Annotated in this window: 52 protein-coding genes (2 of these 52 running past the window's edge); 26 read left to right on the forward strand and 26 right to left on the reverse strand. The window is 70.3% G+C overall.

Features of this window, described 5'->3' with window-relative positions:
• Positions 1-642 carry the 5' portion of a glycosyltransferase gene (locus ACFWCH_RS03635; protein ID WP_136045519.1) on the reverse strand. The gene continues 585 nt to the left of window position 1, outside the view, so 642 of the gene's 1227 nt are visible here — the first part of the coding sequence; it begins with the start codon at positions 640-642; the stop codon falls past the left edge of the window.
• Positions 643-767: 125 nt separating this feature from the next.
• Here ACFWCH_RS03635 and ACFWCH_RS03640 point away from each other — a divergent pair, with 125 nt between their 5' ends.
• Positions 768-1355, forward strand: coding sequence for a hypothetical protein (locus ACFWCH_RS03640; RefSeq protein ID WP_206252422.1), 588 nt, complete (start codon positions 768-770; stop codon positions 1353-1355).
• A 35-nt stretch (positions 1356-1390) separates the two neighbouring features.
• Here ACFWCH_RS03640 and ACFWCH_RS03645 read toward each other — a convergent pair whose 3' ends face one another.
• The gene (locus ACFWCH_RS03645; RefSeq protein ID WP_247637903.1) at positions 1391-1801 is read right to left on the reverse strand and encodes an MmcQ/YjbR family DNA-binding protein; all 411 of its coding nucleotides are present in this window, start codon (positions 1799-1801) and stop codon (positions 1391-1393) included.
• A 55-nt stretch (positions 1802-1856) separates the two neighbouring features.
• Positions 1857-4850 carry an alpha-mannosidase gene (locus ACFWCH_RS03650; protein ID WP_378802930.1) on the reverse strand — a complete coding sequence of 998 codons (2994 nt, stop codon included), beginning with the start codon at positions 4848-4850 and terminating at the stop codon, positions 1857-1859.
• A 133-nt stretch (positions 4851-4983) separates the two neighbouring features.
• Between ACFWCH_RS03650 and ACFWCH_RS03655 the strand changes: the two genes are divergently transcribed.
• The gene (locus ACFWCH_RS03655; protein ID WP_136035143.1) at positions 4984-6009 is read left to right on the forward strand and encodes a LacI family DNA-binding transcriptional regulator; all 1026 of its coding nucleotides are present in this window, start codon (positions 4984-4986) and stop codon (positions 6007-6009) included.
• Between the two features lie 19 nt (positions 6010-6028).
• On the opposite strand, the gene ACFWCH_RS03660 is transcribed toward ACFWCH_RS03655, so the two are convergent.
• A complete protein-coding gene (locus tag ACFWCH_RS03660; protein WP_378802931.1) occupies positions 6029-7339 on the reverse strand; it encodes a glycosyl hydrolase in 1311 nt (436 codons plus the stop codon).
• A 233-nt stretch (positions 7340-7572) separates the two neighbouring features.
• On the opposite strand from ACFWCH_RS03660, the gene ACFWCH_RS03665 reads away from it, so the two are divergent.
• Genes ACFWCH_RS03665 through ACFWCH_RS03680 form a run of 4 tightly spaced genes read left to right on the forward strand, consistent with a single transcriptional unit; the run spans position 7573 to position 13941 of the window.
• A complete protein-coding gene (locus ACFWCH_RS03665) occupies positions 7573-8856 on the forward strand; it encodes an ABC transporter substrate-binding protein (protein WP_168442904.1) in 1284 nt (427 codons plus the stop codon).
• A 41-nt stretch (positions 8857-8897) separates the two neighbouring features.
• Positions 8898-9785, forward strand: coding sequence for a carbohydrate ABC transporter permease (locus tag ACFWCH_RS03670; RefSeq protein WP_136035139.1), 888 nt, complete (start codon positions 8898-8900; stop codon positions 9783-9785).
• Positions 9782-10711 (forward strand): carbohydrate ABC transporter permease, encoded by a 930-nt coding sequence (locus ACFWCH_RS03675; RefSeq protein WP_136036573.1) that lies wholly within the window; start codon positions 9782-9784, stop codon positions 10709-10711. The genes ACFWCH_RS03670 and ACFWCH_RS03675 overlap by 4 nt, the downstream gene beginning before the upstream one ends.
• Positions 10708-13941: a GH92 family glycosyl hydrolase gene (locus ACFWCH_RS03680; RefSeq protein WP_378802933.1), complete on the forward strand. Its 3234-nt coding sequence runs from the start codon at positions 10708-10710 to the stop codon at positions 13939-13941. Before ACFWCH_RS03675 ends, ACFWCH_RS03680 begins: the two co-directional genes overlap by 4 nt.
• On the opposite strand, the gene ACFWCH_RS03685 is transcribed toward ACFWCH_RS03680, so the two are convergent.
• A complete protein-coding gene (locus ACFWCH_RS03685; protein WP_378802934.1) occupies positions 13925-15130 on the reverse strand; it encodes an endo-beta-N-acetylglucosaminidase H in 1206 nt (401 codons plus the stop codon). The genes ACFWCH_RS03680 and ACFWCH_RS03685 overlap by 17 nt on opposite strands.
• A 144-nt stretch (positions 15131-15274) precedes the next feature.
• Between ACFWCH_RS03685 and ACFWCH_RS03690 the strand changes: the two genes are divergently transcribed.
• Complete coding sequence (locus tag ACFWCH_RS03690; protein ID WP_378802935.1) at positions 15275-17194, forward strand: heavy metal translocating P-type ATPase; 1920 nt, start codon at positions 15275-15277, stop codon at positions 17192-17194.
• 123 nt (positions 17195-17317) lie between these two features.
• Positions 17318-17596, forward strand: coding sequence for a hypothetical protein (locus ACFWCH_RS03695; protein ID WP_136036303.1), 279 nt, complete (start codon positions 17318-17320; stop codon positions 17594-17596).
• Positions 17597-17611: 15 nt separating this feature from the next.
• Here the strand turns inward: ACFWCH_RS03695 and ACFWCH_RS03700 are convergent, their stop codons facing one another.
• The 3 genes from ACFWCH_RS03700 to ACFWCH_RS03710 form a co-directional block, all read right to left on the reverse strand.
• The gene (locus ACFWCH_RS03700) at positions 17612-19246 is read right to left on the reverse strand and encodes a fucose isomerase (RefSeq protein ID WP_378802936.1); all 1635 of its coding nucleotides are present in this window, start codon (positions 19244-19246) and stop codon (positions 17612-17614) included.
• Entirely contained in the window at positions 19243-20760 is a 1518-nt protein-coding gene (locus ACFWCH_RS03705; RefSeq protein ID WP_378802937.1) for an FGGY-family carbohydrate kinase, read from the reverse strand. The genes ACFWCH_RS03700 and ACFWCH_RS03705 overlap by 4 nt, the downstream gene beginning before the upstream one ends.
• Positions 20761-20883: 123 nt before the next feature.
• A complete protein-coding gene (locus tag ACFWCH_RS03710; protein WP_136036300.1) occupies positions 20884-21870 on the reverse strand; it encodes a LacI family DNA-binding transcriptional regulator in 987 nt (328 codons plus the stop codon).
• 102 nt (positions 21871-21972) lie between these two features.
• On the opposite strand from ACFWCH_RS03710, the gene ACFWCH_RS03715 reads away from it, so the two are divergent.
• Entirely contained in the window at positions 21973-23106 is a 1134-nt protein-coding gene (locus ACFWCH_RS03715; RefSeq protein ID WP_206252407.1) for a glycoside hydrolase family 172 protein, read from the forward strand.
• 51 nt (positions 23107-23157) lie between these two features.
• On the opposite strand, the gene ACFWCH_RS03720 is transcribed toward ACFWCH_RS03715, so the two are convergent.
• The 6 genes from ACFWCH_RS03720 to ACFWCH_RS03745 form a co-directional block, all read right to left on the reverse strand.
• Positions 23158-25644: a GH116 family glycosyl-hydrolase gene (locus ACFWCH_RS03720; RefSeq protein WP_378802939.1), complete on the reverse strand. Its 2487-nt coding sequence runs from the start codon at positions 25642-25644 to the stop codon at positions 23158-23160.
• Positions 25641-26372, reverse strand: a complete 732-nt coding sequence (locus tag ACFWCH_RS03725) for a hypothetical protein (protein ID WP_378802940.1) — start codon at positions 26370-26372, stop codon at positions 25641-25643. The genes ACFWCH_RS03720 and ACFWCH_RS03725 overlap by 4 nt, the downstream gene beginning before the upstream one ends.
• Entirely contained in the window at positions 26369-27271 is a 903-nt protein-coding gene (locus tag ACFWCH_RS03730; protein ID WP_378802941.1) for a carbohydrate ABC transporter permease, read from the reverse strand. The genes ACFWCH_RS03725 and ACFWCH_RS03730 overlap by 4 nt, the downstream gene beginning before the upstream one ends.
• Positions 27268-28194, reverse strand: coding sequence for a carbohydrate ABC transporter permease (locus tag ACFWCH_RS03735; protein WP_205828199.1), 927 nt, complete (start codon positions 28192-28194; stop codon positions 27268-27270). The genes ACFWCH_RS03730 and ACFWCH_RS03735 overlap by 4 nt, the downstream gene beginning before the upstream one ends.
• Positions 28187-29509 (reverse strand): ABC transporter substrate-binding protein, encoded by a 1323-nt coding sequence (locus ACFWCH_RS03740; RefSeq protein ID WP_378802943.1) that lies wholly within the window; start codon positions 29507-29509, stop codon positions 28187-28189. Before ACFWCH_RS03740 ends, ACFWCH_RS03735 begins: the two co-directional genes overlap by 8 nt.
• 155 nt (positions 29510-29664) lie before the next feature.
• On the reverse strand, positions 29665-30816 hold the full coding sequence (locus ACFWCH_RS03745) for a DUF4185 domain-containing protein (RefSeq protein WP_378802944.1): 1152 nt from the start codon (positions 30814-30816) through the stop codon (positions 29665-29667).
• A gap of 337 nt (positions 30817-31153) precedes the next feature.
• Here ACFWCH_RS03745 and ACFWCH_RS03750 point away from each other — a divergent pair, with 337 nt between their 5' ends.
• The 11 genes from ACFWCH_RS03750 to ACFWCH_RS03800 all read left to right on the forward strand — a co-directional run bounded on the left by ACFWCH_RS03750 (position 31154) and on the right by ACFWCH_RS03800 (position 37516).
• Complete coding sequence (locus ACFWCH_RS03750; RefSeq protein ID WP_136035974.1) at positions 31154-31672, forward strand: hypothetical protein; 519 nt, start codon at positions 31154-31156, stop codon at positions 31670-31672.
• 189 nt (positions 31673-31861) lie between these two features.
• Positions 31862-32104: a hypothetical protein gene (locus ACFWCH_RS03755; RefSeq protein WP_206252394.1), complete on the forward strand. Its 243-nt coding sequence runs from the start codon at positions 31862-31864 to the stop codon at positions 32102-32104.
• A gap of 258 nt (positions 32105-32362) precedes the next feature.
• A complete protein-coding gene (locus ACFWCH_RS03760) occupies positions 32363-32926 on the forward strand; it encodes a DUF2247 family protein (RefSeq protein WP_136028688.1) in 564 nt (187 codons plus the stop codon).
• Positions 32927-32981: 55 nt separating this feature from the next.
• Positions 32982-33254 carry a hypothetical protein gene (locus tag ACFWCH_RS03765; RefSeq protein ID WP_247637914.1) on the forward strand — a complete coding sequence of 91 codons (273 nt, stop codon included), beginning with the start codon at positions 32982-32984 and terminating at the stop codon, positions 33252-33254.
• Positions 33255-33265: 11 nt separating this feature from the next.
• Positions 33266-34024 (forward strand): hypothetical protein, encoded by a 759-nt coding sequence (locus tag ACFWCH_RS03770; protein ID WP_378802945.1) that lies wholly within the window; start codon positions 33266-33268, stop codon positions 34022-34024.
• A 13-nt stretch (positions 34025-34037) separates the two neighbouring features.
• Complete coding sequence (locus ACFWCH_RS03775; protein ID WP_206252388.1) at positions 34038-34517, forward strand: hypothetical protein; 480 nt, start codon at positions 34038-34040, stop codon at positions 34515-34517.
• 121 nt (positions 34518-34638) lie between these two features.
• The gene (locus tag ACFWCH_RS03780; protein WP_378802946.1) at positions 34639-35040 is read left to right on the forward strand and encodes a hypothetical protein; all 402 of its coding nucleotides are present in this window, start codon (positions 34639-34641) and stop codon (positions 35038-35040) included.
• On the forward strand, positions 35025-35540 hold the full coding sequence (locus ACFWCH_RS03785; RefSeq protein ID WP_378802947.1) for a hypothetical protein: 516 nt from the start codon (positions 35025-35027) through the stop codon (positions 35538-35540). The genes ACFWCH_RS03780 and ACFWCH_RS03785 overlap by 16 nt, the downstream gene beginning before the upstream one ends.
• Before the next feature lie 34 nt (positions 35541-35574).
• Positions 35575-36084 (forward strand): hypothetical protein, encoded by a 510-nt coding sequence (locus ACFWCH_RS03790; protein ID WP_378802949.1) that lies wholly within the window; start codon positions 35575-35577, stop codon positions 36082-36084.
• A gap of 173 nt (positions 36085-36257) precedes the next feature.
• A complete protein-coding gene (locus tag ACFWCH_RS03795; protein WP_378802950.1) occupies positions 36258-36974 on the forward strand; it encodes a hypothetical protein in 717 nt (238 codons plus the stop codon).
• A gap of 311 nt (positions 36975-37285) precedes the next feature.
• Complete coding sequence (locus ACFWCH_RS03800) at positions 37286-37516, forward strand: hypothetical protein (RefSeq protein ID WP_136028696.1); 231 nt, start codon at positions 37286-37288, stop codon at positions 37514-37516.
• Between the two features lie 60 nt (positions 37517-37576).
• Here the strand turns inward: ACFWCH_RS03800 and ACFWCH_RS03805 are convergent, their stop codons facing one another.
• From ACFWCH_RS03805 to ACFWCH_RS03815, 3 genes are read right to left on the reverse strand one after another with little or no spacing between them, the layout of a single operon-like run.
• The gene (locus tag ACFWCH_RS03805) at positions 37577-38941 is read right to left on the reverse strand and encodes an extracellular solute-binding protein (protein ID WP_378802951.1); all 1365 of its coding nucleotides are present in this window, start codon (positions 38939-38941) and stop codon (positions 37577-37579) included.
• Between the two features lie 30 nt (positions 38942-38971).
• A complete protein-coding gene (locus tag ACFWCH_RS03810; RefSeq protein ID WP_136028698.1) occupies positions 38972-39925 on the reverse strand; it encodes a carbohydrate ABC transporter permease in 954 nt (317 codons plus the stop codon).
• Entirely contained in the window at positions 39925-40845 is a 921-nt protein-coding gene (locus tag ACFWCH_RS03815) for a carbohydrate ABC transporter permease (RefSeq protein WP_378802952.1), read from the reverse strand. Before ACFWCH_RS03815 ends, ACFWCH_RS03810 begins: the two co-directional genes overlap by 1 nt.
• A gap of 295 nt (positions 40846-41140) precedes the next feature.
• On the opposite strand from ACFWCH_RS03815, the gene ACFWCH_RS03820 reads away from it, so the two are divergent.
• Genes ACFWCH_RS03820 through ACFWCH_RS03835 form a run of 4 tightly spaced genes read left to right on the forward strand, consistent with a single transcriptional unit; the run spans position 41141 to position 44993 of the window.
• Positions 41141-42298, forward strand: a complete 1158-nt coding sequence (locus tag ACFWCH_RS03820) for a PP2C family protein-serine/threonine phosphatase (protein ID WP_136028700.1) — start codon at positions 41141-41143, stop codon at positions 42296-42298.
• Positions 42295-44259 carry a glycosyltransferase family 2 protein gene (locus tag ACFWCH_RS03825; protein WP_378802953.1) on the forward strand — a complete coding sequence of 655 codons (1965 nt, stop codon included), beginning with the start codon at positions 42295-42297 and terminating at the stop codon, positions 44257-44259. Before ACFWCH_RS03820 ends, ACFWCH_RS03825 begins: the two co-directional genes overlap by 4 nt.
• Positions 44243-44575 (forward strand): STAS domain-containing protein, encoded by a 333-nt coding sequence (locus ACFWCH_RS03830; RefSeq protein WP_025102664.1) that lies wholly within the window; start codon positions 44243-44245, stop codon positions 44573-44575. The genes ACFWCH_RS03825 and ACFWCH_RS03830 overlap by 17 nt, the downstream gene beginning before the upstream one ends.
• Positions 44565-44993 (forward strand): ATP-binding protein, encoded by a 429-nt coding sequence (locus tag ACFWCH_RS03835; RefSeq protein WP_136028702.1) that lies wholly within the window; start codon positions 44565-44567, stop codon positions 44991-44993. The genes ACFWCH_RS03830 and ACFWCH_RS03835 overlap by 11 nt, the downstream gene beginning before the upstream one ends.
• A gap of 4 nt (positions 44994-44997) precedes the next feature.
• Here the strand turns inward: ACFWCH_RS03835 and ACFWCH_RS03840 are convergent, their stop codons facing one another.
• The 6 genes from ACFWCH_RS03840 to ACFWCH_RS03865 all read right to left on the reverse strand — a co-directional run bounded on the left by ACFWCH_RS03840 (position 44998) and on the right by ACFWCH_RS03865 (position 50190).
• A complete protein-coding gene (locus ACFWCH_RS03840) occupies positions 44998-45438 on the reverse strand; it encodes a DoxX family protein (protein WP_378802954.1) in 441 nt (146 codons plus the stop codon).
• A gap of 111 nt (positions 45439-45549) precedes the next feature.
• Positions 45550-45963 (reverse strand): heat shock protein transcriptional repressor HspR, encoded by a 414-nt coding sequence (locus ACFWCH_RS03845; protein WP_136028704.1) that lies wholly within the window; start codon positions 45961-45963, stop codon positions 45550-45552.
• Positions 45964-45997: 34 nt separating this feature from the next.
• On the reverse strand, positions 45998-46981 hold the full coding sequence (locus tag ACFWCH_RS03850; protein ID WP_136028705.1) for a DnaJ C-terminal domain-containing protein: 984 nt from the start codon (positions 46979-46981) through the stop codon (positions 45998-46000).
• Between the two features lie 7 nt (positions 46982-46988).
• Positions 46989-47645: a nucleotide exchange factor GrpE gene (locus tag ACFWCH_RS03855; protein ID WP_136028706.1), complete on the reverse strand. Its 657-nt coding sequence runs from the start codon at positions 47643-47645 to the stop codon at positions 46989-46991.
• A gap of 2 nt (positions 47646-47647) precedes the next feature.
• On the reverse strand, positions 47648-49513 hold the full coding sequence (dnaK, locus tag ACFWCH_RS03860) for a molecular chaperone DnaK (protein WP_378802955.1): 1866 nt from the start codon (positions 49511-49513) through the stop codon (positions 47648-47650).
• 215 nt (positions 49514-49728) lie between these two features.
• Entirely contained in the window at positions 49729-50190 is a 462-nt protein-coding gene (locus ACFWCH_RS03865; protein ID WP_247637923.1) for a DUF3817 domain-containing protein, read from the reverse strand.
• A gap of 115 nt (positions 50191-50305) precedes the next feature.
• Here ACFWCH_RS03865 and ACFWCH_RS03870 point away from each other — a divergent pair, with 115 nt between their 5' ends.
• Complete coding sequence (locus tag ACFWCH_RS03870; protein WP_378802956.1) at positions 50306-51223, forward strand: helix-turn-helix domain-containing protein; 918 nt, start codon at positions 50306-50308, stop codon at positions 51221-51223.
• A 183-nt stretch (positions 51224-51406) separates the two neighbouring features.
• Here the strand turns inward: ACFWCH_RS03870 and ACFWCH_RS03875 are convergent, their stop codons facing one another.
• On the reverse strand, positions 51407-52603 hold the full coding sequence (locus ACFWCH_RS03875; protein WP_378802957.1) for an MFS transporter: 1197 nt from the start codon (positions 52601-52603) through the stop codon (positions 51407-51409).
• A gap of 251 nt (positions 52604-52854) precedes the next feature.
• Between ACFWCH_RS03875 and ACFWCH_RS03880 the strand changes: the two genes are divergently transcribed.
• Positions 52855-53727, forward strand: coding sequence for a serine protein kinase RIO (locus ACFWCH_RS03880; RefSeq protein WP_378802958.1), 873 nt, complete (start codon positions 52855-52857; stop codon positions 53725-53727).
• A 9-nt stretch (positions 53728-53736) separates the two neighbouring features.
• On the opposite strand, the gene speB is transcribed toward ACFWCH_RS03880, so the two are convergent.
• Positions 53737-54684, reverse strand: coding sequence for an agmatinase (gene speB / locus ACFWCH_RS03885; protein WP_136028715.1), 948 nt, complete (start codon positions 54682-54684; stop codon positions 53737-53739).
• Between the two features lie 34 nt (positions 54685-54718).
• Positions 54719-55891 carry the 3' portion of a thiamine pyrophosphate-binding protein gene (locus ACFWCH_RS03890; protein WP_378802959.1) on the reverse strand. 444 nt of this gene lie beyond the right edge of the window, so only the last 1173 of its 1617 coding nucleotides appear in the window; its start codon lies beyond the right edge, outside the window — the gene reads right to left on this strand; its stop codon occupies positions 54719-54721.

A 55891-nucleotide genomic window follows, 5' to 3' on the forward strand; every position in this document is an offset into this window, starting at 1 on the left:
GATGCCGCAGCTCACCGGGATGACGTTGCGTACCTCGACCGTCTTCTCGAGGAAGTCGGCGGCGCGGCGCGTCGGGGTCGTGATGGCGCGGGTGAGGTCGAACGTGCGCTTCGCATCGGCCCAGGCGAACTTCAGCACCAGGTCGTCGATGAACTTCGGCATGGTCGTGTGATCGAGGATGTTCTCGGCCATCACGTGGTTGGTCGCGATGACCGGGATGCCGCGCTGCTTCGCGATGCGCGCGAGGCCGCGTCCGATCACGATGTGCGACTGGATGTGCACGACGTCGGGCTGCACGCGGTCGAGCACCTTCCGCGCGTAGTGCTTGGAGCGCCACGGCCACACGAAACGCAGCCAGTCGTGCGGGGCCCAGCGCACGGACGGCAGCCGGTGCAGCGTCATCGGCTCGCCCTCGATCACCTCGGTGTGAGGCGCCGAGCGGCGGTACGCCTGGTTAGGGGCGACCACGTGCACGTCGTGTCCGCGCTGGACGAGGCCGGCCGCGAGACGCTCGGCGAAGCGGGCGGCACCGTTGATGTCGGGCGCGAAGGTGTCGCAGCCGATCAGGATCTTCAGCGGGCGGGGGGCTTCGGCGGCGTCGGGGGACGCCTCGGTCGGATCGTCGGAGGGGGTCACAGACATGCTGCCTTACGATGGGGCGGCCAAGGGAAAGCCCTGGTCGGGCGCACGCAACTCTACCCGAGGGCCCTGGCCGGGCCGCCGAGGCATACCGGCATCCGCCCAGCCGGAGCCGTTAGCGTTGGCGCATGCGACTGACTGCCGACGCCGACCCCCAGCTGTGGATCCCCGTCACCGACTCCCTCGGTTGGAAGGGGCGCCGGCACCGGAAGGCCGCGATCCGCATGCTGCTGGGACAGGTGAACGCGGCGGTGGGGGCGACCGAGCGCCCTGGATCGCGCTTCGGCGCGTGGGCCATGAGCCAGGCCGCCCCGATGCTCATGAAGAAGGCCGACGGCCGCGTGCTGGTGTGGACGTGGAAGGCCGAGCCCGAGCTGGTGGTGGCGATGGCGACCGCCCAGGTGCTGACGCCCGATGTGCGCATCGCCCGGGCATCGATGCCCATGGAGTACGACGACACCACCTCGTTCCCGACGCGGCTCGGGGTCGGCGAGAAGCTGGTGGTCGCGATGCCGCCCTCGCCCGCGACGCCCCCGTTCACGACGTACACGTGGGACACCGGCACGCACCTGATCACGCTGACGGCGGTGTGCGCCGACCGGGAGCGCTTCGGCACGCTCGGCACCGCGCTCGACGACCTCGCCCGGAGCATCCGCATCGCCGACGACCTCACCGGCGGCGAGTCGCCCGACGTGCTGCGGCTGCCTCCGGCCTGACACCCTCGACGTCCACCGCCGGGTGCGGGGAGGACTCACGCGAGGCCGTGCGCGGCGAGCCAGTCCTTCGCGACGGAGGCCGGGACACGCGCGAGCCAGGCGTCGGTGACGAGCTCCGCCAGCCGGTCCGCGTCCACCACGTCCAGGCGTACGAGCAGCGCCGGGTAGCCGTCGAAGTGCGGGATCGAGAACAGCGCCTCCGGCTCCGCGGCCAGCAGCGCCTCCTTCTCGCCCTGATCCGCCACGCGCACCGACAGCACCTCGCCGTCGGGCCACTGCCGACCGAGCTCGGCCAGCTGGCGCAGATCGGCGCCGGTCGGGCCGCGCAGCCCCGCGAACTGCCCCTGCGTCACGCGCCACCCGGGCAGACCCGTGTGACCGTTGACGGCCTCGGTGACCCCGGGCAGCCCGAGCGCGATCCGCCGCACGTCGTCGATCGTCGCCATCCCGTCATGCTCCCGCACGCCCCGCCCGCGCACAACGCCCGGGCCCGCGCGGGGGTCAGCGCGCGATGCGGAGGGTGCGCACCTCGAACGGACGCAGGTGCAGCGCTCCACCCGTCCGCGCGTCGTCGAGGTCGTCCTCGATCAGGCTCACCTCGCGCACCTCGCGATGCTCGAAGCCGACCGCCAGCTCGCCCGTGGTCCGACGCCCGAGAGCTTCGTACACGCGCACGATCACGTCGCCCGAGCCGTCGTCGGCGAGCTTGACCGCCGACACCACGATGCCCTCGCCCGACACGCTCACCAGGGGCTCGACCTCGCGGGCACCGCGCACGACGGTGGGCAGCGCGTTGAACCGGATTCCCTCGGCCGTGGCGATCGCGGCGTCCGCGCCGATCACGAAGCCGACCTCGATGGCGTGGTGCCCGTGGTCGGTGTCGGGGTCGGGGAACCGCGGAGCGCGCAGCAGCGAGAGCCGCACGGTCGTGGTCACCCCGTCGTCACCGACCTCGCGCGAGGTGTCGTAGCCGTAGATCGAGTCGTTGACGAGCGCGGCGCCGAAGTCCTGCTCGCGCACCAGCACGAAGCGGTGCATCGAGGTCTCGAACTTCGCGGCCTCCCAGCTCGTGTTCGTGTGGGTGACGCGGGCCTGGTAGCCGAACTGGGTCTCGGCCTCGGTGTGCGACGCCTGGATGTCGAGCGGGAAGGCGAGCTTGAGCAGCTTCTCGGTCTCGTGCCAGTCGACCTCGTTGCGCAGTACCACGGTGCGCGAGTCGGGCGCGAGGAGGATCGTCTGCGTGATCGTCGACTCCGAGAACCGCCGCTCGACCACGATGGTCGCGACGCCGTGCACCACCGAGGCCTCGATCGACGACACCGCGGTGAGGTCCTCGACGCTGTTGCGGTAGTAGCGGTCGATGTCCCACGCGTCCCACATGTTCGGGAAGTCCTGGTGCAGCTGGAACAGGTTCGCGGCCCTGCCCGGCGCGACCGTCTCGCGGCCGGACGCCCTGTCGACCGCCGACACGATGAGGCCCTCCCCCGACACCACGACCGACACGAGCTCGTTCTCCAGGCGCCAGCCGCCGTCCGCGTCGGTGAGCGTCACCGGGCTCGCGGTCGACTCCCCGACGAACGCCGCGCCCAGCGCCCGTCCGCCCGCGAGCGAGGTCGGCTCGAACCGCAGCGCGCGGTCCCCGTCGCCCGCGAGCGACCGCCGGGCCCGATCCGCGATGTCCTGCGCATCGGACAGCACGTCGGAGAGCACGGCGACGGCCTCGCGGTGCACCCAGGCGATCGAGGTGCCGGGGAGGATGTCGTGGAACTCGTGCAGCAGCACGGCCTGCCAGAGCCGGTCGAGCTCCGCCTGCGGGTACGCGGCCCCCGTGCGCACGGCGTCGGTCGCGGCCCACAGCTCCGCCTCGACCAGCGCGTGCTCGGCCCAGCGGTGCAGCGCCTTCGTGGCGTGCTGGCTGGTGAGGGTGCCGCGGTGCAGCTCGAGGTACAGCTCGCCCACCCACACGGCGGGGTGCGGCAGCTCGGCCTTCGCGGCGTCGAAGAAGTCGTCCGGGTGCTCCCAGACGACCTGCGCGCTGCCCTCGAGGTCGCGCAGGCGCGCGGCCTTGCCCGTCATCTCCCGGGTCGTGCCGCCACCGCCGTCACCCCAGCCGACCGGGGCGATCGACCGCGACGTGACGCGGTTCTCCTTGAACTGCCGCGCGGCCTTGGCGACCTCCATGCCGCTGAGCTGCGAGTTGTAGGTGTCCATCGACGGGAAGTGCGTGAACACCTGCGAGCCATCGATGCCCTCCCACAGGAACGAGTGGTGCGGGAAGACGTTCTGCTGGTTCCACGAGATCTTCTGCGTGAAGAACCACTCGAACCCGGCGCGGCGCATGAGCTGCGGCAGCGCGGGCGAGTAGCCGAAGCTGTCGGGCAGCCACACGCCCTTCGACCGGATGCCGAACTCGCGCTCGAAGAAGCGCTGGCCGTGCGAGAACTGCCGCACGAGCGACTCGCCGGTGGGCATGACGGTGTCGGACTCGACCCACATGCCGCCCAGGGGCAGGAAGCGCCCCGCGGCGACCGCGGCTCTGACCCGCTCCCACACCTCGGGGCGGTGCTCCTTGATCCAGGCGTACTGCTGCGCGCTGGACATGCCGTACTGGAACTCGGGCTGCTCCTCGATGAGCGTGGTCATGGACGAGGTGGTGCGGGCGACCTTGCGGATGGTCTCGCGCACGGGCCACAGCCATGCGGAGTCGATGTGCGCGTGGCCGACCGCCGAGATGCGGTGCGCGCTCGCCTCGGCCGGGGCCGCGAGCACGTCGGCGAGTCGGGCGCGGGCGTCGGCGGCCGTCTCGACGATGCGCTGGAGGTCGAGCACGTCGAGGGCGTCGTCGAGCGCCTGGAGGATGCGCATGCGCCGCGGCGAGGTCGCCGGCAGCTCGGCCTGCAGCTCGAACAGCACCTCGATGTCGAGGGACAGGTCGAACACCTCGGGCTCGAACACCGCGAGGTCCATGCGGCGCAGGCGGTACAGCGGCTCCTTCGACGAGGTGAGGATGTCGCCCTCCTGCGTCGGAAGGAAGGGGTGGTAGTCGAGCAGCACCGGGTTCGACGCCCCCTCGAGGTACAGCTCGACGGGCTCGCCGCCGTGGGCGTTCTCGGCGATCGGCACCCACTGGTTGCGCGGGTTGATGCTCTTGATCGGGGTGCCGTCGGGGCGGTACGCGAGGGCCTCGCACTGGAAGCCGGTCATGTTCACGTCGAAGCCGAGGTCGATCAGCGCCTCGACGCGGCGCCCCTTCCAGTCGGCCGGCACGCGCCCCGTGAGCTTGAACCACGTGGTGCCCCACGCCGGGCCCCACAGCGACCCGACCGCGCCCGGCGCGAAGTCGAGCGCCAGCCCCTCGGCCGGCGGGATCGGCTCCCCGGGCAGTTCGTGCAGCTCGACGGTCAGCGGCACGGAGGCCGAGTGGATCGCGGGACGGATCCGTTCCTCCAGCACGCGCTTGACGCGGCCGACGGTGAGCGAGGTGTCGTCATGCATGGCTGTTCTCCGGGCTCGACGGTGAGGGGGCGTTCTGATGCTATCCGATTTACTAAAACGATCTAGCGATTCGAGTCTACGGCACACCCACGACGCTCCCGCGAGGCTAAACCGATCAAGTAGGGTGATGCCTATGGCCTCGGGGAAACGCGTCACGATCGCGGACATCGCGCGTCTGGCCGGCGTCTCCCCCGGGGCCGTCTCCTTCGCCCTGAACGGTCGCCCCGGCGTGAGCGAGGAGACCAGGCAGCGCATCCTCGCGATCATCGAGGAGCACCACTGGCAGCCCAGTTCCGCGGCACGCGCCCTGGTCGGCGCCCGTGCCAACGCGGTCGGCTTCGCACTCGCCCGCCCCGCCCGCTCGCTGGGCTCCGAGGCCTTCTTCACCGATCTGATCGCCGGCATCGAATCGCGGCTGTCGGAGAGCAAGGTCAGCCTGCAGCTGCGCCTGGTCGCCGACATCGACGAGGAGATGGAGGTGCACCGCCAGTGGCGGTCGTCGAATCAGGTCGACGGCATCATCTACATCGATCCGCGCGACGACGACCCGCGCGCGGCGAACATCGCGTCGCTGGACGCCCGCGCCGTGATGATCGGGTCGGAGCCGTCCGCGGAGGGCGACGTGCCGAGCGTCTGGATCGGCGACGAGGAGGTGGCCGAGACGCTGTTCTCCTACCTCGCGGCCCTCGGGCACACCCGCATCGCCTACGTCGCCGGACCCGCCGAGCTCGAGCACACGCGCCTGCGCGCCGAGGTGCTGGAGCGCCTGGCGGCGGACGGCATCGCGGGCGAGGTCATCGCGACCGACTTCTCCCCCGCACGCGCCTCGGCGGTCACGCGCACTCTGCTCTCCGGCAAGCAGCGCCCGACCGCGATCGTCTACGACAACGACGTGATGGCGGTCGCCGGACTCCGCGTCGCCCAGGAGATGGGGCGCACCGTGCCGCGCGACGTGTCCCTCGCCTCCTTCGACGACTCGGTGATCGCCGGGCTCATCAACCCGTCCATCACCGCCATGACGCGCGACACGTTCGAGCTCGGCGAGCAGGCGGCCACCCTCCTGCTGCAGCAGATCGAGGCGGGCGCGACCCTGCCCAGCGTCGCCGGTCCCACCCCCACCCTCACGGCGCGCGAGAGCACGGCGCCGCCCGCGTCCTGACGCGCGCCGACGGATGGTGTCAGGCGTCGACGACGGTGTTGACCGAGCCGTAGCGGCCGACCGCGTCGCCCGCGAGGTCGGGGCGGATCAGCTCACGGATGCCCCGGCCCTCCAGCGCCGCGGGGTCTGCCGCGTCGGCCGAGGTGACCAGGGCCGGATCGAGTCCCGCGGTGCACGCATCGACCCACGCCTGGAACACCGCCCCTCCCGGGCTCAGCGCGGCCCGGCTCACCGGCACGTCGCGCTCGTCCACCTCGACCACGATCCCGGTCGGCCGCGCCGGGGCAGCCGTGCGCGCGCGCAGCTCGGGGATCAGCTCCGCGAACCGCCGGCCGATCGGCTTGGCCGCGCCGGACTGGTCGACCAGGCCGAGCGAATACTCCAGGTCGGGGAAGTCGCCCAGGTCGCGGCTCACGTCGTGGGAGCACCACCACGTGACGCCCCAGAGGTTCTCGGTCCGCGCCGAGGAGCGCAGCGTCGCCTCCAGGAACCCGGGCATCTCGTCGGCCTCCAGACAGTTCGACGGCGCCCCCACCTCCTGCAGCCACACCGGGCGCTGCGGGTCGGTCGCGAACGCCCGCGACAGCTCGATCAGATACTCGGCGTGCCGGTCGGCGGCGACGGAGCGACCGCCGTAGCGCTGCGCCGTGCCGTTGAAGATCCACGAGTGGATCGTGGTCATGGCGCCCAGGCGCGAGGCGTGCGCCGGGGTGAACCCGTGCTCGTCCATGTACCAGACCGCGTCGTACTCGCTGTGCACGTGAGGGAGTCCGGGTGCGGCCTCCCCCGCGGCCGCGAGCAGGGTCTCGATCCACGCCCCGGCCTCGTCGACCGTGACCGGCCACGGCGCGGGGTGCGTGTGCGCCGAGAACTGGTTGACCTCGTTGCCGAGCGTGAGGCCGAGGAAGTTCGGGGCATCGCGCAGCGCCTCCGCGAGCCGCTGCACCAGGGCGACCTGCCCGTCGAGCGCCCTCGGATCGGTGAACATGTTGCGGTCGTGCCAGGTGTACAGCCAGGCGGGCACGAAGTCGAAGCTCGACAGGTGGCCCTGGATCACGTCGACGCCCGCGTCGAGCTCGAACTCGGCGGCGATGTCGACCATCGCCCGCACGTCGTCGAGAGCCTTCGGGCGGATGAGGGTGCGGTTCGGCTGCAGCACGGTCCACAGCGGGAACACGCGCACGTGGTCGAGGCCCAGTTCGGCGAGGGCGGCGAAGTCGCGGCGCACGTCGTCGGGCGTGAAGTCGAGCCAGGAGTGCATCCAGTCCTTCGACGGCGTGTAGTTCGCCCCGAACCTCAGGGGAGCGTCGAGAGCGCCACGCTGCGTCATGTGTTCGCACCTTTCGGACAGAGCCCCCCGACGAGGGCGGATCGCACCACTATAACGCTTGAGCAGCTAGACCGCGGCACGAGATTCCGCTCGCCGCCTGCGCTCCCCGCGCCCTCTCTTGACACCGATGGATTCGGATGGTTTCATCAGCTAAAGCGCTGTAGTCCCGTCCTGTCGGACCCGCGCCGAATCGCCCGCCTCGAGGAAGAAGCACGATGAGAGTTCCCGCACGCATGGCTGCACTGGCAACCTTCACGATCGGCGCCCTCGCGCTCGCCGGCTGCACCGGCGGTGGCGCCGGCGCCGGAGACGCCGGGCCGATCGACACCTCCGGCGACCTGAGCGGCACGATCCAGTTCCAGACCTGGTCGCTCAAGAACGAGAAGTTCACGCCGTACTTCGAAGACCTGATCGACGCGTTCGAGAAGGAGCACCCCGACGTGAAGGTCGAGTGGCTCGACCAGCCCGGCGACGGCTACCAGGAGAAGATCCTCAGCCAGGCCAACGCCGACACCCTGCCCGACGTGCTCAACCTGCCGCCCGACATCGCCTACCCGCTGGTCGCCGCGGGCAAGCTGGTCGACCTCGACACGGCCGACCCCGACCTGAAGTCGGCGTACAACACGGGCGCGTGGGAGGCCTACAGCCAGTACCCGGGCGTCGACGGCACCTATGGTCTGCCGTGGTACCTGTCGAGCGATGCGTCGTGGTGGAACCTGGCCCAGCTCGCCCCCTACGGCGTCACGGAGCAGAACCTGCCGACCACGGTCGACGAGCTGCTCACGCTCGCCACCGACGTGGCCACCGAGTCGGGCGGCAAGGTGCAGCTGCTCTCCTCGATCCCCGCGCTCGACACGTTCACGGCCGCTGGCATGGAGGTCATCAACGACAAGGGCGAGTTCGACTTCAACACCGACGAGGCCGCCGCGATCATCCAGAAGTACGCCGACGCGTACGCCGCGGGCGCCATGCCCGCCGAGGCCCTCACCGGCGACTACGGCGGCAACGCCGAGGCCTACATCCAGGAGAAGGTCGCCTTCACGACCGGCGGCACCGGCTTCACGACCGATCTGCAGAAGGACGCCCCGTCGCTGCTGGCGAACACCGTCGCCACCCCGCGCCTCGGCATCGCGCCGCTCTACGTGCAGGGCCTGAACGTCTCCGCCGACTCCGACAACAAGGAAGCCGCGCTCGCGTTCGCCGAGTTCGCGACGAACCAGGAGAACCAGGTGGCGTTCTCGTCGCTCGCGGTCGGGACCGCACCCGGAACGGCCGAGGGCGGCGACCAGGTCGTCGAGAACATCGCCTCCTCCGTCACCGACGAGAAGCAGCTCGCCGCGATCGACACGGTGTTCGGCGCGATGAAGGACGCCAAGGCCCTGCCGTTCCAGTGGACGTCGGACATGGCGACCTACATGACGCAGCAGATCGCGCTCGCGGTCAACGGCGAGGCCGACCCGAAGGCCCAGCTCGACAAGATCGTCGAGTACGCCAACGCGAACCGCGTGGACCAGTGACCATGAGCGCGAGCACCGGCACCCGGCAGCGAAGGACGACGATGAGGTCCCACCGGTGGTTCACCCCGTGGCTGCTCCTCGCCCCCGCCGTGATCTGGGTGCTGGTGTTCGCGCTGTGGCCGTTCCTCAACACCGTCGTCCTCAGCTTCACGAACGCCCGCCCGCTGCGCACCCCCGAGTTCGTGGGCGGCGCGAACTACGAGCGCATGTTCGGCGACGAGATGTTCTGGAACGCGCTGACGACGTGCCTCATCTATGTGGTCGTGTGCGTGCCGCTGCTCACGATCCTGCCGCTGCTGCTCGCCCTGCTGGTGCAGAAGAAGCTGCCGGGCATCTCGTTCTTCCGCACCACCTTCTACTTCCCCGTGATCGCCTCGGTCGTGGTGGTCGCCCTCATCTGGACCTGGCTGTTCGACAGTCGCGGCATCATCAACCAGACCCTGGAGTTCCTCGGTCTGATCGACAAGCCGATGGCGTTCCTCGTCGACCGCTGGCTGCTGCTGGGCTGCGCCATCCTGCTCACGGTCTGGAAGGGCCTGGGCTACTACATGGTCGTGTACCTCGCGGCGCTGGGGAACGTGGGCAAGGAGCTGCACGAGGCCGCGATGCTCGACGGTGCCGGCTCGTTCCGTCGCTTCCTCTCGGTGACGATCCCGTCCGTGCGCGGCGCCATGCTCCTCATCTCGGTGCTGATCGCGGTGTCGGCCATGCGCGTGTTCGCCGAGCTCGACGTGCTCTCCAAGAGCACCGGCGGCCCCGGCGGCTACGACATGTCGCTCGTGATGCTGATCCGCCAGGTGGGCTCCGGACTCAACGGCAACATCGGCTACGCCTCCGCGATCAGCGTGGCCCTGTTCCTCCTGACGCTCGTGCCCCTGGCCGCGATCGCGTTCATGAACCGCGAGAAGAAGGCGAAGGTCTCCGCATGACCACGCTCACCCCACCGCGCGCCGACGACCGCGCCGACGACGCCCCGGTCCGCCCCGCGCGCGAGCGCATCTTCCGGCACCGCGGCTCCGGCGACTTCAGCAAGCCGACTCTCGGCGGGCTGATCGGCCGCTACGCGCTGCTGCTCCTGGTGCTCTTCCTGGTGATCGGGCCGTTCGTGTGGCAGCTGTCCACGTCGTTCAAGGGTCCGCAGGAGAACATCTACTCGTTCCCGCCGGAGCTGATCCCGCGCGACCCCACCCTGCAGAACTACACGCGCGTCGCCGACATCGTGCCCGTGTACCTGTACGCGTGGCACTCCCTGCTCGTCTCGCTCGGCACGGTGCTGAGCAACGTGATCCTGGCGACCTTCGCGGGCTACGCGCTGGGCTGCATGCGGTTCCGCGGCAAGTGGATCGTGATGGGCATCCTGCTCTCCACCCTGCTGTTCCCCGGCGAGGTGACCGTGACCAGCAACTTCCTCACCATCCGCGCCCTCGGGCTCGCGGACACGCTGTGGGGCGTGTTCCTGCCCGGAGCGATCAGCGCCATGAACGTGCTGCTCGTGGCCACCGCGTGCCGCATGATCCCGAAGGACGTGCTCGACGCGGCGACCGTCGACGGCGCGACCACGTGGCAGCGCATCCGGCACATCGTGTGGCCCAACATCCGCGGCATGGTGTCGGTCGTCGCGATCTTCGCGTTCATCGGCGCGTGGGACGACTACCTGTGGCCGCTGATCGTGCTCTCCGACCCCGCGAAGTACACGCTCACGGTCGGCATGGCGTACCTGAACAGCAGCTTCTCGGTCGACCCGCGCCTGATCGCCGCGGGCACCATGATCGCCCTCGTGCCGATCATCATCATGTTCTCCTTCACGCAGCGGTTCTTCTTCAAGGGCGTGCAGGAGGGTGCGCTGAAGGGGTGACCGCGGCGCCGTTGACCCCGGCCGCCGGTCCGGCCGATCCCCCGTCGTCGCGCCCGCACGCCGGGGTGCTCCCCGGCGACGTGTTCGCGTTCGCTTTCGATCCCGCCCTGGGGTCGCAGCGGCTGGACGTGCCGGCGCTCTCCGACCTCACCGTCACTCCCGAGACCGTGCTGCACTGGGCGTTCTACGCCGACGGGGCGGACGCGACCCTGGCTCCGCACGCGGCGCTCGCGGTGACGGTGGACGTGCGAACGGCGGACGGGACGCGGCTGAGCGACCACGCCGCCGTCCGCGACCGCTACGACGTGCCGCTCACGCCCGAGGCGCAGTTCGCCGCCCGCTGGAGCCTCCCGGAGCAGTGGAACGCTGATACGGTCGCGCTCGCCCCTCTGTCGACCGGAGGCGCGGTGCGGGCCACGGTCGAGCTGGTGCTGGGCGCGCCGTCGCTCACGGGCGCGGAGGGTCTGCCCGCCCGCGCGACCGGATTCGTGCAGGTCCGTGTGGAGGAACGCCGACCGGCGGACCCCGACCTGCCGCCGGTCGAGCGCGTCGACACCCGCCGCGGCACGCACCCCGGACCGCGGTTCTCGCGCGGCAACACGATCCCGGCGGTGGCGGTGCCGCACGGCTTCACGTTCGTCACGCCGGCGACCGACGCCGCAGACGCCCGCTGGCCGTACCGCCCGTTCGTGCACGACGATCCGCAGGGGCGCCGCCTGGAGGCCCTGCAGTTCTCGCACCAGCCGAGCCCGTGGATCGGTGATCGCTCGGTGCTGCAGCTCATGCCGTTCCTCGGCCGCGCCCGCTCGGAGCGCGCGGCACGGCGACGGTGGATCGTGCCGGGCAGCGAACGGGCGCGCCCCCACGAGTACGCCGCCGACCTCGGCGACGGACTGCACGTGGCGATGACCGCGACCTCGCACGCGGCGGCGTTCCGGGTGGCCGCCGACGACCCCACGGCCACCGTCGGCTTCGTGATCGATCAGCTCGCCGGCGACGGCCGCCTGACCTGGACGGACGACGGCGAGTTCGAGGGCTGGATCCCGGAGGGCGCGGAGGACTGGGGCAACGCGCCCCGCTGCTACTTCGCCGGGGCGACGGTCGGCGCGACCGAGGCGCGCGGCCGGCTCGACGACGACGGGCGCGGGCGCGTCGCCGGGCACCTCGACGGGCGCGGCAGCCTGGAGGTCCGCATCGCGGTGTCGTTCCTGTCGATCGCGCAGGCCCGGCGCAGCCTCGCCCAGGAGGCTCCGCCGTCCCGGTCCTTCGAGGAGCTGCGCGCCGCCGCAGCCGCCGCGTGGGACCGCCTGCTTGGCCGTGTGACTCTCCCTCCGCTCGACCCGCGGCAGCGGCCGTACCGCGGTCTCGCCGACGAGGAGCATCGCGCCCGGATCGCGGCGGCCCTGCACCGCATGCACCTGTACCCGAACACGGCGAGCGAGAACGCGGGCACCACCACCGCGCCCGACCACCGCTTCGCCGACGTGTTCGCGCCGCGCGCGCCGTTCGGGGAGACCGAGACCAGTGCGCCCGTGGCCGAGGGCGAGCTCGTGGTGAACAACGGCTACTGGGACACCTACCGCACGGAGTGGCCCGCGCTGGCGCTGCTCGACCCCGCCCTGACGGGGCAGCTGCTGGACGGCCAGCTCGCCCAGTTCCGGCGGGGCGGGTGGATGGCGCGGTGGAGCGCCCCGGGGTACGTCGACAGCATGGTGGGCACGTCGAGCGACCAGATCTTCGCCGACGCCGCGCGCTGGGGTGTGACGTTCGACCGGGAGGCCGCGTTCGAGAGCGGCTGGCGCCACGCGTGCGAGCCGGGGCCGGACGCCCGTCGCGGCCGCAAGGGCATCGGTCGCGGGCGCTTCACCGGGTACATCTCCTCCGACGTGCCGGAGGGCATGAGCTGGAGCATCGAGAACGCCGTGAGCGACGCGGCCCTCGGGCGGTTCGCGCGGCAGCTCGCCGATGACGCCGCCACCGCCACGGACGCCGCCCGCTACCGCGCGTTCGCCCGCTACCTCGCCAACCGCGCCCGGTCGTACCGCACCCTGTTCGATCCCGACTCGGGATTCTTCCGCGGCCGCGACGCGCACGGGGCGTTCGCGCCCGGCTTCGACCCCCGGGTGTGGGGTGGCGACAACGTGGAGACCAACGCGTGGGGGATGTCGGTCGGCGCGGTGCACGACGGCCCGGCGCTCGCGACGCTGTACGGCGGCCCGGCCGGTCTCGGCCGCCACCTCGACGCGCTGTTCGCCGAGCCGGAGACCGCCGACGAACGCTTCGGCGGCGCCTACGGCACGGTCATCCACGAGCAGCGGGAGGCCCGCGCGCTGCGCTCCGGCATGTGCGCGATCTCGAACCAGCCCGCCCACCACATCCCCTTCCTCTACGCGTTCACCGACCGCCCGTGGGCGGGCGCTGCGATCGTGCACGACCTCGCGGGGCGTCTGTTCGCCGGCGCGCACATCGGGCAGGGCTTCCCCGGCGACGAGGACAACGGCGAGATGAGCGCCTGGTGGCTGTGGGCGGCGCTGGGCCTGTATCCGCTCGAGCTCGCCTCCGGGCGGCTGCGCATCGGCTCCCCGCTGTTCGACGACGTCCGTGTCGATCGCGGTGACGGGTCGACGCTGCGGATCCGCGTGCAGCGGAGCGAGCCGGGCGCCCACGTGCTCCGGTCGGCGCTGCTCGACGGCGACCCCCTCCCCACGGCCGACCTGCCCGTGGAACGACTGACCGGCGATGCGGTGCTCGACCTGACCTTCACGCTCGACCCCGCGGAGGCGCTGGAGGCCGCGGCGCCCGACGTCGCCGTCGAGCCGTGGCACCCGGACCTGACCTCGGAGGCGGGCGAGTCGATCGCCTCCCGGGGCCTCGACCACGCGGCGCGACTGTTCGACGACGGCGACCCCGCGGGGGCCGACGGCGTGAGCCTGCGGCCGGGCGAGTGGGTGGGGTGGCGCTTCCCCGCGGCGCGCGACATCACCGACGTGAGCGTGACCGCGGTCACCGCGACGCCCGCGTCCGGGTGGCACTGGGAGGTCGAGCGGGCGGACGGCCGGTGGGAGCGGGTGGCCGCGACCCATGCCGAGGCGCTGCGGCCGGATCGCACGACCCCGTTCACCCTGGCCGCACGGACCGTGACCCCGGCGATCCGCCTGTGCGCGGATGCCGAGGTCACGATCCGTCAGCTCGAGCTGTTCGCCCTCGCGCCGGTCACTTCGTCAGCGTGAAGGTCACCTCGGTGCTGTTGCCGGCGACGTCGACCACCTGCAGCGTGTTGACCCCGAGGACGGCACCGAGCACGCCGGGCTTCAGCACGTCGAGGTCGCGGGACTCCCCGTTCTCCAGGTCGGTCGGCACGCCGTTCAGCACGATCCGGTCGATGAGCCCCTCGTCGTGCAGCCGGAAGCTCACCCGCTTGTAGCCGTCGTCCTTCTGCTTGGTGAACTGCGCGCCGCTCTTGAACGTCACGGTGGGCGCGGTCGTGTCGGCCGGAGGCGCCTGGAAGACCGTGGCCTCGCCCTTCAACGCCTGCGTGATCCCGGACAGGTAGGCGGACTGGTCGGTCGCCGTGAGGTTGTAGGCGACGTAGACGCCGTACCCGTCGGCGACCGTGCGCTGCGCGAAGTCTGCCGCGGTGGCGGCGCTCGTGTTCGACAGGTCGATCGCCGCGGCGCCGAGCCGCGCGCGATCGTCCAGGCCCGGCACGGTCGGGGCGTCGTACGTCGGGTAGTACGGGTTCCAGGCGTGGTCGAGCACCCCGTCGACGTCGAACTGCGTGAAGTCGGTGGTGGTGTACGACGGGCCGATCGCGTAGAGCGTGATGAGCTTGTCGGGGCCGAGCCGGTCGCGCAGCGCGGTCGCCAGCCACCCGAACGACTGGGTATTGGGCTGCGGTGTGCCGTTGGCGCCGTACTCCGTCCACTCGTCGTCGAAGTCGATGCCGTCGAGGCCGTACGTGGTCACCGCGTCCGCGAGCTGCGCGGCGAAGGCGTCGGCGGCGGCGAACGAGGTGAAGTTCGCGAACCCGGCCCCCTGGTGGTTGCCGAGCACGGACAGCAGCACCTTCGTGCCCTGCGCCTGCAGCGGCCGGATCTGGTTCTCCGCATCCTGCAGGGTCTCGGTCACCCGCTCGTTCAAGTGCAGGTACGCCTGCTGGCCGTCGTAGTTGATGTTCGCGGCGAAGATCATCGCGAGATCCACGGCGGGGCGACCCGAATCGGCCAGGGTGTAGTCGGCGACGTTCGCTAAATCGTTCGAGTTGACCTCGACGTAGACCGCCAGCTTCGCCTCGTCGACGGTGGCGTCCGCAGCGGCCGGGCCCGTCGCGGCGACCGCGGTGAGGGCCACCGCAGCGGCGGAGAGGGCGGCCGTGAAGGCGCGCCGATGGCGGTGACTTCTGGATGAGGACGGATACATGGGGGTTCGTCTCCTTCGGCATCGTTGTCGAGCGCGAGCCGCATCGGCACGACTCGCGGCCGACTATATCGCTTAAGTTCTGCGGGTGAAAGAGTGGACGATCCGCCCTTGGCCGCCGCCGCCGTTCCGCGGGATGCTGGGGGCATGCGTTCGCTCAGTCTGCTGTGGCGGTATCCGGTCATCACCCTCACCGTGCTGGCGTTCGCCCTGGTGGGCGTGCTGCACGCGGTCGATCAGCAGCAGGTCGGGCGCTGGATCGCGACGGTGTACGTCGCCGCGGTCGTGGTGTGGACCCTGATCGGGATGGTGCGCGACGTGCTCCGCGGCCACGTCGGCCTCGACATCCTCGCGGTCGTGGCGATGGTCGCGACGCTCGCCGTCGGCGAGTACATCGCGGCGCTCATCATCGTGCTGATGCTGTCGGGCGGGGAGGCGCTGGAGGACTTCGCCGGCCGCCGCGCCCGCCGCGACCTGTCGGCCCTGCTCGACCGGTCGCCGCGCATCTCCCACGTGCTGCACGACCCCGGCGACGCGCAGTCGGACGAGGCGCACGACGTGCCGGTCGACGAGGTCGCGGTCGGTGATGTGCTGCTGGTGCGTCCGGCCGAGATCGTGCCGGTCGACGGCACGCTGCTGACGACCGAGGGCGAGTTCGACGAGTCCTCGCTCACCGGTGAGAGCCTGCCGGTCTCGCGACACGCGGGCGAGGAGGTGCTGTCCGGCGCGATCAACGGCAGCCGGGCGATCCGCCTCCGCGCCCTGCGCACCGGAGCCGACAGCCAGTACCAGCAGATCGTCGCCCTCGTGCATCAGGCCGAGTCCTCGCACGCGCCCATCGTCCGTCTCGCCGACCGGTTCGCGATCCCCTTCACGGCCGTCGCGCTCGTCCTGGCCGGCACCGCGTGGGCGCTGTCGGGCGATGCGACGCGCTTCGCGGAGGTGCTCGTGCTCGCCACCCCGTGCCCGCTGCTGATCGCGGCACCCGTGGCGTTCCTCGGCGGCCTGTCCCGGGCCGCGAAGTCGGGCGTGATCATGAAGAGCGGGGCCGTGGTCGAGCAGATCGCGCGCGTCCGGTCGGCCGCGTTCGACAAGACCGGCACGCTCACGCAGGGCCGCCCGGAGCTGGTCGAGGTGCGACCGGCGCCCGGCTTCGACGCGGACGAGGTGCTGCAGCTCGCCGCCTCGGCCGAGCAGTACTCGTCGCACGTGCTGGCCGCGGGCATCCGCACCGCCGCCGAGGCGCGGGGGCTGCCCCTCGAGGCGGCCGCGGAGGCGAGCGAGACCGCAACCAACGGCGTCTCCGCGACGATCCGGGGCCGCACGGTCGTGGTCGGCAAGCCCGCCTACGTCGCGTCGCTGGCGCCCGACACCGTGCGCGCCGAGCTGGGCACGGGCGAGGCGGCCGCCTACGTCGCGGTGGACGGACGCTTCGCCGGAGCGCTCCTGCTCGCCGATGCGGCGCGGCCGGAGGCCGCCGCGGTCGTCTCGTGGCTGCGGCTGCACGAGGTGGAACGGGTCGCGATGCTCACCGGCGACGTGCGGTCGACAGCGGAGTCGGTGGCGCACCAGCTGGGCATCGAGGAGGTCCACGCCGAACTGCTCCCGCCGGAGAAGGTGCGGCTCGCGGCCGAGCTCGAACCCCGGCCCGTGCTGATGGTCGGCGACGGCGTCAACGACGCCCCGGTGCTCGCGGCGGCCGACATCGGCATCGCGATGGGCGCCAAGGGGGCGACCGCGGCGGGCGACGCGGCCGACGTGGTGATCCTCGTCGACTCGCTCGCGAAGGTCGTCGACGCGGTCGCCATCGGCCGGCACACCCTGCGCGTCGCGCTCACGGCGATCTGGATCGGCATCGGGTTGAGCGTCGGGCTCATGGTCGTGGCGATGACGGGCCTGATCCCCGCGGTCGCCGGGGCGCTCGTGCAGGAGCTCGTCGACCTCGCCACGATCCTCTACGCCCTCCGCGCGCTGAGCGGTCCGCCGAGCGGACTGCGCCCCGGTGCCGACGGCACGGGTGCGGACGCGGTCCCTGCGGTCGCCGCGACGCCCGCGCCCGGCCGCTGACCGGCGCGCTCACCCCTCCTCCACGACGCCGTCCGACGACGGTCACCGCACCGATGGGGTCTTCGCGCGCGGGCGCCTGCGGAATACCGTGACACCGTGGACGTCCTGGCAGACACTGGAGGCATGCCCGTGAACGACCCGCAGATCTGGACGCTGCTCGGCGTCTTCGCCGCCGTGATGCTCGGCGGGATGACCCTCCTGACGACGCAGCTCAGTCGTGTCATCCGCTCCGAGGTCGGTCGCGTCGAAGGCACCCTCTCCGCCCGCATCGACCGCGTCGAAGGCACCCTCTCGGCCCGCATCGACGGGATCGACGCCCGCCTCGGTCGGATCGAGTCGAAGGTGGAAGACCTCGACAAGGAGCTCACGAACCTCGCCGTGCGGTTCTGGCGCTCGCAGTGACGCTCCGCGCCCGGCTCAGACGCGCACGTCCCCCACGAGGTTCACCCGGATCCCCATCCCGTCGAACATGGCGGCCTTCGCGATGAGGGCCCGGTCCGCGGTCTCGGCGTCGGGCGCATAGACGAGCTGCGCGTGGTTGGCCTTGTGCCGCGCCATGAACTGGTCGCGCGAGATGCCGTGCAGCACCACGTGGGCGATCGGCCACTCCGGGTTGGTGGCGTCCTTGCGGCGCTGCGTCTCCTCCTCCGGCAGCTCGACGACCGAGGCGCGGAAGATGTCGGCCTGCAGCACACCGTCCGCGATGAACACGCGCGACAGCACGACCTCGCCGGGCTTCGAGACGCCGTTGATGGTGGCGCCGCCCGCGGGGAAGAACACGTGGCCCTGGCGCCAGCCCTCCGCGTGCCCCCAGCCGCCGAGGTGCGAGGCAGGCACGGAGCCCGAGATCTCGTACACCCACACGAACTGCCCGTCGAAGTCCTCGCCCCAGCGCACGTCGTGCAGCGTGTTGTCCGGCACGAGGCCCATCGCCCGCCAGACCCGGTCGGTCACGAGTGCGTCGACCGCGACGCCCTCGTCGGCCTCGTTGAAGTGCGGGAACGCTCGGCCCTCGTGCAGCACGCGGGAGCCGTCGCGCGACGTGACCGGCGGGCGCTCCGTGGTGTTGAGGATGCCCTCGGCGAGGTCGGACGCGGGCACCAGGTCTTTGAGACCCTGCTGGTACTGGATGCCGACGGCGTCGAGCCCGAAGTCGTCGGCGATGCGCAGCGCGGCGATGTACATCTTGAGCTGCCACTGCACCTGCTCGCGCGTGAGCTCGGTCGCCGCGTCGTCGCCGTAGCGGAAGGTCATGCCGTGGTCGATCAGCCAGTCGTACGCGGCGTCGGCCTCGTCCTCCGTCACGGTCAGCATCTCGGCGTACAGCGCCGACTGCGACAGCCGCTCCTTGTAGATGCCGGTGTGGTTGAGCAGTTCGTCGTCGAAGATCGCGTTGTACATGCCCATGCAGCCCTCGTCGAACACGCCGATGATGGCCTTGTCGGCGCGCAGCTGCGCGGCCAGGGCCTCACCGAGCTGCTTCTCCGGGCTGTCCGGCAGCGCGGGCAGCGGACGCACGTGCGACTGGTCGTGCGTGATCGCGCCGGTCTCGGTCCACTCGCGGATGCCGTCGATGAACCAGTCGTCGGTGTAGTCGACCGACCAGGTGGTGGCGTAGGGCTTGCCCATCTTCGTGAGCCCGGCGTTCAGGCCGAGCAGACCGACCAGCCCCGGCCAGTCACCGGCGAAGTTGGCGACCGTGAGGATCGGGCCCTCGTGCGTGCGCAGCCCGGCGAGCACGTGGTGCGAGTACTGCCAGTTGGCGATCGCGACCACCAGCGGGGCATCGGTCGGGATGTCGCGGAACACCTCGAGGCCCATGCGCTGGCTGGAGATGAAGCCGTGACCGGTCTCGGGGTCGACGCCGAACGGCCGGATCACCTCCCAGCCGAGGTCGTTCAGCACGCCCGTCACACCCGCTTCGAGCTCCACCTGGGTCGGCCACCCGGCGACGTTCGCCGACTCGCGCAGATCGCCCGAGGTGATGAGGTACGCGGTCTTCGGTGCCGCGGTCGGGCGCGCGGCGGGCGCGGGCAGGGTGTACGTGGTCATGGTGCCTCCGGGGTCGGGGTGGTCGGGGTCGCGTCGCGCTGGTCCGCGGCGAGGTCGTGGACGACGGATGTGGTCCCCTCGTACAGCCGGACGTAGCGGTCGAACAGGGCGTCGTAGAAGGGGCGCAGCGCCGCGTCGGGCCGCACGGTCTCGGCGATCGGGTTCCAGTCGTCGATGGCGGGAGCAGCACCCGGGGTCGCGGTGGCTCCGGCGGCGAGGAACGCGGCGCCGTAGCTCGCGCCGATGGTCGTCTCGGGCACCTCCTGCACGAGTCCCGTGACGTCGGACACGATCTGGAGCCACAGGCGCCCCTGGGTGCCGCCGCCGACCGCGACGATGCGGCGGATGTCGGCGCCGGCGGCCCGCATGGTCTCGACGTTGTGGCGCACGCCGAGTGCCGTGGCCTCGAGCGCCGCGCGGTACAGGTCGCCGCGGGTGTGCTCCAGCGTGAGGCCGGCGATCACGCCCCGCGCATCCGGGTCCTGGATGGGCGTGCGCTCGCCCGCGAAGTACGGCAGCATCAGGAGCCCGCGGGCGCCGGGGCCGGACGTGGCGGCCTCGCCGAGCAGCTCCGGGTAGTCCGCGCCGGTGAGGTCCTTCAGCCAGGCGGTGAGCGCGCCGGAGGTCGAGAGTCCGCCGGCGAGGTTGCGCGTGCCGGCGAAGGCGCCGGCGGTCGTCCACATCGAGGGCGTGCGCAGGGTCTCGGCACCGGTCGCGACGAGGAACATCGTGGTGCCGTACATCAGCATCAGGTCGCCGAGCTCGTGCGCGCCCACGCTGACGGCCTCGGTCCAGGCGTCGATGGTGCCGGTGATCACGGGGGTGCCTGCGGGGATGCCGGTGGCGGCGGCGGCCGCGTCGGTCACGGTGCCCGCCACGTCGCCCGCCCACCGCAGCTCCGGGGCCTCGATCGTGCCCGCGTAGCGCTGCCACCACGGCTCGTGCCAGCGCTCGTGCTCGATGTCGTACAGGGGCGACACCTGACTGGCGGACTGGTGGTCGAGCACGTAGGCGCCGGTCAGCCTGCGGGCGAGCCAGGACGCGGGCATGTAGAGGCGGCGGGCGCGCGACCACGCCTCGGGTTCCTCGTCGGCGACCCAGGCGAGCTTGGGGCCGCCGGCCTGCGACGTGAGCGTCGAGCCGCCCACGCGGGTGATGTCTTCGTCGCCCAGCTCCGCGGTCATCCGTGCGATCTGCGCGGTGGAGCGGGTGTCGACGCCGTAGAGGATGGCGGGACGGACGGGGTGGTCGTGCTCGTCGGCGAGCAGGATGCAGGGACCCATGCCGCTGACGCCGACCCCGGCCACCTCGGCCTCCGGCACTGCGGCCAGGAGCTCACGGGCCAGGCCGACGAGCTCGTCCCACCAGACGTCGCCGTCCATCTCGACCCAGCCGGTGCGGGGGCGGCTCACCTCGTGCGCGCGCGTCGCGGTCGCGAGGATCGTCCCCGCCTCGTCGACGAGCACGCCCTTGCTGCTGGACGTGCCGATGTCGACACCGATGGTGCAGCGCATGGTCCTCCTCGACGCAGGGCGGCCGGTGATCCGACCTTTCGCCATGGTAAGCGAAATCGATTTCAAGCCGCAAGCCGATGCGTGGGCGTTTCACCGAAAGAGCCCCGCCCGTCCGCAGGAGCGTCAGGCGCGGGGCGTGCTCGCGGACTGCACCTCGTTGCGCAGCACCACCGTGCGCGCGGGCTGGGTGTCGCCCTTGATCCGCTCCAGCAGCATGCGCGCCGCCGTGACCCCCATGTGCCGCGCCGGGAGCCGGACGACGGTGACCGCCGTGGGCGAGAGCGTGGTGAAGGGCAGCGATCCGATCACCGCGACCCCGACCGCGGGCGGCGTGAGCCCCCGCTCGGTGAGCACCTGCAGGGCGCCGACCCCGATGAGGTTGTTGCCCGCGACCACCGCATCGGGCGGCTCGGGCAGCGCCAGCAGCTCCTCCATGGCCGCGCGGCCGCCGTCGACCCGGAACGTCGCGAAGCGCACGAGCTCGTCCAGATCGAGGTCGGGCTCTGCGGCGGAGAGCGCGGAGCGCCAGCCGGCCGCGCGCTCGGCCGCGGTGTCGATGTGCTCGGGCCCGCCGATGTAGGCGATGCGACGGTAGCCCGCGGCGATGAGGTCTTGCGTGGCGGAGGTGCCGGCGGCCCGGTTGGCCATCACCACGCCGTCGATGTCGTACGTGGTGCTGCGGTCGACCGCGACGACGGGTCGCCCGGTGGCGAGGATGCCGCTCAGATCGCTGTGCTCATCGGCCGTCGCGATGATGACGCCCGACATGTGCTCGGCGATCGCGATGCGCAGGTACGTGGCCTCCTTCTCGAGCTGGGCGTCGGAGTTGCACAGCACCACCGAGTACCCGGCCTCGGAGGCGACGTCTTCCACGCCGCGCGCCATCTCGGTGAAGTACGGGTTCTCGATGTCGGGGATGACGAGCGCGATGACCTCGGAGCTCTGGGTGCGCAGGGTGCGGGCCGCGCGGTTCGGCGTGAAGTGCAGCTGGGCGGCGGCCTCGCGCACCGCGGCCACCTTCTCCTCCGAGACGCTCGTGCCGTTGAACACGCGGGAGACCGTCGCGGGCGAGACCCCCGCGAGCTCCGCGACGTCGTAGATCGTGGCCATGCACCCTCACTGCCTGTCCGGTGACCCCGGACGTGAAGCAACAGTATCGCGCGCTCGCGAGGTCTCTGGTGCATCGATCTGAAATCGATTACATTGGCGGCCATGACGCCTGCCCCCTCCTCTCTGTCCACGCTCGCAGCGCTGCGCACCGTGCAGACCCGGTCCATCTCCCCCGAGAACTTCGACGGCTCGCCGGGCGGCGGCGGCCGCGCCACCGAGGGCACCGGTGCGGCGAGCGCGCGCGACCTCGGCCCCGGCTGGAAGATCTCCCCCAGCGTCGACATCCCGGCCGGAGAGACCTTCGAACTCGCCGCGATCGACGGTCCGGGCAAGATCACCCACATCTGGATCACCACCCACACCGACAACTGGCGCACCCTGCTGCTGCGCGCGTACTGGGACGGCGCCGCGGAACCCGCGGTCGAGGTGCCCTACGGCGACTTCTTCTGCAACGGATGGGGCGTGTTCGCCCAGGTGAACTCGCAGACCATCGCCGCGAACCCGCACGGCGGCTTCAACTCCTACTGGCCGATGCCGTTCCGCGACGGCGCCCGGCTCACGCTCGAGAACACGTCGACCGTCGACGTGCGCGTCTACTACCAGGTGACCTACGAGGTCGGGGGCGATCACTCCGACGACGCCTACTTCCACGCGCAGTGGCGGCGCTCGAACCCGCTGGAGGACCGCACCCCGCACGTCCTGCTGGAGGGCATCGAGGGGCGCGGGCAGTACGTCGGCACCTACATCGCGTGGGGCGTGAACTCCAACGGCTGGTGGGGTGAGGGCGAGATCAAGTTCTACCTCGACGACGACACCGACCACCCCACGATCTGCGGCACCGGCACCGAGGACTACTTCGGCGGCGCGTGGAACTTCGACATCCCCGGCCAGGGCTACACCGCCTTCTCCACCCCGTATCTGGGGATGCCGCAGGTGATCCGGCCCGACGGCCTCTACGTGTCGCAGCAGCGCTTCGGCATGTACCGCTGGCACGTGCTCGACCCGATCCACTTCGCCACCGGCATCCCGCGGGTCGACATCCAGGCGCTCGGCTGGCGCAGCGGATGGCGATACCTGCCGCTGCGGGACGACATCGCCTCCACCGCGCTGTTCTACCTCGACCGGCCGACCGCGCGCCGCCCGCGCACACCGAGCGCCGACGATCTGGAGGTGCACCTGGGCAGCGCGGCCGTGCCCGACATCGGCGCCTCCCCGTCGCGCCCGCCGCAGGGCTGACACCGAGCACGACGAAGGGCGCCCGCTTCCCGCGGGCGCCCTTCGGTGCGTTCAGTCGGCGCGCACCACGGTGAACGGGCAGTCGCCCTCCACCACGTCGACCTCCACCTGCTCCCCCACGGTGACGGTGCCGTAGCCCGCCGCGCTCACCCACGGCCAGCGGCCCTCGGCACCGACGTGCAGCTCGCCCGTCCCCTCGTCCACGCGCACGCCGGAGCGCGCCTGCAGCAGCGTCCACCCCGCCATGGCCCTGGCGTAGTGATCGCCGCACTCGATCTCGTTGTAGGGGTTGCGGCGGCGGCCGTCGTGCCGGTCCCACAGTCCTTCGAGCACCGCACGGCCCTCCTCCTCCAGCCCCTCGAAGAAGCAGTGCGCCGCGACCTGCCACTCGATGCCCGTCCACACCTCGTCGGCGTAGCGCGTGGGCACCTCGGGTCGTCCGCCCTCGGGCCACGTGCACATCAGCAACCCGACGTCGTCGGCCGTGTCGGCATAGACGCGATACGGGTGCGCGAAGTCCGCGAAGCCGTGCCGCAGATTCGAGGCGACCACGTGCCGGAGGGCGCTGCGCACGTGCTCGGGCGGCAGGATCGGCCCGAGCCCGAGCTGATGCGCCCACCACTGCCCGATCACCTGGTCGGACAGCACGCCCGTGCGCCACTGGAAGTCCTCCGGGTCGCCCTCGTCGAGCACCTGGACGTAGTGGGTGCCGTCGAACAGCAGCTCGTCGTACCCCGCCGAGCCGGAGCGGAACCTCTCGGCCGCCTCCGCCGCGGCCTCGGTGTCGCCCACCCGCCGCGCGAGCTCCTCGTACGCCCGCAGCGCCGCGAGCCACAGCGTGCCCATGAACGGGTTGCCCCCGGCAAGGTCGATGTCGTGCGTGCTGGGCTGGATGCCGCGCAGCACGCCATCACCGTCCGCGTCCCACTTCTCCCGGATGTGCGTGTACAACCGCACGAGCTGCGGCCAGCGGCGTTCGAGCCACTCCGATCCCGCCCCGCGCTGCACGTCGCGCAGCGACTTGAGGATCGTGGCGAGCATGCCGTCGAGCGCGGGCTCCTCCGGTCCGCCGATGAACTCGTCCGTCATCTGATGCAGATACGTGGGCACGCGCAAGCGGTGCGGGATCGACCCGTCGGCCGCCTGCATCACGTCGAACTCGGTGTCGCGCATGTTCCGTTCCAGGCTCGGCCACAGCCCGGCGAGCGCGGCCTCGTACTGCCACACGTGCGTGCAGTTGAGCGGGCAGGAGCCGCCGAAGACGCCCGACCACATCCAGGTCGAGTCGCCGAGCGAGCCCTCGTAGCCGTAGAACCGGCCGTCGGCGCCGATGAAGCACGTGGGGCTGCGCACGTATGCGGCCTGGGCGGCGAGGTGCTCGACCTCCCGCGCGTCGAGGCTCGACCCCGCGAGGGTGCCGGTCCACCGGAGCGTGCGCTCGACGAGCTCGTCCCACCGGCGCTCGACCGTGGCCTGCACGTCGAGCGCGTCGAGGTAGCGCACGCCGTACGCGTTGCCGAGGTAGAAGGTGGACGCTCCCCATTCCGGGTGCGGCGCCCCGAACTGCTCGATGTCGACGAACCGATTGGGCAGGTGCCACGAGATCGAGAAGCGGATCGTGCGCGAGGCACCGGGGGCGAGGGCGAAGGGCACGCCGACCACCCCGAGCCACGACCGTCCCTGCGGGCTGGGGCCCGACCCGCCCTGCGGGGCGTTGAGCTGCGGGTCGCCGATCGTGGGGGCGAGCGCGAGCCGGGAGCGTCCGTCGTTCCCGGCGCGGGAGCGGAGGAACGCGTCGAGGTGCTCCAGACCGCTGCACCGCGTGAGCACGGCCGCTGTCTCGTCGTCGGCGGCGAGCACGAGCTGCCCGGCGAGGCGGTCGCTCTCGTCCAGGCCCGGGTTGTCCATGACCACGCGCGACCAGCCCGCGCCGCGGCGCAGGCGGTTGACGTTGCCGCCCAGCCCCGGGGTGCTGTCGGCGATGGGCGTGATGCCGTCCCACCCGATCGCGTTGAGCAGCGACCCCGCAAGCGTGCCGTGCACCCCGATCGGGCCGGTGTTGGTGAGCGTGAACTCGAACATCCCGGTCGGGATCGAGCTGAGCTCGACGTCGCGCGGGGCCATCGGGTTGAGCACGCGCATGCGCACCTCGACCGGATGGCGCGGATCGGTCAGCTCGACCTCGGCCACCGGGTAGGTGCCCCGGAACGCGGCGCTCTCGAACGTGCTGAAGCTCTCGGCCGCCGCGGTCATCCACTCGGGCACGAAGCCGTCGGTCGTGAGCGAGGCCTGCGGATCCGGGACCGGGGTGCCCTGCACCATCGAGATGACGTTGAGCGGCGGCTCGACCTGCGTGACCCGCAGCCAGAAGCCGGTGCCGGGGAGAGCGCCCAGGTGGTTCGGCATGCCCTGCAGCTGCCACTGGCGCAGCGACCCGTCGGCGTTCACCGCGAAGCCGCCGGTGCCGATGCCACCCAAGGGCATCGCGAGCGCGGGGGCCTCGGTGTGGGGACGGGACGGGGACAGGCGGTCGGTCATGATTCTCCTCGTGCGGGTCGACGGCCGGGGACGAGCGGCGGCAGCGCCACTCCGGATGCCGCGGCGACCGGCCAGGCCGCGGCGACGGACAGCAGCACGAGCAGGGGTGCCGCGAGCAGCAGCAGCCCGCCGAACCAGGTGAGCCCGAGCCACGCGACCGCGGCCGACGCGGCGAGCGCGGCCAGCGGTCCGAGCGGGCGACGCACCGCCGCGACGGCGCAGACGACCGCGACCGTGCGCAGCCCCACGTCGTCGCGGAGGGCGGCGACGGGCACCGCGACCACGGCGACGAGGGCGACCGCGGCGGACAGCAGCAGCGCCGCGAACGCGAGCACGGCGAACAGGGGCACCGCGGCGGAGGCGGCGATCGCGCTCGTGACCTGCGACCACGCCAGCAGCACCGCGGGCGCACCGGCACCGACCGCGACCGCGAGCACGCGGCGGCGGAGGCGCACGGCCGCGTGGTCGAAGATCCGGTCGTGCAGCGCGCCGAGGGCCCACGCGGCCGGAACCGCGCACGCGGCGACCACGAGCAGCGGCACCAGCGGCGACGCCGGCCCGAGCAGTGCCGCCCCGAACGCCCAGGCCGCGAGCGCCGCGGCTCCGGTCACCCCGAGCGGCCCGAGGGCCCGCCACGCCGCGGCCGGAAGGCGCAGCAGCACCGGGTCGACCGCAGCGGGAGCGGAACCGGCGGCACGCGCGGCCGCCGTCGCGTCCACGGCACTCATCCCTTCAGCCCCGTCGATGCGACGCTCTCCACGATCTGCCGCTGGAACGCCAGGAACACCACGAGCAGCGGCGCCACGACCATGGTGATGGCGGCGAACACGATCACCGCGGGTGCGGCGCCGAAGCCGTTCTGCAGCGTGACGAGCCCGAGGGGCAGGGTCATGTTCTCCGGGCTGGACAGGAAGATGAGCGGCCCGAAGTACCCGTTCCACGAGGCCTCGAACCCGAGGATCGCGAGGGCCGCGACCGCGGGGGCCGAGAGCGGGATGAGCATCCGGAACAGGATCCACAGGTGTCCGGCACCGTCGAGCCGCGCGGCCTCGTCGAGCTCGCGCGGGATCGTCTTGAAGTACTGCGACAGGAAGAAGATCTGGAACACGTTGATCAGCGCGGGCAGCCACAGCGACGCGAGGGTGTCGACGAGCCCGAGCTGCCGCATCATGATGAAGATCGGGATGATGACGAGCTGTCCCGGCACCATGAGCGCCGACAGCATCACGACCAGCAGCACGCGGCTGCCGCGGAAGTCGATGCGCGCGAACGCGTAGGCGGCGAGCACCGAGAAGAACAGCGCTCCGACGGTGGAGATGAGCGCCAGCGCGAGCGAGTTGCCGAACTGCTGGAAGAACGGCATGTACTCGAACACGTCGGCGAAGTTCTGCGTGGTGAACGGGATCGGCAGCCAGCGCGGCGGGTCGGCGAACGCGAACTCCGGCTCGGTGAAGCTCTGCACGATCAGCCAGAACAGCGGCGACAGCATCAGGATGCCGAACACGACGAGCACCACGTCGACGATCACGCCGCCGACGGTGGGGCGGTGACGGCGGCGGCGGCGCTGTCGTTCGACGCGGGTGAGCACGTCGGTCCGCGGCTCCACGGTGGGGGGAAGAACGGTCATGATTCGTGCACCCACTTCCGTCGGCCGAGGAACTGCAGCACGGTGACGCCCATGATGATGACGAACACGAGCAGGGCGACCGCGGCGGCGTACCCCATGTCGAAGGCCTGGAAGCCCTTCTCGTAGAGGTACATGATGATCGTCGTGGTGGAGTTCTGCGGTCCGCCCTTGGTGATGATCTGGATCGGGTCGAAGATCTGGAACGCACCGATGAACGTGATGATCGTGGCGAAGAACATGGTGGGCGACATGAGCGGCAGCGTCACGTTCCAGAAGATCTGCCACGAGGTCGCGCCGTCGGTGCGGGCGGCCTCGACGAGCTCGGTGGGCACGGTCTGGAGCCCGGCGAGCATGATGATGAACGTGAAGCCGACCGTGTGCCACAGGTCGATGAAGATGATCGCGGGCATGGCCCAGGCCGGGTCGGCGAAGAAGTTGGGCAGCTCGATGCCGAACGTCGCCGCGTACTGCGCCACGTAGCCGAACGTCGGGTCGAGCACGTACTTCCACAGCAGGGCGACCGCGGCCCAGGAGATCAGGAACGGGAAGAAGATCGCGACGCGGGCGAAGTAGCCGAGCACGCGGCTCGCGACCCGGTTGACCGCGAGGGCGAGCAGCAGCCCGAACACCAGGTGGGTGACGATCGAGGCGAACGCGAACACGAACGTGTTCAGCAGCACCTGCGGCAGGATCGGGTCGGAGAACAGGCGCACGAAGTTGTCGGCGCCGACGAACTCCGGGGTGGTCAGCATGTCCCACTTCAGGAACGCCAGGGCGATCGCGAACACGAACGGCCCGGCGACGAAGACGAGGAACAGCAGCAGCGCGGGACTGACGAACATCCAGCCCGCGGTCGCGGTGCGACGCCGCAGGAGCTCTGCTCCCGGGCGCCGCACCGTGGGGGCGGCGGCGATGCTACTCACCGACCAGCTGCTCCAGCTCCGCCTGCGCCGCGTCGAGGGTCTTCTGCGCCTCGCCCTGACCGGCGATGATCGTGCCCCACGCCTCCTCGATGACCTTCTGCGCCTCGGCGCCCTGGTCGATCGAGGGGATCGGGGTGGCGAAGTCCATCGCCTCGCTCAGCCGGATGGTGCCCTCGGGGGCGTTGTCGGTGAAGGCGGGCGAGTTCGCGACCGACTCCCGCGCCGGCACGATGGTGCCGCCGATCTCGGCGAAGTAGCTGCCGGCCTCCTCCGACATGAGGAACTTGATGAAGGTCCACGCGGCCTGCTTGTTGTCGCTGTTCTTGGCGATGTTCCAGGCGTCCCAGCCGACCGGCGAGCCGTTGCCGGTCTTGGTGGGCCAGTTCACGACCACGGTGTTGTCGACCATGTCGAGCTCGCGCACACCGAGCACGGGCCAGCGTCCGCCGCTGAGGATCGCGAGCTTGCCCTGCTTGAACGCGGTGTTGCCGTCGAACTGGCCGCCGGGCTTCGGTGCCAGGCCCATCTCGACGAGGCTGCGGGCGAACTCGGCCGACTCGACCGCCTCCGGGGAGTTGTAGGTGGGCTCGCTCCAGTCGGCGTTGAACGTGCTGCCGCCGTTGGTGGTGAGCCACGGCATCACGTCGACGAAGTAGCCGGAGCCCGCGCCGACGAGGTAGGCGCCGGTCTTCTCCTTGATCTGCTTCCCGGCCGCGACGAACTCGTCCCACGTCCAGTTGCCGTCTTCGGGGATGGCGACTCCGGCCTTCTCGAACACGTCCTTGTTGAGGTACATGGCCATGGTGTTGAACCCGCCGGGGATGAACACGGTCTCGCCGTCGGGGCCCGCCGCGAACTCCTCGTTGAACTTCTGCAGGTTGGGGCTGATGTCGTCCCAGTAGTCGTCGACGACGTCTTGGTCCTGCTCGATGTAGGGCGCGAGGTCGGCGAGGATGCCCTTCGAGGCGAACAGCCGCTGCCCCTCGGTGGCAACCTGGATGATGTCGATCTTCTGTCCGCCGGCGAGACGCGTCGCGACCGTGGTGGAGAACGTGGCCCAGTTGCCGCTGGGGATGCCGACGGCCTTGAGCTTGATGTCGGGGTACTGCTTGTTGAACTCGGCGAACAGCGCGTTGAACGCCTTCTGCTGGTCGGCGTCTCCCATGTAGACGAAGTTGAGCTCGCCGCTGTCCGGCTCCCCCTCGGCTCCGGCGCCTCCGCCCCCGCCGCCGCCCCCGGAGCATCCGCTGAGGGCGATGCCCGCCACCACCACGGATGCTGCGACCTTCCACATGCGACTGCGTGTCTTGCGCATTGGTCCTCCTCAGGACGTCACTCGTCTTCGAGTCATGCTGTGTCCCGGCTGCCGCCGGGTGGGGGTGCCGACCAGCTCGCGTCGATCCACTCTGATCGGGTATGCGCCAGGTTAGGCGAAATCGATTTCATGTGCAATAGTCGGCGGCGGGCTGCTCATCCGTCGGCGCGGTCGAGGTTGGCGGCGAACCAGAACACGTTGTACGGATCCCAGAGCGAGAGCGTGAAGTAGATGCGCCGACCGTCGTCCGAGACGTACCGCGGGTCGAGGTAGGGGCCGTAGAGCCCCGGGTACTCGTCGCCGGGCACGAGCTCGATCGGCTCGCCCCAGGGGCCCCACGGGGTGATGCCCTCCCGGATGTAGGCGTTGCCTGCGTCGGAGTAGGTCATGATCCAGCGCTCCAGGTACGTCGACCACATCACCGACAGCTCGCCGATCGTGCCCTCGACCACGACCTGCGCGTCGTCCAGGTCGTCCGACCACACCGGTTCGTCGCCGTCGAGGTCCGCGAAGTACGAGTAGGAGCCCTGGTCCTCCACAGCCTCCTCGGTGGCCGGCACCCGCATCAGCCGCACCTCCCCGAACCGCCCGGAGGGGATCGCCCACAGGTAGATCCAGTCCTCGCCGTCGGCGGTGACGGGGGCTGTCGCGAACTGCACGAAACCGGAGTCACCTGGCCACTCGATGCCCTCGACGGGAGCCCAGGTCTGCCCGTCATCCCGCGAGACGACGAGGGCGGAGCGGTTGGCATCCCACGCGCCGGGGTCGCCCCAGTAGCTCACCGACATGTAGGAGACGTAGATCGTGTCGCCGATCGCGAAGCCCGCGGTGGGGATCTTGGTGACCTCGCCGGAGCCGTCGTTGGGGCCGTGGTCACCCTCGATCAGCGGGGCCGCGAGCCCGATCCCGTCGGCCACCCAGCCGTCGAAGAAGATGCCGTCGGTCGGGTCGTCGTCGGTCGTCCAGGCGGCCACGTTGGAGCGCCACTGCCCGCCCTGACCGCCGGTCGTTCCCGGTGCGCGCTCGCCGAACGTGTCGCCGAAGAAGAACCAGGTGCGGTCGCCCACGGTGGTCATCGAGCCCAGATCGGTGCCCGCGACGCCGACCGCCTCGGTGTCGTTGATGCCCGCCGGTCCGGTCAGCTGCGCGACCTCGGTGAGCCCGGAGATCCCAGTCAGCACGAACGGCTTGTCGGGGTCGGGGTCGAGTTCCACCGGTGCCCCTCCCCCGGCGCACGCGGCGAGGCTCACCGCCAGAGCGGCGGCGGCGAGCAGGGCGGTCGAGCGACGGGCACGGGTGGCAGACATGCGGCTCCTCGGCGAGCGACAGGGGTGTGGGGGCCGACGATACCGAAATCGATTTCAGTGCACCAGGGCTTCTGTTCGGGGGGCGGAGCGCATCGTGCACGGTCAGCGGCGTCGCGGCTCCACCAGCCGCCGCGGGGGCATGACATAATCTCCCCGTCCAGGTTCGCCGATCCTGGATCCGCGCTTGACCTCAGTCCGAACCTGGCCGCCGACGACGACGTGGCGGCGTCCTCACCCGAAGGGCTACGCATTCGATGACCAGACACGGGCAGGCGGTCGCGCCCTTCTCCGAGCATCTGACACCGCACTCACACTCCGTCGCACCGATCGCTTCCCCGTGATCACGCTCAGTGAGCTGCTTTTCGCCGACGCTCCAGAAGACACGAAGGACGAAGACCCCTTCATTTCCGAAGAGGATGCGTTTCTCGAAGCCCAGGTGAATGCCGTGCACTTCGACGCCATCACCGCCACTCTGGGCATCCTGTGCGATCTGCGGACCGCTCTACAGCTCGACGAAACGAACACGGGGCTTCTCGTTCTGAGAGGCGTGGGTCTGCTGGAGTGGTCCGGTGTCACCGACCGTCACAGGACGTCGTGGAAAGTGGTGGGCTCTTCGGCCCGGTCACTCGACGCGGGACTGGAACTTCATCTCGCATTGACTCCGGGGGCAGATCTCCGGGTCCGTGGGAGGAGCGCTGTCTTCCACTCGCTCGACGTGGCGGCGCTCGGAGAGATTCCCGACTTCGGCTCGCATACGGATCAGGAGGTGCGCAGCATGTCCCCACGGTGGGACTCCGCCGCCCGCGTCGTCCGTACGACACCGTTGGCGCTGGGACCCGGCAGGGCTCCCCGTTGAGTGAAAGGTACGCAATGCCGGAAGGGAACTGAAGCTCTACCTGAGCTCGAGCGAAGCACTGGTTCTTTACGATTGGTTGGCGTCGACCCATGAGAGAGGCCTACCCGGCCTCGATGATGCCAGCGCTACCGTGCTGTGGGATCTTGAATCTCAATTGGAGCCACTCCTGGTCGATAGCAAGGGGGCCTGATGTCTGCGGATAACTACTTCTCGCTCGGATTGGGGGTCGTCCTCCTTGTTTTCGGCCCGCTCGTGGTGCGCCACCGTCAAAGGCTCTTCGATATCACCGCGGACGCCAATCGCGCCCTCGGTGGCGCCCCGGGCCGCGAGGTCGCCAAACGTGGCAGCGCCGCGTGGGTGGGCGCGTGCGGCATCGCGATGATCGCATTCGGGGTCATCGCACTCCTCGCGGGCGTGTTCGTGCGGGTGTGAGGGAATGCACACGTTCGCGGTGGCGTGTATCGCCAGTGGCATCGCCATCCTCCTGGCGGGATCCACCATGCTCCTGGCACGAAAGCGCCTGCTGAGGTTCGTACGCGCACGCTACGCCGTTGTTCTGAGCGAGGACCAGCTCTCCCCGCGGGAGGTCTCACGGAGAATGCCCCGAATGCGCGCCATCATCGTCATCGCGACCGGGTTCCTGCTCTTCGGTGGCGCCCTGTTGACCCTGGGGTTGTTTCGAGTGCTGGCATGACCGCAGAGATTGATTGGAGTGCCATGAGCGAGGACCTCCTCAGCATCGATCTGGATGGCGATGACATCTCACGCCGGTCGCGGATGACGCTGCCCGAGTTGGATCTCGGCTTGCGGAAGGGGTGGGTCCGCCCTTCCGAGGGGATACGGCTCGTGGATCAGGCGATTCGCGAGGATCAGCGTATGCGACCCGAGGTTTTCGAGTTGACAGCGGCCGACGAGTGGAACTTCGCGGAGAAGGTGAGCCGACTCGTCCCCACGCCCACGGAGGAAAGCGACCGAAGTGCCCTGGGTATCTGGACCTACCTTTTCATGGCGTGGCTCTACGACAATCGAGACAGATTCGCCGACGTGCTCGGCATCGTCGAACTTCTGGCCGCAGATCTGGAGTTTCCGCCCGAGATCTCCGGAATGGTGAGGTGGATGCCGCCACCGGAAGGAGAGGAAGTGGGGATCGATGCTCTGATGCGCCACTGGGAACGGTATGTGGCGTCACGCCGCGAGGTGTATTCCGCACCGGAGCGGATGTTGGATGCTCCCCGTCGGACCTTTCCCGCATGAGCGGATTTATGCCACAGTGTCGGAAGAAACGCCACCATCGACAGGAGCGGTGAGAATGCCCGACATCGGTGTCGATACCGTCGTTCCGAATCTGCTGGTCGGAGTGCTGGTGATCGTGTTGGGCATTGTGGTGATTCGTCACCGCGCCCGTCTCAACGGGTTCATGTTCTCCGCGCAGAAGTCGATGCTCGGCGAGCGGTATGCGCGGGCGTCGGCAGGTCGGCAGACGCCGTGGATGATGGGCACGGTCGGGGTCGGCATCATCTGTATCGGACTGGCGATGACGGCAGCCGGAGTTGCCGGCGCGATCCAGAACATCGTCCTGTGACACGTCGACGGATGTACGGGGCACAGGGATTCGGCGAGCGCGGCTTCCTGTCTTTCCTTCGCGACAACGCGCGCCCTTCCGGTGACGTCGATCGTGAGCTTCTCCGGGCACCGATTCCGGACCTCAGTATCGATCACCTTCCCGAACGGATCGACCCCAACGCGGATGGTCTCTTTCACCTGGCAGCGATCGTCTGGGATGTCGATGAACGTCTGGCGCTGTCGATGTTCCGTGAGGCCGCGAGCGCCGGGTCGTGGGATGCCCTCGCTGCTCTCGGCGAGGGCGAGAACTGGCTGGGTGATCACGACCAGGCGGTGGTGCACCTTCGAGCCGCACTCGATCTTCGCCCGGACGGTCACGCACGGCTGGAGGGTCTACTCGGGGAGAGCCTGGTCCTCACTACGGAACCCGGCGATCCACGAGAGATCGAGCGCCTCCTCACGGCGGGCCTCCAGGAGTCTCCGGAGTTCGCGCTTCCGTTGGCGCGGCTCCTGCTGAGTGAGGGGCTGGTCGAGGAGGGGCGGGCATGGACGGAGTGGGCCGGCGAGGCCGAGGTATACGGAGCGGCGCTCCTCCTCGGCAACCTCCTGAGCGAAACGCCGGACAGCACCGACGCGGCCGAAGCGGCGTACTGGCGCGGGATCGCCACCGGTGACGCGCACAGCGGCCCACAATCTCGCGGTGCTGTTGCAGCAGCGGGGCAACGAGGAACGCTCCAGAGAACTCCATCGACTCGCCCGTTCGATGGGCGACCGTCGCCCTTGGACTGACGGGCGGGCCGTCATGATGATCGCGTCGTTCTCGTCCGCGCCCGCGGAGGCGGCTGATGCACAGAGCGCATCGACCGGAGCACGGATCGGGGCACTTCTGTGGGGAGCAACGGCGACCGGACTGTTCGTGCTGCTGGGGCACGAGAGCAGCATGTGGTGGATCGGGCTTCCCGTCTACGCATTCGTCGCCGCCGCGCTCGTGCGTTCCGCCTGGCTCGGCGTCTGGGTCTCGCCTGGAGCGGTGAAGGTGGTCTCCTGGTTCCGTACGCAGCGCTTCAGGGCAGGCGAGGTGTCGGCTGTGGAGCTGGTCCCCTACTTCGGCATGGGCGGTGCCTCCGTCGGATGGCTGCCTGTCGTCGGGTCCGTCCGGATGATCGAGGTCGAGATGACGAGCGGTCGGCGCGTGTGGCTACCCTCGACCATCGGCAGGCGGAACGGCGTCCTCCGGCTCGCGAGGACGATGCGCGCGGCGCTGGGCCTGAGTATCCATTGACCTCAGCGGTGTGCCGGCGACGAACACCCCGGCGCGGGAAGGAATGCGTGCTTCTCCCTCCCGGAAGCCCGCAGGCCGTTGCCACTGGTTGACCGACCTCACGGTCGGGAATGATGGGGTCGTGGAGACAATCACCCTCGACGACGTCGACGAGCCCGTCCTCGACCTTCATACGGCGCGCGTCAACGCCGGCGTCTTCGAGGTGGCGGGCTGCGCGGATCTTCAGGGCGGACGACTTCTCTACGAAGCGAGGAAGACCGGCGGACGCAAATTCCCCTCGTTTCGGGGGGCAAGCTGGGAGCGATTTCCCTTCACCGTGACGATCACCGGCGCCAGCCACTTCCACGTCCACGATCCGGACGGACTCGGCACGATCGTGCTGGACCGCGTGACGCAGCGTCCGGGCTCCGTCATCCTGCGCGGTGTGATTCCGGGCGAGATTCACATCGCGAGGACAGAATCCTCGGCGCCGGTGCTCACCATCGATCGAACGATCAGGCCGGACGAATGTCCACGGTCCTGACGGTCGCCTTCCTGACAATGGGTGCGCTTCTGGTGGCCTCCGCTACCGTCGTCGCAGTTCATCGCGAACGCGTGGGGCGGAATGTGAAAGCCGCGGGGATGGCGGGGCGGCTCGCGCTGCCTGCATCCACGGTCGGTCTGGGCGTGAGCCTGATCCAGTTCCTCGTGGCGATCGGCTGCTTCCTTCTCGCCGTCTCTCTGCCTCGACGGCTGGGCGATGGCCGAGGAGAGGCATCACTCGTGCGTCTCGTGGAGATAGGGCCGCCGTGGGGTGAGGTATTGACCGCCGGCGTGGTCGCAGTCGGTCTCGCCACCTGCATCACTGGTGCACTCCTGTTGAGCCGGTGCTGGTCGCACCGCGCGACGTGGCACACCGATCGCGGCCTGTCAGGGCTTCCGCATCTCGACCGCCGCCTGCTCTACGGCGGGAGTGGCCTTCTCCTGGTCGGCGTGGTGGTCTTCGTGGGCGGCGTGCTCTTTCTCTTCTCGACCATCGCATGACCGACTGCCTCGCCGTCGTGAAAGGAAGGGAACCATGCTGACCCTCGACTACCGGGTACACCGGGACGCGAGCGCAGACGACGTGGCGTGGGATCGGATCGACGACGTGTCGCTGGGCTACTGGCGTTTCCTCGGTGACATCGTGCTCACGACGGACGACGCAGACCACAGCATGCGGTGGGGCTGGTTGCCGATACTCGGCTTCGCGCTCCAGATGACGAACGCGGCCCACGTGATCCAGCGCGGTGAACCGCACACGCTGGAGATCCTCGGATCGGAGCGGTGCCTCCACTTCGCCCCGCGAGGCACTCGGATCGAGATCGTCGCCGACGACAGCGAACGGCCGGCCTTCGTCTCGGCACAGGAACTGGTCGAGGCATCGGATCAGATGTTCTCTCGACTACGCGCGGAAGTGGAGGGACGGCACCCGGGCCTCCTCACCAACCGCCGCTACCGCGACCTGCTCTCGTTCGACCCGGAGTATCCGACGCGAGCGACAGAGGCGAACCACCGCGCCGCCGGCGGACAGGACTCCTCGTCGTGATGCCGCTCGATCCTGTCGCGCGAGTGCGGCCGGGCTGGCTCGGTGAGCGAGAGTACGAGGCGCCCACGGGCCGGGCGGGGCGGGCAGGTCGACTCGCGGTCGCCAGCGTGTTCACGCTGGCTCTCCCCGCTCTCGCTCTGGTCGGGCCGATGCCGCTGCACGCACCCCTTCCCGTGACCGTGCTGCTGCTCGGGAGCATGGTGCTGACCGTGTGGCTGTGGGTGCGACTGCCTTTCACCGGGGTGATTCCGACGGAGCGGTCCGTCGTTGTTCGGTCCTGGTTCTCACGACGAGAGTACGACCGGGCGAGCATTCTTCGGTTTCGTCACGTCGAGTACAGCGGACTGTTCTTCTACCTGGCGTGGCCGAGCGACACCGGGTGGTTGGCGAGCGGCATGGTCGAGGTAGAGCTTCGTAACGGAACCCGAATACCGTTGCGCGCGACCGTCTGCGGGATCGCTGATGCCCGGCGAATCGCGGAGGCCCTCAATCGATGGGTGGGAGCGGGTGTCGGCGACGGCCGCGGCCCCCGCCGCCGCCGGGATTATGGCGCGCGTGGAGAGTCACCCTCGACGAGGTCTCAGTCCTGGCCCTGGGCAGGGACGATGACGTCGACCGGTGGAGCGAGAACGCGGCAGATGGATGGTGACACGGTGGCGGAAAAGCACTCCATCGGCTCGTGGGTGATCGCGTTCTTCCGAGAGAGAGTCCAGACCGGGCTCTTCTTCTGGTACATCGTCGGGTCCCTTCTCGCCGTGTTCGTCGTTCCGGGGGATCGTGCCTCCGCGTTGATCGCTGTCTTCGTCGTCGGGCTGCTGATGGCTATCGTCGTTGTCAGCCGTCTCCGTCGACGGTTGAGGACGAAGAACGAGGATGCGGGAGATCGGTAAGAATCCATGCGCACGCTCGGGTGGTTCCTCTTCCTCACGATTCGCGGGGTTCTGCTGTGGATCCTCGTCCCCTTCGCAGCCCTCTCGTGGCTGTGCGTCCACTCGTGGCTTCAGAGAGCCACACTTCGGCAATCGATCTGCTGGTACGAGACGAACGTCAATCTCGTCATCGCTCGAGGACTCCTTCGCCCCTTCCTTGGTTCCGACGTCCGCAGCGGGAGATTCGCTCCCCTTTCGCAGATGGCCACGCTTCCTCCGCACAAGATCCATTTGCTACTCACGGCAACATAGGTGAAAGGACTCACCGTCGAATGATCCTCGGCGTTGTTATCGGGCTCGTGATCGTGACGGTCGGAGTCGCACTTCTTCTCGCCAGGCACGCGTTCTTGCGGTTCGCCCTGCGGTGGTTCCGACGGTTCTACGGTCAGCCCGTGGCCGACACGTTCGAGCATCGCGGAGAGAAGGGGATCATCGTCGGCGGCGCCGGATTCATCGTGTTCGGGATCGTGCAGATCGTCGTCACCGTTGTCGGGCACTCCTAGCGATCACCATCACAACCGTGGGTGGGGGCGAAGCCGCCCCCACCCACGCCCCTCCGGGATTCAGCCCGCCGTGGCGTTCTCGTAGGCGCGCATCGCGGCGTCCTGCGCCTCCTTCAGAGCGTCCTCCGGCGACTTGTCGCCGAGCAGCGCCGCGGTGATGGCGTTGTTCAGCTCGTTCTGGATCTCCTGCCCCGCGGGCGACGAGCCGAACGACTTCCCATAGTCCACGACGTCGTAGAACGTGGAGATCACCTGGTCGAAGCCGGCGTTGCCGCTCTCGGTCACGAACTTCTCGCGGATGGCCTGGTCGGCCGAGGGCGAGCCGGTGAACAGCCCGGTGTTGATGCCACCCTCCTCCTCGATGGTCTTCGCCCGCGCGTCGCCCGCCGCCATCCACGCGTCGTCCGAGGTGAGGTTCACCATCCACGCGCACGCTGCCGCGGGGTTCTTCGCCCCGACAGGGATCACGAACGCCGTGCCGGACGCGACCGAGAACGGCTCCCCGTCGCTGTTGAGGAACGGCACCGCCTCCAACTGGATCTGGTCGGCGTAGGGGCTGAGCACGTTGGGGTACCACTGGGCGTTCACCTGCGAGCCGACCTGCTTGGCCACGAACTGGTTCTGGTCGCCGAACGCGTCGAACGAGTCGGTGAAGCTCTTCACCGCCGCGAAGCCGCCCTGCGCGTCGGTGATCTGCTTGAGCATCTCGATGCCCGCGACGTTGCTCGGGTCGTCCAGGGTGGGAGCGCCGTCGGCGTCGTTGAGCTGACCGCCCATGCCGAGGATCCACAGCCCCGCCTGTCCGGTGGCGACCGGGTCGAAGCCGAGCCGGGACGGCACGCCGCCCGACTCCTGGTACATCTTCGCGATCGCGCCGAGCAGCACGTCGGGCTGCGAGGTGTCGATCTCCTCCGCGGTCACCCCGGCCTCGTCGAGCACGGCCTTGTTCAGCAGGATCGCCGGCGGCTGGTAGAACTGCGGCACGGCCCACACCGCATCCTCGTAGGTCACATCGTCGACCACGAACGGGTACCAGTGGTCGCGCGGCGTCACGTCCTGCGCGGCGAAGCACTCGTCGAGCGGCATGATGAGGTCTTGCGCGGCGTAGGTCGTGACGTAGCGGCGGTCCATCTGCACCACGTCGGGCACGTCACCGCTCGCAATGCGGGTGGTGAACTTCTGCGCGTCGAAGGCCGTCGCGTCGAGGTCGACCTTCACGTCGCTCAGCTGCTCTGCCGCATAGTCCATGCGCGAGGTGCCGACGTCGTCGGCGTTCTCGAACCCCCACGCCTTCAGCGTGCCGCTCGGCTCCGCACCGAAGTCGGCGTCGGCGGCCTGGTCTCCCCCTCCTCCCCCGCCGCAGCCGGCGAGGACGAGGACGGATGCGGCGGTGACCGCGGTGATTCCCCACATGCGTGTGCGCATGACTGCTCCTTTTCGATCGGTGGTGCGTTGTCAGCCCTTGCGCCCCTGGGTGGCGACGCCCTCGATGAAGGAGCGCTGCCCGAAGGCGAAGAGGATGAGCATGGGCAGCGTCACCAGCAGCGACGCGACCATGACGTACTGGTAGTCGCCGTGGCCTCCCGCTGTGGGGCTGTACTTGGTCATGGCGTAGGCGATGCCGAGCGGGGCGGTGAACTGGTCGACCGACCCGGCGTTGAGGTAGATGAGGGCGGCCTGCAGGTTGTTCCAGCTGGCCTGGAACTCGAACAGGAACACGATCACAAACGACGGGATCGACAGCGGCATCGCGATCCGCCAGAACAGCCCCCACGCGCTCGCCCCGTCGAGCCGCGCCGCCTCGAACAGCTCCCGCGGGAGCCCGAGGAAGAACTGCCGCTGCAGGAAGATGTAGAATGCCGACCCGAACAGGTTCATGCCCCACAGCGGCACCCACGTGCCCAGCAGCCCGGTCTCCTTCCAGATCAGGTAGATCGGGATCATGGTCACCGCGCCGGGCAACATCATGGTCGCGAGCACGAGGCCGAACAGCAGGCCGCGGCCGGGGAAGCGGAAGTACGCGAAGCCGAACGCCACGATCGAGCTGGAGATCGCCACGGTCCCCGCGGCCAGCAGGGCGATGGCGATGCTGTTGCCCATCCAGCTCAGCAGCGGCAGCTGGTTCCACACCTCGACGTAGTTCTCCGGCACGAACGTCTTCGGGATGAGGGCGTTGTCGAACACCTCGCCGCGCGGCTTGAGGCTCGCCGCGATCAGCCACACGAACGGGTAGAGGAACAGCAGCCCGAACAGCACGAGGATCACGTTCAGCACGATCCGGCCGGCGAGGCTCTTCGGCTGGTGGAGCCGGCGGCGCCAGCGCCCGCGCGTGGGGACCGTGGTGGTGAACGTGCCGGGGCTCTTCTCCCGCTCGACCTCGACGGGTTCCGGGCGCAGTGTCTGCGACATCAGCGGTCTCCCTCGTAGTAGACGAAGCGGTTGCCGACCTTCACCTGGATCAGGGTGATCAGCATGATGATCACGAACAGCAGCCACGCCATCGCCGCCGCGAATCCGAAGTTGAACTGCCGGAACGCCTGCTGGAACAGGTAGATGGCGTAGAACAGCGACGCCTCCGGCGAGGAGTTGCTCTGGTCGCGCCAGAACAGCAGGTACGCCTGGTCGAAGATCTGGAACGCGGCGATCGACAGCACGATCACGTTGAAGAACATCGCCCCGGAGATCATCGGCAGGGTGATCGAGAAGAACTTGCGGACGGGCCCCGCTCCGTCGAGCGACGCCACCTCGTACAGCTCGACCGGCACGTTCTTCAGCGCCGCGAGGAAGATCACCATCGTCCCCGCGACCGTCCACAGCGTCATCATCACGATGCTCGGCTTCACCCACGCCGGGTCGACCAGCCACTGCGGCCCCTCGATGCCGAACAGCCGGAGGAACTGGTTCACCGCGCCGGAGTTGCCGTTGAGCAGCAGGAAGAACACCGCCGCCGTCGCGACCGCCGGGGTCATCTTCGGCAGGTAGTACAGCACCCGGAAGAACCCGGCGCCCCGGCCGACACGGTTGAGCAGCATCGCCAGCACCAGCGCGAACACGATCTCCAGCGGCACGGCCATCACCACGTAGAAGAGGGTGTTCGCGAGCGAGACCCCCACCCGCGGGTCGTCGAACAGGTTGGCGTAGTTGTCGATGCCGATCGGGCGGGCGGTGTTCGTGGCCAGGTTGTAGCTGCTGAACGAGATGTAGAGGCTGTAGATCATCGCGCCGGCCGTGAACACCAGGAACCCGATGATCCAGGGCGAGATGAACAGGTACCCCGCGAGGGCCTCGCGGCGGTTGTAGCGATCGCGCTTGCGTGGCGTCCGTGCCATCCACCCGCTCCTTCCCTGCGATGATCCGGCGTACGGGGGCACGCCGGAGAGACCGTGGTGCCCGGGCTGCCGGGCACGCGCGATGCCGGATCGGGGCCGCCCGTGCTGCGCGACGGGGGGAGGCGCAGTCGGCGGTCCGAGCCTTGAATCGGACAGTAGGACCGGAGAAGCGTTTCGCCACGGGGCTTGCGCAGAACCGTTTCCTGTGGTTCACCTGGACGCGCCTTCGACGGCCGCACCACGCCGCCGATATTCCGCCTAGGATGACCGGAAGTGACCGTAGGAGGGGCGGGCGATGTTCGACGAGCGACGGCGCCAGGCAGCGCTCGAGGAACTGGGGATCCTTGACACACCACCGGACGAGCGAGTGGACCGGGTGGCGCGACTGGCGAAAGAAATGTTCGGGGTACCGATGGTCAGCGTCTCGCTGATCGACCGGGACAGGCAATGGCGCAAGGCGCAGATCGGCCTCGGGGGGAACGAGGCCCCGCGCGAGGACTCGTTCTGCGACTACACCGTGTCGCAGGACCGGACGGTGGTGGTGGAAGACGCGAGCGCCACCGACCTGTTCGCCGAGAACCCGTTCGTCACGGGCGACCCGCACCTGCGGTTCTACGCCGGGCACCCGCTGCACGCCCCGGGCGGAGAGCCCATCGGCACCCTGTGCGTGCTCGACACCGAGCCGCACGTGCTCACCGACTCGCAGCAGGATCTGCTCCGCGACCTCGCGTTCTGGGTGCAGACCGAGCTCGCGCAAGACGCCGACATCGACCACGCCGCGGTCGTGCAGCAGGCGTTGCGGCCCCGCGTGCTCCCCGAGGTCGAGGGCTACACGATCGCGGCCGGCGCGGCCCCGCGCGGCATGCTCGCCGGCGACTACTTCGACTTCTCGCGGCACGGCGACGCCCTGCGCGTGACCCTGGCCGATGCGATGGGCAAGGGCACCGGGCCCGCGCTCGTGGCGGCCACGGTGCGCGCGTCGTTGCGCACGGCCCCGGAGCGTCCGCTCACCACGGCCGTCGCCGACGTCGACCGGCTCCTGGAGGACGACCTCGCCGACACGTCGATGTTCGTCACCGCGGTGGTCGCCGAGCTGCAGCCCTCGACCGGGGAGCTGCAGGTGATCGATGCGGGCCACAGTCTCGCGTTCGTGATCCGCGCCGACCGCTCCTGGACCCCGCTGCGCTCCACCAACCTGCCGCTGGGCATGGGCATGGGCGTCGCCGACCCGCGGGAGCCGATCACGACGACGCTGGAGGCGGGCGACACCTTCATCTGCTGCAGCGACGGCCTGCTCGACGTGCTCGACGAGGACGACCCCTTCGCACACGTCGACCGCGTGCTCGCCGCACTCGGCCCCGACGGCGCGGTGCAGGAGGCGCTGCGGCTGGCGAACTCGGACGAGCGCGCCACCGACGACATCACCGTCGTGGTGGTGCGGAGGGACTCGTGACCGCCCGGTTCGCGACCATCCGCATCCTCGCGCTGCTGTCGGTGCTGCTCGGCGTCAACTACGTCGCCTGGCGCTGGCTGGAGTCGGTGAACTGGTCGGCGTGGTGGATCGCCGTGCCGCTCGTGATCGCCGAGACCTACAGCCTCATCGACACGTTCCTGTTCTGCCTGACGATGTGGCGCGCCAAGGAGCGCCCGGCCCCGGTGTCGCCGCCGCAGGGCACGGTCGACGTGTTCATCACCACGTACGACGAGCCGATCGAGCTCGTGATGACCACCGCGCGGGCGGCGAAGCGCATCGCCTACCCGCACACGACGTGGATCCTCGACGACGGGGCGCGCCCCGAACTGGAGGCCGAGGCCCGCGCCGCCGGTGTCGCCTACCTCACCCGCTCGGAGGACTGGACGGGAAAACCCCGGCACGCGAAGGCCGGCAACCTCAACAGCGCCCTGTTCCAGACCGACGGCGAGTTCCTGCTCATCCTCGACGCCGACCAGGTGCCCGACCCGCTGATCCTGCACCGCACGCTCGGCTACTTCGCCGACGACCCCGAGGTCGCGCTCGTGCAGACGCCGCAGTGGTTCGTGAACGTCGACGAGGCCGACCCGCTCGGCAGTCAGGCACCGCTGTTCTACGGCCCCATCCAGCAGGGCAAGGACGGCTGGAACGCCGCGTTCTTCTGCGGCTCCAACGCCGTGCTGCGGCGTGAGGCGCTCATGCAGCTCGGCATCGTCGGCTACGTGCGCGAGGTGACGGAGTCGGCCGCGAAGGCGCTCAAGACCTCCGAGACCCTGATCGCGAAGGAGGCGGAGGCCGCGACCGACCCCGCCCTGGCGACCGAACTCGGGGCGCTGCGCATCGCGATCTCGCGCGGCCGGAAAGACCTCGCCGCCGGGGAGTCGGTCGCCGAGGTGGCGGCACGCGTGGGCGACGCCGTCGACAACGCCTCCCGCATCCTGGTCGCGCACGACCTGGACGGCATCCGCGCCGACCTGGCCGAGATCGGCGCGCTGCCGATGCAGCACGATGCCGAGCTCAGGCTCGTCGTGGTCGACGAGGCCGGGCTCGACGCCCTGGCGGCGTCGGACCTGTCGCCCATCACCGCGGTGGAGGCCGTGCGCGGACTGCTCGACACGCTGCGGCTCGACCGCGGTGACGAGGCGCAGCCGATCCTCCCGCTCGCCACGATCTCGGTCACGGAAGACATGGCGACCGCGATGCAGTTGCACGCCCTCGGCTGGCGCAGCGTCTACCACCACGAGATCCTGGCCCACGGGCTCGCCCCGGAAGACCTGCGCACCATGCTCACGCAGCGCCTGCGGTGGGCACAGGGCACGTTGCAGGTGATGCTGCGCGACAACCCGCTCGCCAAGCGCGGCCTCTCGGTCGGGCAGCGGCTGATGTACTTCGCCACGATGTGGAGCTACCTGTCGGGCTTCGCGGCGATCGTCTACCTCGCCGCGCCCGTGATCTACCTGGTCTTCGGGGTGCTCCCGGTGACCGCGTGGTCGGTGGACTTCTTCGCGCGGTTCCTGCCGTACTTCCTCATCAACCAGGCGCTGTTCCTCGTGGTCGCGAAGGGCGTGAAGACCTGGCGCGGCCAGCAGTATTCGCTCGCCCTGTTCCCGGTGTGGATCCGTGCCTGCTGGACGGCCTTCGCGAACGTCGTTCTCGGCCGGCCGCTGTCGTTCGCCGTCACCCGCAAGGACGGCCGCGACCCGCGCGGCGTGCCGTGGGGCGAGATCTGGCCGCAGCTCACCGCCATGATCGTGCTCGCCGTCGCGCTCGTGATCGGGGTGGTGCGGGTGTTCCTCGGCACGGCCGACGGCACGGGCACCCTCGTCAACACCGCCTGGGTGCTGTACGACCTCGTCGTGCTCAGCGTCATCATCCAGGCCGCCCGGTACCGCGGTCCCGCCGCGGCCATCCTCGAGAAGGAGTCGAATGAACGTCAGCACTGACACCAGGGACGGCTACGCCGTCGTCGCCATCACGGGGCGCCTCACCGCGTCTGGCGCACCCCTGCTGCGCAACGCCGTGAGCGACCTCGTCGCCGCGGGGCAGCCGCGCATCGCGATCGACCTCAGCGGCACCGAGTTCGTCGACTCCTCGGGCCTCGGCGCCCTCGTCGGCGGGCTCAAGAGCGCCCGCGTGGCCGGGGGCGACCTGCGGATCGCGGCCGTGCCGGAGGCCGTGCGCACGGTGCTCCACCTGACCAACCTGGATCGCGTGCTGCGCGACTACCCGACGCCGGAATCGGCGTTCGATGGCCGCTGAGGTCCGGGCGTTCCACGTCGACGGGCCCGCCGGGCTCGCCCTGGTCGACAGCGCGCTCGACGCGCTCGACCGGCTCTGGGCCGATGGTCCGGAGATCCCCGCCGAGGACCAGGTGCTGTTCGCGCTGGCCGTCAGCGAAGTGACCACCAACATCGCGCAGCACAACGAGCGCACCGACGTGGTGTTCAGCGTCGACGTGCGTGTCTCGGCGGACGAGCTGCGCGCCTACATCCGCGACACCGCGCCGCCCGCCCCGATCGACTGGGACACCGTGTCCATGCCGGGCGAGGACAGCGAGAGCGGGCGCGGCCTGGCGCTGTCGCAGGCCGCGCTCGACGAGTTCCGGCACGTGCCGGGCGACGCCGGAAACACGTGGGTGCTGGTGCGGCGGGTCGGCGTCGACCGGGGCGAGGGCTGAGCGGTCAGGCGAGCCAGGCGGGAGCTCGGCCCCGCAGCACGGCCCCGTCGATCGAGAAGCGCCCGGCACCGGTGAGCGCGAGGGCCAGAGCGGCCGCGCCCAGCACGGCCACGAACTCGTAGCCGCCCTCGCCCACCCAGAGACCGGCGGGCAGGTGCACGAGCACGAGCGCGACCAGCATGTCGATCGCGAGCACCACGCCGACCGGGCGGGTGAACAGCCCGAGCATCAGCAGGATGCCGCCGATCAGCTCGACGAAGGAGACCACGGGCGCGGCGATCTCCGCGAACGGCACACCCATGCCGGCGAAGCTGCCGATGGTTCCGGGGATCGTGTACTCGAAGATCTTCTGGGCGCCGTGGGCGGCGAAGATCGCACCGGTGACGACCCGGAGGATCAGGAGTCCCAGCGAGGGGGCGGGGCGGTGGGCAGTGGTGTTCGTCATGAGGAGTTCTTCCGTCGTGGCAGGACACCCGCGCGCGGCGCGGACCACGGGGTTCCCTGCCTCCACGCTAGAAACAGCGGCTTTCCATCCCCTGAACGTGTCGGGCGCAGGTCACGCCGAGCCGCGCGGGTGCCACAGCACCAGCTCGGTCGAGCGACGCAGCCGTCGTCCACCGGGCATCGGGACCACGCCGGACGAGCCGGCCGCGAACACCCGCACGCCCGGGCGGTTCTCCCGCTCGGCGCGCAGCGCGGCCTCGAGCGCGACGACGCGCCCGCGCAGCATCCGGTTCTCGTCCTCCAGGTCGAGGAGCTTGGCGATCGCGGGCAGGCTCATCCCCTCGGAGGAGAGCTGCGCGACCTCCCGCAGCTGCTCGATGTTCCGCGACGAATACCGCCGGGAGCCGCCCGGCGTGCGGCCGGGCACCACGAGCCCGATGCGGTCGTACTGGCGGAGGGTCTGCGGGTGCAGGCCCGACAGCTCGGCGGCCGCGGCGATCGCGAAGACGGGGGTGTCGGCGTCCATCACGCACTCCACCCCCGTCCCTCGGCGTTCGCACTCATCGGCGGGCCTTCGCCATCAACTCCGCCCGCGGGTTCTCCTGCGGCTCCAGCTGCTGGAACTTCTCCAGCGCCTCACGCGCGGCGTCGTCGAGGTGCGTCGGCACCGCGACCTGGAGCTCGGCGAGCAGGTCGCCCGTGCCCTTGGAGGTCGCGACACCGCGGCCCTTGACGCGCAGCACGCGCCCGGACGGAGTGCCAGGGGCGACGCGCAGCTTGACCACGTCGCCGCCGAGCGTCGGCACCTCGATGGTGGCACCGAGCGTGGCCTCGGTGAACGTGACCGGCACGACCACGCGGAGGTTGAGGCCGTCGCGCGTGAACACGGGGTGCGGTCGCACCGTGATCTGCACCACGATGTCACCGCTCTCTCCGCCGTCCGGCGACGGACGACCCCGGCCACGCAGCCGGATCTTCTGCCCGTCGGCGACGCCCGCGGGGATCTTCACCTTGAACGGCTTGCCGTCCTCACCCTGCAGCGTGATGGTCTCACCCTGCACGGCAGTGGTGAAGTCGAGCGTGGTGCGGGCGGTCACGTCGGCGCCGCGCTGCGGTCCGCCGAAGCCGCGGAACCCGCCGCTCGGCTGACCGAACCGGCCGCCGCCGAAGCCGCTGCCCTGCCCCTGGTTGAACATCGCGAAGATGTCCTCGAAGTCGGCGCTCTGGCCTCGCCCCTGCTGTCCGAACCGGCTGAAGACGTCTTCGAACCCGCCCGCCCCGGAGCCGCTGGCCGTGAAGCGGGCGCCCGAGCCCATGGCGCGGATCTCGTCGTACTCCTTGCGCTGCTCGGGGTCGGAGAGCACCGAGTAGGCCTCGCTGATCTCCTTGAACTTGGCCTCGGCCTTCGCATCGCCCTGATTGGAGTCGGGGTGATACTTGCGCGCGAGCTTGCGGTACGTCTTCTTGAGGTCAGCGTCGCTGACGTCCTTCGTGACCCCGAGGGTCTTGTAGAAGTCCTTGTCGAACCAATCCTGGCTGGCCATCGATCACCTACTCCGCAGGGACGGCGACGACGACCTTCGCGGGACGCAGCTCGACGTCGCCCAGGCGGTACCCCACCTCGACGACCTCGAGCACCGTGGCCTTCTCGACGCCGGGGGTCGGCTGCTGGAAGATGGCCTCGTGGCGCTGCGGGTCGAATTCCTCGCCCTTGTCGCCGTAGGCCACGACTCCGAGACGCTCCACCACGGCGCGCACCTTGTCGGCGATCACGGCGAAGGGGGTGCCCTCCACCAGGTCGCCGTGCTGTTCGGCGCGGCCCAGGTCGTCGAGCACGGGGATGAGGCCCTTGGCGGCCTCGCCCTTGGCGCGCTCGATCTCGATCTGGCGCTGTTCCTCGGTGCGGCGGCGGTAGTTGGCGTACTCGGCCTGCAGGCGCTTGAGGTCGTTCAGCAGCGTCGACTCGAGGTCGGCGAGCACGGCGTCTTCCGCCGCGGCCTCGCCGGTCTGCGTCGCGCCCAGGATGTCGTCCACCGTCAGGTCGTCGGGGGCGCCGTCGACCGGCGTCTCGTCCGACCCTTCGGCGGCCTGCGCCTCGCGGGAGTCCGGGTTCTGCGGCGCGGGGCCGGACGCCTGAGCGTCCGACCCCTCGCTGCGACCTTCGGCGGACTCAGGATTCTGGTTCTCGTCGAAGTTCTTGTCGGTCATGGTTACTTCTTCTCGTCCTCGTCGTCGACGACCTCGGCGTCGATGACGTCTTCCTCGGAGGAGGGGGCGTCACCGGCCGGGGCCTCGCCGTCAGCCGAAGCGCTGGCGGCGGCATCCGCCTGCGAGGAGGCGTAGATCGCCTCGCCGAGCTTGGACTGCGACTGGTTGAGCTTCTCGAACGCGGTCTTCACGGCCTCGTCGTCGTCGCCGGCCAGGGCCGTCTTGAGGGCATCGACATCGCCCTTGACCTCGGTCTTGACGTCGTCGGGGAGCTTGTCCTCGTTCTCGGAGATCAGCTTCTCGATGGAGTACGCCAGGGTCTCGGCCTGGTTGCGGGTCTCGGCGGCCTCACGGCGCGCCTTATCCTCGGCGGCGTGCTCCTCGGCCTCGCGCACCATGCGCTCGATGTCTTCCTTCGACAGCGACGAGCCGCCGGAGATGACGATCGACTTCTCGGTGCCGGTGCCCTTGTCCTTCGCGGACACGTGCACGATGCCGTTGGCGTCGATGTCGAACGTGACCTCGATCTGCGGGATGCCGCGGGGCGCCGGGGCGATGCCGGTCAGCTCGAACGTGCCGAGCGGCTTGTTGTCGCGCGTGAAGTCGCGCTCGCCCTGGAAGACCTGGATCGCGACGGACGGCTGGTTGTCGTCGGCCGTGGTGAAGGTCTCGCTGCGCTTCGTCGGGATGGCCGTGTTGCGCTCGATGAGCTTGGTCATCATGCCGCCCTTGGTCTCGATGCCGAGGGAGAGCGGGGTCACGTCGATGAGCAGGACGTCCTTGCGCTCGCCCTTCAGCACACCGGCCTGCAGAGCCGCACCGACGGCCACGACCTCGTCGGGGTTCACGCCCTTGTTGGCCTCCTTGCCGGTCTCGCGCTTGACGAGCTCGGCGACGGCGGGCATGCGGGTCGATCCACCCACGAGCACGATGTGGTCGATGTCGGACACCTTGATGCCGGCCTCGCGGATCACGTCCTCGAACGGCTTCTTGGTGCGGTCGAGCAGGTCCTTCGTGAGGTCCTCGAACTTCGCGCGGGTGATGGTCTCGCTCAGCGACACCGGGCCGGACTCGGTCAGCGACAGGTACGGCAGGTTGATGCTGGTCGAGGTGGAGCTGGAGAGCTCCTTCTTGGCCTGCTCCGCGGCCTCCTTGAGGCGCTGCAGCGCGATCTTGTCGCCCGAGACGTCGACGCCCGTGGTCTCCTTGAACTGCTTGATCAGGTAGTCGACGAGGCGCTGGTCCCAGTCGTCTCCACCGAGGCGGTTGTCCCCGGCGGTGGCGCGCACCTGGATCGTGGAGAAGTCGTCGTCCTTGCCCACCTCGAGGAGGGAGACGTCGAACGTTCCGCCACCGAGGTCGAAGACGAGGATGAGCTCGTCTTCCTTACCCTTGTCGAGGCCGTAGGCGAGGGCCGCCGCGGTCGGCTCGTTGATGATGCGGAGCACGTTGAGGCCCGCGATCTCACCGGCCTCCTTGGTGGCCTGGCGCTCGGCGTCGTTGAAGTACGCGGGGACGGTGATGACCGCGTCGGTCACGGTGTCGCCCAGGTACGACTCGGCGTCGCGCTTGAGCTTCTGGAGGATGCGCGCGGAGATCTCCTGCGGCGTCCACTTCTTGCCGTCGACCTCGAAGGTCCAGTCCGTGCCCATGTGGCGCTTGACCGAGGCGATGGTCCGGTCGACGTTGGTGACGGCCTGGCGCTTCGCGGTCTCGCCGACGAGCACCTCCCCATCCTTGGTGAAGGCCACGACCGAGGGGGTCGTGCGGAAGCCTTCGGCATTGGCGATGACCTTGGGCTCGCCGCCCTCGAGGACGCTGACGACGGAGTTGGTGGTTCCGAGGTCGATACCGACAGCACGTGCCATGTGTTCTCTCCTTTGTTGGGAAGTCTGTTGTGGTTCGGAAAACCTGCGGCGATCAGGGAAACCTGAGTCGCGATGGCTCAAGTGTACTCCCGGCCCGCGACCGTGTCAAACAAACTTGATATGGCTCGGCTCAACTTTGTATCGCCGGGGTCGACGGAGTGTCCGGACCCCCATGGGGCCGGAGGGAGAGGATCCGGAACCAGTCCGGATCCGGCTCACTTGCCGCCGGGAGGACCGATCAGCAGCAGGATCACGTAGAGCGCGACGATGCCCACGACCAGCAGCACCGCGAGCACCCACGGGCGGCGGAGGAACCAGCGCATCAGCCGGTCGTACCAGCGGCGGTCGCGGGGGTCGTCGGTGGGGTCGAGCCGCCAGTCGCCGCGCAGCCGATCGGAGCGGTGCAGCCAGATCTCCATCGGGATGGTGGCGTAGGGGATCACGGCGCTCGCCACCGCCAGTACGCCGACGCCCGGGTGCCAGCGCTGATTGAGCGCGACCAGGACGGCGGTGGCGGCATAGGCGAGGAACACGAAGCCGTGGATGCCGCCGCCGACCGTGACCACGACCCCGGGGGCGCCGACCGCCCTGGCGATGATCGCGGCGATCAGGATCGTCCAGGTGATCGCCTCCGCGATCGCCAGGACACGGTACAGACGGCCAGGGGTGCGGAACACGGGACTCCTCGGGTGGGGTACCCCTCCAGAGTATCCGCGCCGTCCGCGGGCGCCGAATCGCAGCACCCGCCGTTCCCACCGGAATACCGGACGAGGGAGGGGCGTTGCCGAAGGCATGGTGACAGTGGACGCGGACGCGCTCTCGCACGTGCTCGACGCCGTGGAGCTGCGGGTCGGCGTGGCGCGGCGCATCCCGCTCGCCGCCGGAGGGCTGCTCCCGATCCCGGCCGGGCCCACGACGCTCGTCTACCTCGCATCGGGCAGCGTGCAGGGGCATCCGCCCCTCGGCGACGGCTGCCGCCTCGGCGTCGACCCCGACTCCCGCCGCCTCACCCTCGAGACCCGCGAGCGCCGCGACCACCTGGTCGCCGGTGACGCGTTCCTCACCCTCGGCCGGACCGCGTTCGTGCTGGAAGCCGACCGCGACACCACGCTCATGGTGGTCGACCTGGAGTTCGCCGACGCGACCTCCCCGCTGCCCGCCCTCCTGCCGCCGTTCCTCACCGTCACCGGATTCGACGCGCTCGAGCCCGCGGCCGCCGCGCTCGCCGAGAACATGGGCCTCGTCGACCCCACGGCCTCCCCCGCCCGGCAGGGCGACCCCGTGATCTGCCGCATGATGGCGAAGACCGTGCTGATGTCGGTCATCCGCGCCTGGGCCGCCAACGGCTGCGCGCCCGCGGGCTGGCCCTCGCTGTCCAACGACCCGTTCCTCGACCGCGTGGTCGACGCCATCCACGAGGAGCCGGGACGCGACTGGACGGTCGAGCGCCTCGCGGCCATCGGAGCCATGTCGCGCTCCACCTTCGCCGAGCGGTTCCGCGTCGCGGTCGGCCGCTCCCCCGCCGACTACGTCACGGAGGTGCGCATCGACGCGGCCAAGCGCCTGCTCGACGCCGGGCGCTCCGTGTCGGACGTGTCGCGCGAGCTCGGCTACGCGTCCGACGAGGGCTTCAGCCGCGCGTTCCGCCGCCGCACGGGTATGACCCCGTCGTCCTGGCGTTCCGCCGCCCGCACTCCCGCCCTGGTCTGAGCCTCGACCCCCGCCGCCGACGTCCCGGTGACCGATCGCGTCTCAGCCCGATCTCGATGGCGGCCTGCCCACGACTCCGCAGATCCGCGGCGATGCGACTGCTCGGGCTACGGGCAGGCGACACATCGCCGGGAAACTGCGGAGTTGTGAACCGCGCGGGAGGCGGCGCCGCCCTGTGGCCCGTCAGCCCCGCGTGCTGAGCCGGTTCGACAGGCCGAACAGCACCGCGCCCGCGAGCAGCGACACCGCGCCGATCACGTAGGCGAGCTCCACGCTCAGCGTGTCGACGAGCAGCCCGCCCAGACCCGCGGCGAGAGTGATCGCACCCTGGAACCCGACGACCACGAGGCTGCCGCCCGCCTCCAGGCGATCCGGCATGCGGTGCCCGACCCACGTGTTGATCACGATCAGCCACGACGAGAAGACGAAGCCCCAGACGAGCACGACCACGCCGACGCCGATGATCGACCCGGAGAAGAGGATCATCGAGATGACCGCGGCGGCGATCACGAGCGGCGCGAACACGGCGAAGAACGCGAACGACCGGTCGATCACCAGCCCGATCGAGATGTTGCCGAGGAGACCGCCGACGCCGAACAGCGCCAGCAGCACCACGATGGTCGAGGCGTCGACGTCGGGGATGCGCTCGAGCGCCAGCCGCACGTACGTGTAGGCGAGGAAGTGCCCGAGCACCACGAGGACGTGCCCGACCATGCCCAGCCCGATACCGGGGCGGCGGACCGTGTCGACGAGCAGCCGCAGGCTCGACGCCCGCTCGGCCGGGACCGACGGCAGCGCCCAGCGCAGTGCGACCGCGAGCACCACCATCAGCACTCCCGCGAGCGCGAACACCATCCGCCAGTCGACGACCTCGCTGAGCATCACGCCGATCGGCACCCCGGCGACCGTGGCCAGCGACACCCCGGCCGAGGTGAACATGACCCCGCGGCCCAGGTGCTCCGGCCCCGCGAGCCGTGCGGCGACCGTGATCGACATGGTCCAGTAGGCGCTGATCGCCGCGCCCAGCAGGAACCGGGCGGCGAGCACGAGCAGCAGGTTCGGCGCGATCGCGACCACGAGGTTCGACACGGCCGCGGCGAGCGCCATCCACACCAGCAGCGACCGGCGGTCGAGGCGCGGGAACATCAGCCCGATCGTGGGCGCGACGACGAGTCCCACCAGCGCCGTGACCGTGATCGTCTGCCCCGCCTGACCCGGGGTGACCCCGAGGCCCTCGGCCATCTCGGTGAGGACACCGTTGGGGAGGAACTCGGCGGTCACGAGCAGGAAGCCCATGATCATGAGCGCGATGAGTCCGCCGTAGCGGATGCGGTCGGCCCGGGTGGGCGCCGCGGTGGGGACGGGGGCAGTCGTGGTCATGCTTCCACCCTCCCGGCGACCGTGCGTCCGCGCCCGACCGGTCGTCCGCCGCGTCCGACCGATCGTCCGACCCTGGACACGCGCCCGCGCACCCCCGTAGGCTCGTCGTCGCACCGGGAGTCGCCCGGGAAGCCCGAGCGGAAGGAGGCGATGAGATGAACACCGTCGTCGTCGCGCCCTTCGCCGACCACCTTCCCCTCGAGGCCGCCCGCTCCTGATCGCCGTGCGGCCTCCCTTCCCGGAGCCACACCGTGACCGATCCCTCCGCTTCCCCGGAAGCCGCGTCCTTCGACGCCTCCCCCTTCGATTCCCTCGAGACCTCCCTGTTCTTCGCCGACGTCGAACCCGGTGACGGGCAGCGCTGGACCACCTGGCCGTCCGCCACCCCGACCGAACGCGGCCCCGAGCCGCGGCCCGCGTGGGTCGTGACCTCGGCGGGCGCGCTCGACACCGAGCTCGGCATCCTCAAGACGGGCAAGGAGGCCGACGTGTTCCTGCTCGAACGCGCCGTTCCCGACGACCCCGCGCAGCGCACGCTGCTGGCGGCGAAGCGCTACCGCGGCGAGGAGAACCGGAGCTTCCACCGCTCCGCCGTGTACACGGAGGGCCGCAGCACCCGGAACACCCGCGACACCAGGGCCCTGGCCCGCAAGTCGGAGCACGGGCGCGCGGTGGCTGCGGCGCAGTGGTCGTTCGCGGAGTTCGAGGCGCTGTGCCGCCTGTGGCAGCTCGGCGCCCCGGTGCCCTACCCCGTGCAGGTGAGCGGGACCGAGGTGCTCATGGAGTTCCTCGGCGATGACGACGGCACCGCAGCCCCGCGCCTCGCGCAGGTGCGCGCCGACCGCGACACCCTGCAGGAGCACTACGCGCAGGTGGTCGACCTCATGCGGGTGTTCGCCGCGGCGGGTTTCGCGCACGGCGACCTGTCCGCGTACAACCTGCTCGTGCACCAGGGGCGGGTGCGGGTGATCGACCTGCCGCAGATCGTGGACGTGATCGCGAACCCGCAGGGGCTCGACCTGCTGCACCGCGACTGCGTGAACGTGTGCGACTGGTTCGCGCGGCGCCGCGTGGAGTGCGACGCCGAGGAGCTGTTCGCCGACCTGCTCGCGGCGCTGTACTGACCCGTCGTGTCAGGAGGCCAGGCGGGCGGCCAGCAGCGTCACGAGCTCGTACACCACGTGGCTCGCGGCGATCCCGGTCATCTGCGCGTGGTCGTAGGCGGGCGACACCTCCACGACGTCGGCGCCCACGATGTCACGGTCGCGCAGCGCGCGGAGGATGCGCAGCAGCTCACGGCTCGTGAGTCCTCCCGCCTCGGGGGTCCCGGTGCCGGGGGCGTGCGCGGGGTCGAGCACGTCGATGTCGATCGACACGTACAGCGGCTTGTCGCCGATGCGCGTGAGGATCCGGTCGATCGCGGCTTCGACGCCGTGCTCCTCGATGTACTCGCTCGACACGATCGAGAACCCCAGGCGCTCGTCGTCCTCCAGGTCCTGCTTGGAGTAGAGGGGTCCGCGCGTGCCCACGTGGCAGCTGGCGGTGAGGTCGATCAGCCCCTCCTCGCTCGCGCGGCGGAAGGGCGTGCCGTGCGTGATGGGCGCGCCGAAGTAGGTGTCCCACGTGTCGAGGTGCGCGTCGAAGTGCAGCACCGCGACCGGCCCGTGCTTCGCGGCCACGGCGCGCAGCAGCGGCAGGGCCACGGTGTGGTCGCCGCCGATCGTCACGATGCGCTGCACCTGCTCGCCGAGCGCCGTCGCCGCGCGCTCGACCTCGGTCACGGCCTCGGTGAGGTCGAAGGGGTTCACGGGGATGTCGCCCGCGTCGACGACCTGCGCGAGCTGGAAGGGCGACACGTCCTGCGCCGGGTTGTACGGGCGCAGCAGACGCGACGACTCCCGCACGTGCGACGGACCGAACCGCGTGCCGGGGCGGTAGCTCACACCGGAGTCGAACGGGATCCCCACCACGGCGATGTCGGCGCGCGGCACGTCTTCGATGCGGGGCAGGCGGGCGAAGGTGGCGATGCCGGAGTACCGCGGGTTCACGGAGGCGTCGACGGGGCCGATGGTGTCGGTCATTTCTCGTTCCTGTTCGTTCGGGGTGTCGAAGGGCTCAGAGGGCGTGCTGCGGCAGGTGCACGAGCTGCACGCCGCCCGCGGCGATGGCGGCGCGGATGCTCGGGGCGATGTCGTCGCGTCTCTCGACACGATGCCCGGTCGCGCCGAACGCGGTGGCGAGCGCGGCCCAGTCGGGCTGCACCAGATCCACGCCGATCGGGGCCATGCCGCGGTCGACCTCGTTCTGGCGGATCTCGGCGTAACCGCCGTTGTCGACGCACACGACCGTGAGGTCGAGGCGCTGCTCGACCGCGGTGACGAGCTCGTTCACGCAGAACATGAGCGCGCCGTCGCCGATCACCGTGACCACGGGGCGCTCGGTCTGCGCGACCGCGGCGCCGATCGCGGCCGGCAGCCCGTAGCCGAGCGTGGCATAGGTGGGCGTGTAGAGCAGGGAGTGCGGATGCTCCTGTCGCAGCACGCTGCCCAGCGCCATGTACACGATCTGCGACGAGTCGCCCGCCACGATCGCGTCGTCGGGCAGTGCCGCGGCGATCACCTCCGCGAGCGCCACCGTCTCGGGGGCCGTGGCGCGGGACTCGTCCTCGATCGCGGCCCGTTCGGCCGACAGGTCGCGCGGCGTCGGGGCCGTGTCGGGCAGCAGCGGCAGCAGGGCATCGGTCACCGCGGCCGCGTCGCCCGTGATCCCGACGGTCGCGGTGAGGTTCTTGTCGCGCTGCGCCGGGGAGATGTCGATGCGGATCACAGCGCCGCGGGCCTCGAGGCGCGGGGCCCACAGCTCCGCCTCCCCGAGCTTCGAGCCGACCACGAGCAGCACGTCCGCGGCCTCGGCGACGGCTCGCGCGGCGGCGAGGCGCAGGTTCGAGCCGAGCGACAGCGGGTGGCCCTCGTCGAGCACGCCCTTGCCGTTCAGGGTGGTGAGCACGGGGGCGCCCAGGCGTTCGGCGATCGCGGTCACCTGATGCACCGCGTCCACGGCTCCCCCGCCGGCGACGATCACCGGGGTGCGCGCGGCCGACAGCAGCCGGGCGGCCTCGGCGAGCGCGACCGGGTCTCCGGCCACGCGCTCGGGCATCGGACGGGGCGCCCGGGCGGCGGCGGGCACGTCGGCCGGGGCCTCCAGCACGTCGAGCGGGATCTCGATGTGCACGGGGCGCGGGCGCCCGGTGCGGAAGAGGTGGAAGGCGTCGTGCACGGCCTCCACCCC

Source organism: Microbacterium sp. NPDC060132 (assembly GCF_042729675.1).
In the GTDB taxonomy this organism is placed as follows: Bacteria; Actinomycetota; Actinomycetes; order Actinomycetales; family Microbacteriaceae; genus Microbacterium; species Microbacterium sufflavum.

Excerpts from the sequence above, each read along its gene's own strand:
- ACFWCH_RS03790 (WP_378802949.1), top strand. The coding sequence starts at position 35,575 with ATGCTGACCCTCGACTACCGGGTACACCGGGACGCGAGCGCAGACGAC.
- ACFWCH_RS03810 (WP_136028698.1), bottom strand. The coding sequence starts at position 39,925 with ATGTCGCAGACACTGCGCCCGGAACCCGTCGAGGTCGAGCGGGAGAAG.
- ACFWCH_RS03805 (WP_378802951.1), bottom strand. The coding sequence starts at position 38,941 with ATGCGCACACGCATGTGGGGAATCACCGCGGTCACCGCCGCATCCGTC.
- ACFWCH_RS03770 (WP_378802945.1), top strand. The coding sequence starts at position 33,266 with ATGTACGGGGCACAGGGATTCGGCGAGCGCGGCTTCCTGTCTTTCCTT.
- ACFWCH_RS03850 (WP_136028705.1), bottom strand. The coding sequence starts at position 46,981 with ATGGCCAGCCAGGATTGGTTCGACAAGGACTTCTACAAGACCCTCGGG.
- ACFWCH_RS03720 (WP_378802939.1), bottom strand. The coding sequence starts at position 25,644 with ATGACCGACCGCCTGTCCCCGTCCCGTCCCCACACCGAGGCCCCCGCG.
- ACFWCH_RS03835 (WP_136028702.1), top strand. The coding sequence starts at position 44,565 with ATGGCCGCTGAGGTCCGGGCGTTCCACGTCGACGGGCCCGCCGGGCTC.
- ACFWCH_RS03815 (WP_378802952.1), bottom strand. The coding sequence starts at position 40,845 with ATGGCACGGACGCCACGCAAGCGCGATCGCTACAACCGCCGCGAGGCC.
- ACFWCH_RS03725 (WP_378802940.1), bottom strand. The coding sequence starts at position 26,372 with ATGAGTGCCGTGGACGCGACGGCGGCCGCGCGTGCCGCCGGTTCCGCT.
- ACFWCH_RS03775 (WP_206252388.1), top strand. The coding sequence starts at position 34,038 with ATGATGATCGCGTCGTTCTCGTCCGCGCCCGCGGAGGCGGCTGATGCA.
- ACFWCH_RS03785 (WP_378802947.1), top strand. The coding sequence starts at position 35,025 with ATGTCCACGGTCCTGACGGTCGCCTTCCTGACAATGGGTGCGCTTCTG.
- ACFWCH_RS03765 (WP_247637914.1), top strand. The coding sequence starts at position 32,982 with ATGCCCGACATCGGTGTCGATACCGTCGTTCCGAATCTGCTGGTCGGA.
- ACFWCH_RS03690 (WP_378802935.1), top strand. The coding sequence starts at position 15,275 with ATGCGTTCGCTCAGTCTGCTGTGGCGGTATCCGGTCATCACCCTCACC.
- dnaK (WP_378802955.1), bottom strand. The coding sequence starts at position 49,513 with ATGGCACGTGCTGTCGGTATCGACCTCGGAACCACCAACTCCGTCGTC.
- ACFWCH_RS03760 (WP_136028688.1), top strand. The coding sequence starts at position 32,363 with ATGACCGCAGAGATTGATTGGAGTGCCATGAGCGAGGACCTCCTCAGC.
- ACFWCH_RS03710 (WP_136036300.1), bottom strand. The coding sequence starts at position 21,870 with ATGGCCACGATCTACGACGTCGCGGAGCTCGCGGGGGTCTCGCCCGCG.
- ACFWCH_RS03700 (WP_378802936.1), bottom strand. The coding sequence starts at position 19,246 with ATGACCACGTACACCCTGCCCGCGCCCGCCGCGCGCCCGACCGCGGCA.
- ACFWCH_RS03665 (WP_168442904.1), top strand. The coding sequence starts at position 7,573 with ATGGCTGCACTGGCAACCTTCACGATCGGCGCCCTCGCGCTCGCCGGC.
- ACFWCH_RS03660 (WP_378802931.1), bottom strand. The coding sequence starts at position 7,339 with ATGACGCAGCGTGGCGCTCTCGACGCTCCCCTGAGGTTCGGGGCGAAC.
- ACFWCH_RS03705 (WP_378802937.1), bottom strand. The coding sequence starts at position 20,760 with ATGCGCTGCACCATCGGTGTCGACATCGGCACGTCCAGCAGCAAGGGC.
- ACFWCH_RS03855 (WP_136028706.1), bottom strand. The coding sequence starts at position 47,645 with ATGACCGACAAGAACTTCGACGAGAACCAGAATCCTGAGTCCGCCGAA.
- ACFWCH_RS03655 (WP_136035143.1), top strand. The coding sequence starts at position 4,984 with ATGGCCTCGGGGAAACGCGTCACGATCGCGGACATCGCGCGTCTGGCC.
- ACFWCH_RS03845 (WP_136028704.1), bottom strand. The coding sequence starts at position 45,963 with ATGGACGCCGACACCCCCGTCTTCGCGATCGCCGCGGCCGCCGAGCTG.
- ACFWCH_RS03870 (WP_378802956.1), top strand. The coding sequence starts at position 50,306 with ATGGTGACAGTGGACGCGGACGCGCTCTCGCACGTGCTCGACGCCGTG.
- ACFWCH_RS03800 (WP_136028696.1), top strand. The coding sequence starts at position 37,286 with ATGATCCTCGGCGTTGTTATCGGGCTCGTGATCGTGACGGTCGGAGTC.
- ACFWCH_RS03715 (WP_206252407.1), top strand. The coding sequence starts at position 21,973 with ATGACGCCTGCCCCCTCCTCTCTGTCCACGCTCGCAGCGCTGCGCACC.
- ACFWCH_RS03675 (WP_136036573.1), top strand. The coding sequence starts at position 9,782 with ATGACCACGCTCACCCCACCGCGCGCCGACGACCGCGCCGACGACGCC.
- ACFWCH_RS03755 (WP_206252394.1), top strand. The coding sequence starts at position 31,862 with ATGTCTGCGGATAACTACTTCTCGCTCGGATTGGGGGTCGTCCTCCTT.
- ACFWCH_RS03645 (WP_247637903.1), bottom strand. The coding sequence starts at position 1,801 with ATGGCGACGATCGACGACGTGCGGCGGATCGCGCTCGGGCTGCCCGGG.
- ACFWCH_RS03640 (WP_206252422.1), top strand. The coding sequence starts at position 768 with ATGCGACTGACTGCCGACGCCGACCCCCAGCTGTGGATCCCCGTCACC.
- ACFWCH_RS03840 (WP_378802954.1), bottom strand. The coding sequence starts at position 45,438 with ATGACGAACACCACTGCCCACCGCCCCGCCCCCTCGCTGGGACTCCTG.
- ACFWCH_RS03650 (WP_378802930.1), bottom strand. The coding sequence starts at position 4,850 with ATGCATGACGACACCTCGCTCACCGTCGGCCGCGTCAAGCGCGTGCTG.
- ACFWCH_RS03830 (WP_025102664.1), top strand. The coding sequence starts at position 44,243 with ATGAACGTCAGCACTGACACCAGGGACGGCTACGCCGTCGTCGCCATC.
- ACFWCH_RS03820 (WP_136028700.1), top strand. The coding sequence starts at position 41,141 with ATGTTCGACGAGCGACGGCGCCAGGCAGCGCTCGAGGAACTGGGGATC.
- ACFWCH_RS03740 (WP_378802943.1), bottom strand. The coding sequence starts at position 29,509 with ATGCGCAAGACACGCAGTCGCATGTGGAAGGTCGCAGCATCCGTGGTG.
- ACFWCH_RS03695 (WP_136036303.1), top strand. The coding sequence starts at position 17,318 with ATGCCCGTGAACGACCCGCAGATCTGGACGCTGCTCGGCGTCTTCGCC.
- speB (WP_136028715.1), bottom strand. The coding sequence starts at position 54,684 with ATGACCGACACCATCGGCCCCGTCGACGCCTCCGTGAACCCGCGGTAC.
- ACFWCH_RS03685 (WP_378802934.1), bottom strand. The coding sequence starts at position 15,130 with ATGTATCCGTCCTCATCCAGAAGTCACCGCCATCGGCGCGCCTTCACG.
- ACFWCH_RS03875 (WP_378802957.1), bottom strand. The coding sequence starts at position 52,603 with ATGACCACGACTGCCCCCGTCCCCACCGCGGCGCCCACCCGGGCCGAC.
- ACFWCH_RS03730 (WP_378802941.1), bottom strand. The coding sequence starts at position 27,271 with ATGACCGTTCTTCCCCCCACCGTGGAGCCGCGGACCGACGTGCTCACC.
- ACFWCH_RS03670 (WP_136035139.1), top strand. The coding sequence starts at position 8,898 with ATGAGGTCCCACCGGTGGTTCACCCCGTGGCTGCTCCTCGCCCCCGCC.
- ACFWCH_RS03745 (WP_378802944.1), bottom strand. The coding sequence starts at position 30,816 with ATGTCTGCCACCCGTGCCCGTCGCTCGACCGCCCTGCTCGCCGCCGCC.